The organism is Rouxiella sp. Mn2063 (assembly GCF_049319665.1).
In the GTDB taxonomy this organism is placed as follows: domain Bacteria; phylum Pseudomonadota; class Gammaproteobacteria; order Enterobacterales; family Enterobacteriaceae; genus JBMOUD01.
In genome coordinates, this window is sequence record NZ_JBMOUD010000002.1 from 287532 (window position 1) to 345202 (window position 57671).

Below are 57671 nucleotides of genomic sequence, written 5' to 3' on the forward strand. Positions count from 1 at the left end.
ATGGCGTGATGCAACAAGTTGTCTCACCTTATCTGCCGTTTGGCGGGATCGGCGGTTCAGGCATGGGCGAATACCACGGCCATTATAGCTATCTGGCGTTTACTCATCGTAAATCGGTGGTGATTAATAAGTAGTGTTTTTCTCCTCTTAGCCATACTCGTAAAGCCACCGATTGGGTGGCTTTCTCTTTTTAGTGCTCATAAAAATCTGCCTTTTTCGACAGCGCATCCAGAATTTCACGACTGGGCTAGACAGTGCAAAGCGTACAGAGAAAATAAAGCGCTTGGATATTTTGCACGCAAAATACCAGGCGAGGATATAAAACGAATAAGTTTAAAAAATAAACTTATATGTTGCGTTTATTATCTTATTTGTTATTTTGTCAGCACTGAACAAGGAGACGCTTTGTGAAGTACAGCGAGTTCAGACGATGGTTGCAAAAACAGGGAGCTGAGTTTGAAACCGCTCCTGGTGGAGGCAGCCACCAAAAAGTCACCCTTGATGGGGTGCATTCTGTGTTTCCAGATCATGGTTCAAAAGAGATGCCTGAGCCACTCAGAAAAAAGATCATGAAGGATTTGGGGCGATAAAATCTTGTGCGCAAATCCATATTGGTTCTCAAGATAAACAAGGAGTAAGACATGTTTAACTATGCGGTGAAATTACAGCACGATGAAGATACCGACGCTTATATTGTTTCCTGCCGAGACCTGCCGTTGATGAATTCTGTTGGCTATTCTATCGATGAAGCTTTACTTGAAGCCGTCGATGGCATTGTTACTGCACTGTCTATCGAGATTGGTGAGCGCCGTCCTATTCCCGCTGCTAGCACGCCAGTTGAAGGGGAACATAGTGTTATCCTTCCTGTGCTCGTGGTGATGAAAGCTGCATTGCATAATGCCATGATTGAAACGGGCACACGTAAAGCCGAGTTGGCGAGAAAACTCGGGCAGAAAGCCCCGCAGATCGACAGGCTATTAGATGTGGAACACTCATCAAAAGTGGAAACCGTCGAGCTTGCCCTCCATCATTTGAATCGACGCGTTGAGCTGAGCATCGCGCGGGATATTTAGGTTTTATTCGCCAGTGCTCAGAGTGACCAAAGGGATTAGGGCATTTATTCACCTCTATAAAGGACTATGTTGTAGCTTTTAAGATAAAGTGATATTGCGGTGTTGTATTTTATAAGCTACTTTCATCTATGAAAACGATCAGGCACTACCTCACCCCGAATGGTCGCGATCTATATATGGCGTTTTTTAAAGCGCTACGAGATCCAATAGCGAAAGCGAAGATTGCTTCAAGAGTTAACCGGCTTGGTGCGGAAAATTATGGCGATCATAAGCCTTGTCGTGAAGGCGTATGGGAGCTGCGGATTGACCAAGGGGCTGGGTACCGGGTTTATTACAGCTTGGTTGATGGCGAAGTCGTATTGCTTCTTTTTGGCGGCGACAAACGTACTCAACGTGCCGATATAGATGAGGCAGTAACCTGCCTGAAGGATTACTTAGCGAGGTGATATATGTCTAAATCCCGTTTGCATGACGATGCCATGGTTGAGTTATTACGCGAAGATCCAGGCTTTGCCAAAGCCTATCTCCAACAGGCATTTGTAGATATTGATGAAGACGGTGGTCAGGAGGCCTTTTTAATGGCGCTGCGTCACGTTGTTGAAGCGCGTGGCGGCATGGCAACCATCGCCCAACGTGCTGGCCTCTCAAGAGAGACGCTTTATAGAACATTATCGCCAGCCGGAAACCCAACGCTTAAAACACTACGCAGCGTATTTGCCGCTACAGGTTTTCAATTTTCGCATTTAGCGGTGCCGAGCGAATAACCTAGCCGCGTTTAAAGATCCGCGCCGCCGTTCCCTGATACTCGGTATCAGTGTGCGCTACAAAACCGCATTTCTCTGCCAGACGAATAGAAGACTGGTGCTCTGGATCGATAATGCAGCACAGCGGGCGAGTGAGGTGTGTATCGGCCCAGTTAATCACCGCCTGAGCAGCTTCAAAGGCGTAACCTTTGCCATGAAAATCAGGTGAAAGCACCCAGCCCATTTCCCCCATTCCAGCTAGCGACGGGGTTATTTGGCGTTGGTAATCGGCAATACCGATTTCGCCGATAAAGGGGGCTGATTCGTCGCTGCCTGTTAATGGTTTCACCACCACCGCCCAATAGCCAAAACCCAGCATCTGCCAGTGTCCGGGATAGCGTAATAACCGGCCCCAACTGGCCTCGCGGCTTGATGGCGTGCCACCGATATATCTCACCACGCGTTCATCGGCCCATAATGCGGCCTCGGCGTCAAAATCAGCCGCGCAGTGGCCGCGCAAAATCAAGCGTTCGGTTTCAATCAAAGGAGCAGCAGTAAACATCGATTTACTCTCACGACAAAAGGATAAGAGGTAATTTATCACTGCCCAGTCAGAGAACATAATCAAAGCCCTGAGTATAAAAAATTACAATATAAAACCGCCCTTTATGCTGGCTTCAGGTTATTTTGTTGGAGAGAAAATATGCCATATCAACAGTGCTATCACGCTTAAATAGCCGCTTAATAAGGAGAATACGATGTCGAATGTTTATCAGCGTCTGTCCGAACAAGGCTTGGTATTACCGCCGGAGCTCGTACCGCCACCGGGTGTGGTTTTTCCTTTTGAGGCGGTAAGAGTGGTGGGGCATCGGGTTTATATCTCCGGTCACGGTCCGCAAAACCCAGATGGCTCTTTATATGCATATCGTGGCAAAGTCGGACGTGAAGTCACAGAGCAGCAAGCCTATGAGGCAGCGCGGCTGACGGCGTTATCTATTCTTGGCAGTTTGCATCGAGAATTGGGTGACCTCAATCGTATTGTGGCGTGGAACCGCGTATTTGGCATGGTCAATGCGGCACCGGGTTTTAACCGTATGCCAGCGGTAATTAATGGTTTTTCTGACGTGATTTTAAGTGCCTTTGGTCCCTATATTGGTGCGCACAGTCGTTCAGCCGTTGGGTTGGCAGAATTACCTTTTGATATTGCAGTAGAAGTTGAAGCCGAAGTGGAGATCCACTGATCGAGAGCCCTGCTGATAGTTCTGTCAGTAGGGAGCCAACTAAATAATACGATGACCATAATCGCCACATCTTTATTCCCTCTCTATGGCTATATTATTGCGATAGAGAGGTGATTTTTATTAGTTTTAATAGATTTCCCAGCCTTAAAGGCGATGTATTAATACATTACGATCTTCTTATATATTGTTTTTAATATCAAAACGCTCGAGGAGTGTTATGCATTTTCAGGTGATTATCGGTAGCGTTCGCCAAGGGCGCATTGGGCCGCAGATCGCACAGTGGGTAACGGAAATCATCAGCAGCAGCGAACTCCATACCTGTGAAGTGATCGACCTGCTTGATTGGCCGCTGCCAATGAACGATGAGCCACAGCTTCCGGCAACCGGGCAATATCTTCAGCCGCATAGCCAGGCATGGAGCCAGAAAATTAGCGAAGGTGATGGCTATGTTTTCCTCTTTCCGCAATATAACTGGGGCTATCCGGCCGCGTTAAAAAACGCTATCGACCATCTATATCATGAGTGGAAAGGTAAACCGGCTATTCTGGTGAGCTACGCCAATCGTGGCGGCGGTAAAGCGGCGGCACAATTACGGCAAGTTCTGACCGGAATCGACATGATCCCATTAGAAACCGCGCTAGAAATTAAACTTTCTGAGGTAGAGTTTTTAGACAATGGGCAGATTGCATCTTGTGAAGAAAGCCTCAAAAAATATATACCGCAGTTAGTTGCTGCTCTTAAGGAAAGTATAGTCGCTACATAACAATGGCTGCCTGACGTGTGGGCCAGTGAGTTGCCACGGGCAGGTGGTGTTATCGGCAGCACATCAGGCGTTCAGTTGGGAGCGCGCCGAGGATTTCACGCCGCAGTTGGATACCTTTATTAAGCGGGTGTTGCAACTGGCGTAGAGAACGGTTTTTGCGAGTAGATTAAGTCGCCAAGGATGGCTCCTCTCTTTTTTATTTTCCTTTGTGTAAATATCCATTTTTAGTTATTTGTTTATTTTTGGGTGTTGTTTTGCGGTTTTTATTCAACGCATGATGTGTTGCATATATTTTTTCGGGGCGCGTACGCATCTATTTCTTTTGTAGTTTTAGTTTTTATTTATTTCGGCATAGTATCGGCGGGGTAATTAGCGCGAAATTGAGGTGTTAGCAGCACCTCAATTTCGCTAACCAAACCAACTAAACGAGGTAGTTAATATGGCTAAGGCTGAGTGTAATGTTATTTCGCGTCCCATCCAAGCGTTGCGTCATTGTGTTGTGGGTTACGTTCCAGATTCTTATCAGCACCCGCAGATCACAATTAAAGGCAAATGGTTACGTGAGGTCGGTTTTAATACCGGTATGGAATTAAATGTCCGCGTTATGGACGGCTGTTTAGTGGTCACCGCCGAGCAAATGAGACCGGCAGATACTGAGTTACAACGCAGTTTAAAAACCGCCAATCAACTGTCAGATACAAGCCAACATGAGCTGGCGCAAATTATTCATGGCTTAATGTTAAAAGAGAAGCTATTACCCAAAACGGCGTAATATACCCAAAATAATTGGCGTTGCCTCAAGGCGGCAAGGGAACGAATCCCGATGAGCTTACTCTGGTAAGTGATTCGGGTAAGTGAGCGCAGCCAACACAGAAGCAACGCCAAGTATGACGGGTATAAATAAAAACAGCGCCTCGACATAAAAGGGGCGCAATGCTATTCCGCTTCCAGACGGTGATATGAATTCAACCGTTAATCTTATTCTGGCAATTAGCCCTGTTCTGGCAGTTGACCTTATCCGGGCAGTTGACCTTGTTCTGGCAGTTGACCTTCAATAGCGCATCTTGTCGGCCAAGCGAATGGCGTTGGCTAGGGGAAATCCGCCAAGGACGGCGGATTTAGGTTGAGCCGGGAAGGGACGCCCGTCTCAGCCGACCCGATAAGCTAAGCGCAGGCGTTGGGTGCAGGGGCTTTCGCCGAAAAGCCCTTGCCGGTCGCGTTCGGCAACGCTGACATATTGCAATGTATTCATAAGCGGCCGAACTTGCACAGCACCAACATAAATATCTTCCTTGACCTTAACAGCGTATTCTTGTCGCCCACAAGTTAATCACTGTCGTAGCGGCTTGCCCGCCGGAGCGCCCCTAGGCGGACGATACCCGTGTATCTCGATATTGAAGCGTCGATCTCCCACATGACTGACCAAGCCAGTTATTTAAAATGACGCTTTTCCTGCCAGATAATCACTAATCGCCTGATCCAACTCTCCAAGTTCCTGCTGCAACTGCACAAAATCCGTCTCGATTTCATCTGCGTCTGGCACGTCACTCGCGTCGATTGCATCCCGCACATTATCCTCCATCATGCCCGCCAACTCGCCAATACTCTCAGCACCAATAATCTGCGCGGCACCACTCAATTTATGCACCACCGCCGTAAAGGCAGCCCAATCCCGATGGGCGAATGCGGCGCTGGCAAGCGCCAGATCCTGACGGTTCTCCTCCTGCGTTTGGCGCAACATCTGCTGTAACAGACTTTCATTATTCATCGCCAACTCATACACCTCGGCGAAATGAATCAATGTCTCCAGTGGCGGTGCGGTGAATAGCCCGGCTGCCAATCGCGTTAGTGCATCATTGAGCGGCTTCATACGAAGCGGCTTAAAGAAACATTCATCCATGCCAGCCGCCAGACAGGCATCGCGCTCCTGCGCCTGTGCATTGGCGGTCAGCCCCCAAATGGCTACCGCTCTACCGGTCTGGCGAACGGCACGCGTCAGCGCGATACCGTCCATCACTGGCATATGGCAATCGGTAATAATCAAATCCACCTGTTCCTGCTGCCAGCGCTGATAGGCAAGTTCACCATTCACGGCTTCAATCACCTCATGACCCAGTGCTTCAAGTTGACGGCGCAGCAACAGCCGGTTGGTGGTGTGATCATCGACAATTAAAATGCGTAAGGCACGCTGACCATTCTGGGTATCTCGATTGAGGATGTCAGGTTGATTGGCTGCCGGTCTAATGGGAACCTCGAACGTGACGATCACCCGTGTACCGCGGCCCGACTCGCTATCAAACTGGTAACTGCCGCCCATCAACTGAATAATCTCGGCGCTGATCACCAACCCAAGGCCGCTGCCCATCTGTTTTTTACCCGCCTCCAACTGACTGAACGGCACAAACAGCTTGCTGCGGTCTTCCTCACTGATACCCACGCCGGTATCGTGAATAATCACCTCTATTTTTGCCCGGTCGGCGGATAGGCGCTCGCCCGAAAGTTGAATACCGACCGTTCCCTGAGTCGTGAACTTTACCGCGTTGCTTAAATAGTTATTCAGCACTTGCTTGAGCCGCTGTGCGTCGAGCCAAACATCAAACTCGTTGCTCAGTGTGTTCTGCCAGCTCAGGGCCAAACCTTTCTGTTTAACCAACCCTTCAAAGATATGTACCACCGAAGCACACACTTGCCCCGGCTGGACCCATTGTGGCGATAAATCCAGATTACCGGATTCGATTTTTGCCACATCTAATACATCGCCAATCAACTCAATTAACGACTGCGCCGAGGTATAAGCTAATCGTAGCGCTTCGCCGTCCGGCGTATCTGCGGTGCGGCTGCTTTCTGCCAACTCCAGCAGGCCAATAATGGCGCTTACCGGCGTGCGAATTTCGTGGCTCATGGTCGCCAGAAAACTGCCTTTGGCCCTGCTGGCCTGCTCTGCATTGTCTTTCTCTGCCGAGACTTCCAACAGCAGCGCTTCATGGGCGGTAATATCCTGCCAGCCGCAAATCAAACGATCGATGCTGCCTCTTTTGTTATTAAACACCTTGGTCCAGTGCGCAATAATGCGGTTCTCTGTGCCGTTAAATAAGGTGAAACGTTGATGAGGCCGATCTTCTGCTCCCGCGCTTTGTTGTAATAACGGTTGCAACGTCGGTAGCAGCGGCGACAACGGGTGTCGCTGATCAAATAGCGGTAGCGCCATATTTTCTGGCGGTACTACTTTAAAGAAATGATTAAAGGCTTGGTTTTGGCTGATCACCTTGCCATGACGATCGATGACATAAATCGGTGTCGGGGAACCGTTAAGCAAGGCATCGCGGAAGTTAAGCTGCAACAACAATGCATCCTGCGCTTTCTGCTTCACTTTCATCGCCCGACGCAGCCAGAAGGCCCATAGCAACGTACTGAGCACCAGCACGCCCGCCAAGGCGAACATCACATAATATTGTGTGCTGTACATCTTCCAGGTTTCTAGCGGCACTTCCGGGCTGCCTTGCCACTTATTAAATATTTTGGCGTAAGCGCGTGGCGGAATATCGGCCAGCGTCTTATTGAGAATACTTTCTAGCTCACGCTGATCTTTGCTGACGGCAAAACTGACCGTATCGGTTTGATCACCCACGCGGGCGGCAATTTTTAACTGACCGGGGAAGTAGCGGTCAATCATAAAACTGGCACCGGTCTGCACGTGGATGGCGGCATCAGCCTTGCCTTCTTGCACCAGTTTCATAGCCAGACTGGCGTTAGCGGTTTCGATCCACTGAATGTTAGGGTATTTTTTGGCGTATTGTTCCTGTACCAAATTATCCTGTGCCACCGCTACGCGCATCGTGCCGCCTAATTCGCTCGGCGCTTCGGGTGTATTGCGCACCACCAACACAAAAGGGGCGAACAGATAGGGGCGGGTAAAGGTCATTTTATCGGCCCGCGATTGGCTAAAACTCATGGCGGCGATCATCTCGCCCTGGTGTGACGTTAAGGCATCGGTCATCCCGCCAACATGGTCCTCTGCGACCATCTCAAATTGAATACCGGTACGTAATGAAACCAGGTGCAACACATCAAGGCTGATACCATGAAAACCGCCATTCGCGTCGCGCATGCTGATCGGCGCGTAGAATGGATTGGCGATCACTTTCACCACCGGATGTTCTTTGATCCAGGCTTGTTCCGGTTCGCTTAAGCGTACCGACTGATGCAGAAAGAAAAAGTCCGCGCCCAAAAACCATGAGTTAATGATGGCATCCTGCTGCAATGGCGTCATCGCGGCCAGCACGGTATTGACCGAACGCAGTAGTACTTCGTCATCGCGACGCATTATGAAACGTGCCCCGGCATCCAGTGCCGGAGATACCGACAGCACTGACAGACTGTTGCTGTAGTTGCGATCGATAAAGAAGCTGACGTTGGCCATATTGCCGAGCATATAGTCGTAATGGCGATAAGCCAGCGCGGAGATGGTGCTTTGGCTGGATGGGAAACGAGTGATTTCAGCCTGCGGATACAACTGTTTGATCTGCTGATCTGAGAGGTAATCCTTGGCAACGACCAGACTAAAAGGTTTACCCGGCTGAGGTAAATGCATGCCATTGGCTTCTTTGGCAACCAGCGCAGGGTGATTGGGCAGATAGCTTTGACTGGCCGCATAACGCTGAGTGTCTATATCTGGTGAACCATGGTCGTCAATCATCATATCAGCTTCGCCAGAGGAGACGGCCATCAGCGCCGCCATCCGGCTATCAAAACGCAATATTTTTGGCTGTACGCCAAGCTGGCGGCTGATGATATTCAGATAGTCGGCAGAGATCCCTTCAAACGTCGCAGGCGCGACCACGATATCCATCGGCTGATTTTGTGGCTCCCAGGTAGCAACGGTGATCTCTTTTTTTAGCCCCAGCCATCTCCAGTCTTCACCTGAAAGATGAAAGGTCAGATCCGGTTGAGCTTGACGGCTATAGAGCATTAAGGATTGGCCGGTTTCCGCTGCCTGGCTAGTTGCCGCGTAAGCCGCACCATTGACCAAGGTAGATAGCGTCAGCAATAGGATAAAGAGGTGTCTTAACATGAGAGGTTCGCCTGGTAACGAATAACGTCAGGAAATCTGGTTACGTCGCACAAAGTCGAGTAATTCAGTGCGTGTTTTCAGCCCCAGTTTGTCCATTAATCGGCTCTTATAGGTACTGATGGTTTTATTGCTGATTTTCATTCGGGTGGCGATGGTGATCACTTCCATACCCTGCGCCAGATATTGCAATACCTGAAACTCGCGAGCAGAGAGGCTTTTAATTCGATCCGCGTCTCCAGCACTGTCTTGCAATAACTCGGTGCTGTTGTTTCTTAAAGGAAAATAGCCATAACCGTTTTTTACCGCTTCAATAGCAATATTTAAATCCGACAGATTATTCTTCTTACTGATAAAACCGTTGGCACCCACTCTGGCACTGCGCTGGGCATAATAATCCGCATTCTTACCGCTCATGACGATAGCCGGGGTGAAATTACGTTGGTCGCGTAATGTATTAATCACCTCAAGGCCGTCGATATTATTAATATCAATGTCGATAATTAACACATCCGGCTTAAGCTGCGCCATTAAAGGCAACACTTCATTACCATCGGCAGTTTCACCCACCACCTCATGGCCATTTTTTTCTAATAGAAAACGTATCGCCGTGCGGGCAAGAGGATGATCATCAACGATTAGAAATCGGCTCATTATTCTTCCAAAATTAAAAATATCAGGCCGTTCAGTCAAAATAAACAAACAGCCAACATAAGATTATTCGTATCTTAATTAGCCAGTCATCACAGGACAAGGTGAATTAACCATTGTAGTCCAGTTCCTACAAGTGCTGTCGAATACTCCTAATATTTCTTTTTAAAACAAGCATTTTTATGCAGAAATGATGGCGTTACAACACGCCATTTTTCTTTTTTAATCCGTGAAAATAAAAATGGGGAGCTGTTATTACCATCGTTGTCGGATGATCACTGTATAGCATCCAGTAATATTTACCTTACCACTGCCTGTGGCCGCAGCCGTTTCAGTAACCTGCGCACTTCGCTGTTCGCATCCGAGGTGCTTGTTACACCAGACAATGTGCCGTTATCCATTGTCTAACTGACGCTATTGTTAGGTACCGGATTGGCACTTGCGGCATCGGCATTTTCTGTAATGATGATATCTGGTAGAGCCCTATCGTTAAATTGCGAAGACACAACAATTTTGCCCACACGAGTATCAACAGTGCCTAATGTCTGGTAAACGTCCGGTGACGTTTCTACTCTCTGGCTCAAAGTCGCGGAGCGTGCCGCAGATTGGGCGGCTGAATGTTTTGCCGATGGTTTGTTCTGGCAGCGTTCATATATTAAGACTCTTATTAGATAAGTTTTATTAAAAGGACGCCAGTCAATGGCTCAACTCTTTTGATGGCGTAGTTGAAAGTTTTGATAAAAACCCTCTAAAACCGGTGCATACAAACATGAGAACGCCACTTATGTTACGCAGAGTTAGATGATTTTTAATAAATACAAAAAATGGAGAAGACGCTAAAACACGGGTTATCCATGTCATCGATTAAACGTGTTCTGTACTTAAGACAGAATCATATGAGTCATCATTGCATGTAGGGCAATACTTGCAGGTCATATAAGCATGTTTTTTATTTTCGCAATGACTACAAGCTGTAGTCCATAACCTACAACTCATGATGATTTCACTGATTATTATTTGCGGCTAAACGCCGTTTAATAGCAATACGCCGGTCGATAGATGTTTTATTTCAATATTTAGTCAGTCTGCGCGACATCTGATGACATGTTCTATCGCGCTGCACTTGGCAACGCTTTCTGTTCCAAACCAGGGAATATTTGCCACGATATTGTGGCAATTTTTTTATCAGGAGAATGGATATGCTTAATATTGCAATAATGGATGGTGATATTTATATAAAATACGGTTTGTCGGTTTACTTTAACTCTACTGGCATTAACGTAATAGAAACATCTACGATTAGTGAATTAACGGCTAACCTGCAAAATAATGTCATTGATGTAGTGGTGATGGAGTTATTTAGTTGTGATGATGATATTTTTGACTGTATTGAGTTTGTTCGCTTGTTTCATAGCCGTTGGCCTTATTGCCAGTTAATTATTTACACCCAGATAATGAATGAAGATTCCATCAAGCTATTAATTGCGGTAACAGGGCAGCAAGATGTCCTGTCCAAAAAAGAGAGTGTGCGAAAACTCGCATCCTGTGTTTTTTCAACGGGGAGAGGGTGTTTCCCAGGTTCTGATTCGGGAGGCTAATATGCCTTTAACGAGCTTTGGAAAGCTGACCTGTCGTGAATGGTGTGTGATAAAAATGCTGGCAAGAGAGATGACTCCGCAGCAGATCGCCGCCAAGTTATTTATTAGTAATAAAACAGTGAGCCAGCATATCAATAACATCGAGGCTAAGCTCGGTGTCGAAAATCGACTGTTTCTGCATAAGAAACTGATTGCTATTAAGCTAGATATCCATCCGTTGTCAGTGACAACCGATACCGTACTTTTTCAATAATAACTGCTGATAAATAATGGCTTTGATTGACGATAATTCAGCAAGAAAATGCCGCAATTGACGCGGCATTTTCTCGTCTTATTTCTTACTTATTTTTCCAGAGCGTGGAGGATTTGATAGGTGGCGGTTACCCGGTCATCGTTGGGGAACCACTTGTTAGCGAGCATCACCACCGCGACTTTTTGTGATGGGATAAATACGGCGTAAGTTGAGAAGCCACCGGTGGACCCCGTTTTGTTATACCAGGCATTCGCGCTGCCCGGTGTCGGTGGAGTGATAGCGGTGGCTGGCATGCCATCCAGAATCATCCCCGCCGCGTTACCCGTTACCAACTGTGCTAGCTCAGGTGGGTAGGCATAGTTTTCCCACATCATATCTTGAGTAAATACGCCCGCGTGGTAATAGCCTGTATGGGTATCGTCGAGCGCTTTTTGCCAAGGAGCAGCGATTTTTTTCACCTGCATATTGGCATCAAGATAACGGATCAAATCCAGCGAGTTAGATTTTAAACCGTACGCTTCGGCATCCAACGGGCCGGGTGTTACTCGCACCGGTTTGTCATCTTTATTATAACCCTGCGCGTAATCATGCATCTGATCGGCAGGGACATTGACGTAAGTCCGGGTCATGCCTAGCGCAGGCAGCAGTTGTTTTTCCATCGCCTCGCTAAAAGGAGCGTTTAAGCTGTGGGCGGTGATCATTCCCAGCATGCCGATACCGAGGTTGGAATAAACCCGGTAGCTACCAATCGGATGTTTTGGCTGCCAGTTTTTGTAATAAGCCATCAACTGTTCAGTATTGGTCACATCGTCAGGTACAAACAGCGGCAGGCCGGAGGTATGCGTCGCCAGATTGAGCAGGCTGACGTGATCAAACTGCGAGCCTTTGAGCGACGGTAAGTATTTGCTAGCCGGATCGGAAAAAGAGAGTTTGCCTTCGTTGTTGGCATAAGCGGCCAGCGTAGCGGTGAAGGTTTTACTTAATGAGCCAATCTCGAACAAGGTGGTGTTGGTCACCGGTGCCTTGGTCTGCTTGGACGCAACACCGTAGTTATAGAAAGTATGTTTGCCGTTTTGCGAGATGGCGACAGTCATACCGGGTACGCCAAATTTCTTCATTAACGGCCCAATAATTTGATCGACCTCGTTTTTATCAAGCGGCGCTTTATTTGCAGTTACATCGGCGGCAAAGCTCACCGATGCGCTTAATAGGGTCAGAGGAAGCAGGCTTAGTGCAAGTAGTGGGTATTTTTTCATTATGAACTCGTCAGGTATTGATTAGGTAAAATATAAAAATCGAACAATGAAAATAAATACATTATTTTCTCGGATGATTTTTAACCATTCATCGTTGTCTGACAAGCGACAAGAATTTTAGGTAGGGTAAAGATAATCTTATGGCTAAGGTGCTGGCGAATAAACTCCCGCTTAATGCATTACGCGCGTTTGAATCCTCGGCTCGTCATTTGAGTTTTACTCGTGCAGGGTTGGAGTTGAGCGTTACACAAGCGGCGGTCAGCCAGCAGGTACGTATGCTGGAGGATCAATTAGGTATCCAGTTGTTTAAGCGTTTACCACGCGGCTTAGATCTTACTGAAGAAGGACTGGCACTGTTTCCGGTATTAACCGAGGCATTCGGGCGTATCAGCGGCGTACTACAGCAATTTGAAGATGGTCATTTTCACGAAGTGCTAACGGTGGCAGCAGTCGGGACGTTCGCCGTAGGGTGGTTGATGCCAAGATTAGCCTTGTTCCGTGAAGCCCATCCGTTTATCGATCTGCGGCTCTCAACCCATAACAATCTGGTCAATCTGGCGGCAGACGGCACAGATATTGCCATTCGCTTTGGCGATGGACAGTGGCCGGCGACTCATAATATAAAATTATTCGACGCGCCAATGACGGTGCTATGCCCGCCAGATATCGCCCGGCAACTGCAAACGCCAGCCGATCTTAAATATCACAAACTGATGCGTACCTTTCGCAAAGATGAATGGGAGCAGTGGCTACAAGCCGCTAAGGTTGAGCCGTGGCGCATTTGTGGTCCGATATTCGACTCATCACGTTTAATGGTGGAAAGTGCCGTGCAATGCGGCGGTGTCGCGTTAGCACCCGCGGTAATGTTTGAACGGGAATTGCAAGCTGGAGTATTGATTCGTCCGTTTAGTGAAGAAGTAGATGCTGGTAGTTACTGGCTGACATATTTGAAATCGCGCCCAAGAACGACAGCGTTGAAAGCGTTTGAAAGTTGGATCGAACAACAGTGTGCAATGGCAATTGCACCGTACATTTATGTTTAGGTGAAAAATAATATTTATTTTAGTGGTGGATATTATTTAAGAAATTTTCATCTTATATAACTGGATGGAAAATAAAGTCTTTTTAAAATTGACTACATTGTTTTTGTAATGGCAAGTCATCTGTAGTCCAGTCCCTACATGCCTGGGGGAGAAGTCCTATTCCGTATTATTCCTTCCAATATTATATTTCAATCAGAACCTAGAGAGGTTCGAGATAATACGGTTTTAGTGATGTGAAAATACATTGAATATAGTCTTTAAATCAATGGCTATTTATTTTATCGCCTCACGGCATGGAAGAAATAAAACCTGATTTATTCAGGATGATTACATCATTTTTATTAATAAGCAGTAAGTAAACGAAAGTATTACCGGCGGTCGGATATTATTAATACGTCATCTGTCGGTCATCTTTCTTACACTCCCATGAAATAAGTGAGACAAATGTGATGAATAAGAAAATTATTGCCCTAGCTATCGTAGCCGGTTCTGCGTTTACTTCCGTTGCTCAGGCTGCCGACGGTACTATCAACTTTACCGGTACTATCACTGATACCGCCTGTACCGTTTCTACGGCGACTAAAAACCAGACCGTCGATCTTGGCACGGTGAGTAAAACGGCTTTTGCTGCTGCAGGCGACACGGCAGCACCGACTAAATTCAGCATCGTGCTGCAAAGCTGCCCAACGACGGTAACCAACGCCTCAGTACGCTTTGATGGTCCAATCGATTCTGTCAACAGCAACTTGTTGGCGCTTACTTCTGCCACTGGCAATGCAGCTCACGTGGCGGTCGGTATCTATGAGCAGGACGCATCGACGCTGATCCCAATCGCAACCAAATCTGCCAGCAAGCCGGTGTCTAGCACTGCTGATACTACTTTGAACTTCATTGCTAAGTATGTCGCTACTGCTGCAGGTGTGACCTCCGGTCCTGCTAACGCCGCAACCAACTTCACTATTAGCTATCCGTAAAATCAACGTTTTATCGATAGCAATATCGCTGTTGTAAACAGTGAGTTTATCCAGACAGGGTGTTTTTCCAAGGCAGCAAGGAAGCTGCGCTTTTGGACTGGAACGCTATCGTTTTGAATCGATAGGAGCACAACGTGCCTTCAAGATTAACTTCATTTTTAGCAGCCTTTGTGCTGATGGCCATCACTTTACCGGCAACGGCTGGCGTGATTATTGGCGGAACGCGTGTGGTATATGACGGCGCGCGCAAGGAAGCCTCTATTTCGGTAAAAAACCCTGAGAAAGCCGCACCGTACCTGATGCAAAACTGGGTGGAAAACTTCAACGCGGCGGATACCAGTAAACCGCCGTTTATTGTGACTCCGCCGTTGTTCCGCCTCGATGCGGGGAAAGAAAATATTCTGCGCATTGTGCGTACTGGCGGCAATCTGCCGACCGATCGGGAATCGATCTACTGGTTGAGCATTAAATCTATCCCATCAGGCAAAAAATCCGACGATAACCAGCTGCTTGTTTCAGTCAAAGCGCGCCTGAAGTTGATTTACCGCCCCGAAGGGCTGAAAGGCAATGCTAACGAAGCCTGGAAATCGCTGAGTTTCTCGCGTCAAGGCGGCAAACTTCAGGTGACGAACCCAACCCCTTTTTACGTGTCATTTCAAACGGTTAAGGTGGGTGGTCAAGACGTTGATATTAAGGACTCTGGAACACTCGCTCCGATGGGATCTTTGAGCTGGACCTTACCTGCAGGCGCTAGCGGCAAGGTGAGTTGGACCGCTATCAACGATTTCGGCGGCATTACTGAAGAAGCCAGCACCCCGCAGTAACTGGCTCTGCATCACTCGTTTATTCCCCTTTTACCTTATCGCTATGACCTGAGCTGCTCTGTAGGCAGCCTTCGGAAGGGAGTATTTTATGTCCTGTGATCATCGATACCGGAAGACGCTTTGCTTCGCCAAAGCAGATACTGAGAACGACAACGTGTCATCGTCACACCGCTTTCCTTTTGTCCTGTCACTGCTGGCATTGGGGGTAGTCGCTACCCTGCAAATGGCTCACGCAGAGGATTATTTTAATCCCCTGGCGCTAGAACTTAATGGCAGTGAAGCGGGTGTCGATACTGAACGTTTTGCGATAAGTGGTGGACAACTGCCGGGTACCTATCTGGTTGATGTTTATTTGAACGGCAATAAAGTGGATACCCGCAAGGTGAACTTCGTTGATAGCGACGGCAAGTTGCTGCCGGAGTTTACCCCGGGGCAATTGGGCGATATGGGGGTTAAGGTTGCGGCATTTACGGGGTTGCAACAGCTACCCGCGGATACGCCGATCAGCAATGTTGCCAAGTATATTCCTGGTGTTGAAAGCCAATTTGATTTTAGCGCTCAGCGCTTGGATCTTAATATTCCCCAGGCGGCGTTAACTAGCGAGGCTCGCGGTTATGTCGACCCGCAACTTTGGGATCAGGGCGTACCCGCGCTGATGATGAATTATAGTTTTAGCGGCGCAAACACTTGGCAGAGCCAACGTGGCGAAAGCGACAGTTCTCGTTATCTCAACCTACGTAGTGGCGCTAATTTAGGTGCCTGGCGTTTACGCAATTACTCAACCTGGAACGAAAGTAACGGCAAACGTAATTGGCAGAATGTTAACAGCTATCTGCAACGCGATATTCAAGCCCTTAAGGGACAATTTACGCTGGGCGATAGTGCGACACCGGGAGAGGTATTCGATAGTTTGCAATATCGAGGCGTGCAATTAGCCTCAGATGACAATATGTACCCGGATAGCCTGAGAGGCTTTGCGCCGGTGGTACGTGGCATTGCGCGTAGCAATGCGCAGGTTACCGTGCGTCAGAACGGTTACATCATCTATCAGACTTATGTCCCGCCCGGCCCTTTTGCTATTACCGATTTATATCCCACCTCGGCCAGCGGCGACCTTGAGGTAACAGTGACCGAAGCTAATGGCTCAGAGCGGCGTTTTATTCAGCCTTTCTCCGCTGTACCGGTGATGTTACGTGAAGGCCGACTGAAATACTCGGCCACTGCGGGTAAGTACCGTACTGTTACGCCAAATGCCAACACGCCTACCTTTGGCCAGACAACGCTTATCTATGGCTTGCCTTACGATTACACCCTCTATGGCGGCGGCTTGTTATCCGATAATTATAATTCACAGGCTGTCGGCGTCGGCCACGGGTTCGGCGATTTTGGTTCTCTGTCGATGGATATTACTCACGCCCGCACCCATTTGCAGGATGGCAGTAATCACAGCGGGCAATCGTTCCGTTTCCAATACGGTAAAGATGTAGAAACCACCAATACCACTTTTACACTTGCAGGCTATCGTTACTCGACCAGTGGTTTTTACGATTTCCAGGAAGCGAATGAACTCGATGCCACAGAAGGGGGCATTTGGCGACGTAATCATAACAAGCGCAGCCGTATGCAGCTCAATATCAACCAGTCGCTGAAAGATTACGGCAGTGTTTATCTCACGGCGTATCAGCAAGACTATTGGGGCTATGAAGGCTACGAACGTAATTTCAGCGCAGGCTATAACTTTACTCACAACGATATCTCTTACGCCCTTAGCTACACCCTAAACAAGCTGCCGGGCGACAATCTTAACGATCAGCAATTTGCCTTCTCGGTACAGATACCGTTGGATAAATGGCTGCCACACAGTTGGGCCAGCTATGGCATCAATACCAGCCGCAAAGGCAGCACGCGTCAGGAAGTGGCACTTAGCGGTACGGCGCTTGAAGGTCATAATCTCAATTACAACATTCAGCAGGGTTATGAGAATCGCGGCCAAGGTGCGAGCGGCACGGTCAGCGCCGACTATCGCGGGACTTATGGTGAAGTGCGTGGCGGTTATAACTACACCCAAGACACCCGTCAGATTAATTACGGCGTTGAAGGCGGTATTGTGGCTCACCCTTATGGCGTCACGCTCTCGCAATCTTTAGGTGAAAGTCTGGCGTTGGTACGAGCTCCCGGCGCAAACAATGTAAACGTGATGAACCAGACCGGTGTCTCAACCGACTGGCGCGGTTACGCGGTGGTGCCTTACATCAGCAGTTATCGTCAAAACCGCATTGCGTTAGATACCGAAACCCTTCCTGCTCAGGTCGATATTGATGACACCGTGATTAACGTTGTGCCAACCAAAGGCGCGTTGGTACTGGCCGATTTCAAAACGCAAACCGGCAGTCGTGTGCTGATCAACCTGACCTATCAGGGCAAAGTGGTGCCGTTTGGCGCGATGGCCACGTTGGTACAGGCGAAGGGTGAAAAGGAAAATACCGGCATCGTTGGCCCCGATGGACAGTTGTACATCAGCGGTATGCCGGACAGCGGCAAGTTACAAGTGCAGTGGGGTAACGATTCGGCTCAGCAATGTTTCGTGGCCTTTACTCTGCCGAAAGCCAGCGCTACTTCACCAGTGCGTGAACTGAGTGGCCTTTGCCAGTGAGGAATAAATGATGAACATGATGAAAGCAACCAAGCAAAAACTGTTACTGCTCGGCGGACTACTGTGCGCGGGTGCTGGGTTTTCTAACACAGCGTTGGCTGCCTGTTCATTTAATGCAGGTGCCAGTGAGCAGCGTTCTACTTTTAGTTTCGGCAGCATTACCGTCCAGCGCGACACCCCGGCGGGTACCGTACTGGCGGAACGTGTTTTCGCACGAGGAACGGATGCTCAAAAGGTAAACTGTACTAACGGTACCTGGCGCTACGATTTGAATGAATTTAGGTTCGCTACCTTAAGTGCTTACGGTAATGATGTGTATGATACTAACATTCCTGGAGTGGGTATTCGTATGTACAGCACGAGCGCAGGGGGAGATGTTAGAAGACCGCTACCCTATTGGGGGAACCTCACGGTGCCACCTGCCGCGTCACTTTGGATTGGTAGCGCAAAAACCGTACAGCTAGTCAAAACTTCATCGAACACGATTGGATCAGGGGCAATCACACCTGGCACGCTTTCGCGTGGTTTTATGAATACCTCACCACGTTTATATTTTTATACCATGACCTTAAGTAACGCGACCATTGTCGCTGCGGCTTGCACCGTGACCAATACATCGATTTCGGTGCCGCTCGGCCAAAAGATGACTACTGACTTTACCGGCGTGGGCAGCACAACCAAAAACGAAGCCTTTACTATTCCGCTTAACTGTAATGCCAATACGAGAGTTAAGGTAACACTGGATGCCACCGCTGACCCGTCTGGAATCAAAGGCGTGATCGCGCTTTCACCGTCAGGGACAGAAAAGGTGGCAACCGGCGTTGGGGTTCAAGTGTTGTATAACAACAACCCAGTGACCTTTGGCAGTATGATTACCGTGGGCACTGCTGGTAGCGGGGTTTACAACATCCCACTGGTCGGGCGTTATTACCAGACCGCGAGTAAAGTGACCAGCGGCCGGGCTAACGCCACGGCTACTTTTACGATGACGTATAACTAGCCGCAGTGGGTTATGCCAAACAGGTGGGGTGTTATCTTATTCAGCGTTGTATGAGATTACGCCCGCGCTAATCCCGCCAGTAACGTCGCTGAATCGGACACCGCGCCAAAGACGCCGCCTTGCATTTTGATCATGCTCAGCGCGGCGTCGTGATGCTTTTTATCCGTAGCAGCGCAGCAATCTGCCAGCACCAGACATTCAAAGCCGCGATCGTTGGCTTCGCGCAACGTGGTGTGTACGCAAACGTCGGTGGTGATACCGGTGATAATTAGATTATCGATGCTGCGCGAGTGCAATATCAGCTCTAGATCGGTGGCGTAGAACGAGCCTTTGCCGGGTTTGTCGATAATTACTTCGTTATCCAGCGGGGCCAGTTCGGGGATGATTTCCCAGCCCGGTTCGCCGCGCACCAGAATGCGTCCACAGGGGCCGCTTGAGCCAATTTCGGCACCAATCTGTTTGGAGCGCCAGAGCTTATTGGCAGGCAAGTCGACCAGATTATGCCGATGGCCTTCGCGGGTGTGAATAATGGTGTAACCCTGCTCGCGCATCGCAGCCAATACGCGAGAAATAGGCTCGATAGGGGCACGAGTTAGCGCAATATCGTAGCCCATGCTATCGACATAACCGCCTTTGCCACAAAAATCTGTCTGCATATCAATGATCAGCAGCGCAGTATTGGCAGGGGATAATGAGTTATCAAACGGCCAGTGATAAGGCTGTGCGTTAATGCTTAATGTGGTCATTTATTTACCCTCTAATACGGCAACGGCTTGCTTGGTACTCAACTGGGCGATGGCGTAGTAAGCGATCGCCCCGGCAAACAGTCCAATAATCGCTTCGCCAGCATCTGGGAACCAGATATGGGCGACGGTTGCACAACAGGTGCCAATAGCCCAAGCGATAAACGCGCTGGCGCGGATGCTGCTTTCCTGGCGCGTGCTGCTGTATTTACCCAGCAGGATCAGATCCACAATCATCACTGCACCGAATGGCGGTACCGCCACGCCCAGCAGGCTCAGCCAGGTCAAGAAGTAATGCCAGACGCCAATCAACGCTAAAATACCGCCAATTACCCCGAGAATAATGGTCCACAGGCGCATTTTGCTACCAAAAAGATGGCTGAAACCAATTGCACCGTTGTACAGGCAGTGGGTACAAACCGAACCCAGATTAATAAAGACAAAAACAAAGGCCAGGATTTCCAGCAACTCACCGTGGCCCATTAATAACGACAGGAAGTTACCGCCATTGTTGGCCGGATCAATAGCGGCACCCGCTGCGACAATTACCACACCGAACAGATAAGAAATCACGTTAGCCAGCGGGAAGGCTGAAAACGCCGCGACAACAGCAGATTTACCGTCTTTTGACCAGCGGGTGAAATCGGCAGTCATGGTGCCGGAATCGGCGAAGCCGGCGATAACCATAGTGACAGCGGTACCCATTGTCATGCCGCCTGCTACCGCGGTGCCATGCCAATGACCAATCTGGCTCAAATCATGGCTGTCTGAAATAAACCACAGCGCGACGAAACCCAGCACCACGTACATTGGGGCGGCAATCATGCCCAGTACCGAGAGTGCACGTACACCAAGGAAGGTGATAAAGATATATAACACCATCGCAAAGGCGCTGACGCCAAGTTCACTCCAACCAAAAGTCTGGTGGATAACGGTACCGGTTAAACCGGTCTGGAAGGCATACCAGCCAATAACGACCGTAGAAAGAAAACCAGATACCCAAATATAGCCTTTGTTGCCGAAGGTTTTTTTGGCTTGCAACGCAAAGTTCAAACCCGTTGAACCGGCGAAATAGCTGAGTGAGCCGACATAGCCAAACAGCACCAAATTACCCAGCAGGATAGCGTAGATAGCCGGCCAGAAACCGAGGTTCCAGGTAATGATGCCGCCAAATAATGCGTTAGTGAGGATCATCGGAAAACCGAACCAGACGGCGGCCACCGAACGGGTGGAATGGCGATGCGATAGCGGAACCGGGCCGTGTTCGAACTCTTGCTCTAGCCGATTACTCGATGTGCTTTTGTTATCTGTTTTCATGATGTCGTTCCTGGTGTTAAAGGCAAAAAATCAAAAAAATGTCAGTCATATCGCGTTGCAGATGACTGGCTGCACTCGCTCTTTATTCGCTATTGGCTATATTCGCTACTGGCTATAAAAGGACGCCGGGTTTACGGTTGATCCAAGGTTGTGCCTGTTCAAATGCCGCGCTGGCGGCCAGTACGGTGGCATCGTCCAAGTGCCGTCCCACCAGTTGTAAACCGACGGGGAGTCCAGATTGGGTAAAGCCAGCAGGAATGGATGCCGCCGGTTGACCGGTAAAATTGAAAGGGAAACAGAAATTGAGCCACTCGTTGCTGGCTACCATGCGGCCATCAATGATTTCCGGGCCTTGCATGTACAGCGGGAACGGCGGTGTCGCCAGCGTTGGGGTCAGCAGCAAATCGTAGTTTTGCATGAAGCGCGCCATGCAATTGGCCATCGCTTTGCGAGCGGTAATGGCATTAGTAAAGTCTTCTGCGGTCCACTGGCGTTTGAGCATCTCGACCAGATGCGGTGACATTTTGTGGCCAAACTCAGGCAAAAACTGACGCATGCCGACTAAATCGGTATCCATCGCGACCAATGCCATAAAGGTCTGGCGCGTATCGCCAAAGCCCGGATTAGCCAATTCAACGTGACAGCCTAAATCACGTTCGAAAACACTGGCCGCTTGTTTCACGATGTCGCGGACTTCCGGGTCAACGGCGGCAAATCCTAAATCTGGGCTGTAGGCAATGCGCAGCCCTTTGATATCGCGTTTTAGCGCCTCTAACCAATTCACATCGCCCGCAGGAATCGAATGGCGATCGCGGGCATCGGGGCCAGCAATCACTGACATCAACAGCGCTGCGTCGGTCACGCTGCGGGTCATCGGCCCGATGTGTTCCAGCGATTCCCAACTGGAGACGCCGGGATAGCGTTCGTCGCGGCAGCCAGGATAGAGCGGCACCCGACCCATTGAGGCTTTCAGGCCATACACACCGCAATGTGCGGCCGGAATACGTACCGAGCCACCGCCATCGCTGCCCAAGGCTAATGGGCACATGCGGGCGGCCAGCGCCACGCCAGAGCCGGCGCTGGAGCCGCCGGGTGTCATGGTCAGATCCCAAGGGTTACGCGGTGAGGTGAACAGTGGATTGTGGCCAACGCCGCTGTAGCCAAATTCGGGCGCGGTGGTTTTTCCCAGAATAATTGCGCCGGCTTGTTTGACGCGTTCGACGACGATGTCATCTTCATCCGGGATAAAGTTTTCGTAGATAAATGAGCCTGATGTGGTTTTTACACCGGCAGTGGCGATTAAATCTTTGACTGCGATCGGGACACCGGCCAGTGGCCCAACGCTTTCGCCGTTGGCTATTTTCTTATCCACGGCATTGGCTTGTTGCCGCGCCAATTCGACCGTTGGCGTACAAAAAGCATGTAAGCTCGGCTCAAGCTGCTGCATCCGTTCGATTGACGCTGACGTCACTTCCAGCGCCGACAGCTCCCGCTGCTGAATCAAGCGCGCCAAAATATGTGCATCAATATCGAGAATGTCTTTCATGGTCGTTCAATCCTCAAATTACCGAGTACTGGATATCAGCAGGGCATATAAAGCGGTCAATGCATAAAGCAGGCCAATTTCGATAACAACGCGATGAGTGTGAGGTGAACGGTTAGCCTGAAGGCCGATGAATACTGACTTGGATACAAGATGGATAAGCTTAAAATACCTCGCGGGTGGGTAATAATTTGCAGAGGTGATGGGGTATCGGATATCTCGAGAAAAGGGATGTTGCACACTTAGCAGGCAACCATGCACTATTTTGTGAAGGGAGGAAAAAGGGGCGTATTTATTACAGGTTGCTCATCTAATTGATTGATATTAAATAGATTTAATTTCGGTGTTATCGTTGTTCCGCTGGAAATCCTCTGATAGCAAAATTTGTATTAATAATATACAAAATCAGCACGTTTACGTTCTCATCATGCCCTTATCTTATTTTATGCTAAGGCGGTAAAGCGTAGACTTAGTCACCCAACGGCGAAACAATGTCATTTGAAAGGAATCTTTATGAACCCCAGCATTGAAACGTTTTTCGACGAAAAATCCTGTACCTATAGCTATATTGTCAGCGATCCCGCCAGCCAGTCTTGTGCGATTATTGACTCAGTACTCGATTACGACCATCAATCAGGAAACACCTCCACCGGCAGTGCCGATAAGCTTATCGCTTATATTGCCCAGCATAATCTTAAGCTTGAGTGGCTGCTGGAAACTCATGTTCATGCCGATCATATTTCGGCTTCGCATTACATCAAATCAGTATGCGGCGGTGAGATAGCCATCGGTGAACATATCAAACAGGTGCAGGAAGTGTTTGGTCCGCTGTTTAATCAAACGGTGGGGCCACATCATTTTGACCGTCTGCTTGCCGATGGTGAGACTTTTAACATTGGCAATTTATCAGTGGAGGTCATTCACACGCCTGGCCATACGCCAGCCTGTATGACTTATGTTATTGGCAATGTGGCTTTTGTCGGCGACACCCTGTTTATGCCTGATTATGGTACCGCGCGTTGTGATTTCCCTGGCGGGGATGCCAGTATGCTGTATCGGTCGATTCAAAAATTGTTTGCTTTACCCGATCATACGCAGCTATTTATGTGTCATGACTACAAGGCGCCGGGCCGAGATGAGTTCTGTAATGAAACCACGGTTTATGCCCAGCGGACAGGCAACATTCAAATACATCAGGGGATAAGCGAAGATGAGTTTGTTGCAATGCGCCTTGCTCGCGATGCGACGCTCAAGGTACCGGCGCTAATTATCCCATCAGTTCAACTGAATATCCGGGCGGGCGAGTTGCCAGAACCTGCAAGTAATGGCATCCGCTATTTGTCGATCCCCCTGAATACCTTATAAATAAAACGGACAGATCATGGACAACCTGAATAACAATCGTACACCGAATAATGATGCGTTTTATGATGTTGTCGTCGTTGGAGGCGGGGCGGCAGGATGTGCCGTTTCTGCCAGTTTACTCAAGCGCTCACCGGGATTGCGTATTGCGGTGATCGAGCCAAAAGACAAACATTATTACCAGCCTGGATGGACATTAGTGGGGGCCGGTATTTTTACGCCGCAGAAGACCGAGCGTAATATGCGCGACTGCATCCCCGCCAAGGCGGAGTGGATACAAGCGGCGGTGAGCGAGTTTGCGCCTGAGCAGCAACAGGTCATATTGCAAGACCTGCGCCGGGTGAACTATAAAGCGTTGGTGGTCTGTCCGGGGCTGGTGTTTAACTGGGATGCGATTGAAGGGGCAAAGGAAACCTTAGGAAAAAACGGGGTGGTATCGAATTACGTGTTCGATATTGCAGCCAAAACCTGGGAAAATGTGAAAAAAATGCAGCATGGTAAGGCGATCTTTACGCAACCGCCGCTGCCGATAAAATGCGCCGGTGCGCCGCAAAAAGTGATGTATCTTTCTTGTGACTGGTGGCAGAAACAGCAGGTACTGCAGAACATTCAGGTCGAATATTGTAGTGCGGGGGACGCCTTATTCGGCTGTGCGCCTTATATTCCTGCGCTGATGAAGTACGTTGAACGCTATCGTGCCAACGTGAACTTCAAAACTAATTTGATTGCTGTTGATGGCCCGGCCGGTAAAGCACAGTTTCAACAAATCGATGCACAGGGAAATAGCAGTGTTATCGAGAAAGACTTTGATTTCTTACATATTACCCCGCCGCAGTGCGCACCAGAGTTTATCAAAAACAGTCCGCTTTCTAATGCGGCTGGTTGGTTTGATATCGATAATCAAACGCTACGTCATACGCGGTATCCCGATATTTTTGGTATGGGTGATTGCATCTCATCGCCGAATTCAAAAACGGCCGCTGCTGTACGTAAACAGGCGCCGGTGGTGGCAATTAATCTGCTAGCGCAGCTAGCCGGAGAACCGGCTAAAGTCGAATATGATGGTTATGGTTCTTGTCCGCTCATTGTTGAACGCGGCAAAGTAGTGCTGGCCGAATATGGTTACAACGGCAAACTGCTGCCAACCTTTCCTTTGGGCGTTGAACCCAGCCGCCTGGCTTGGCATTTAAAAGTGCATATGATGCCGTCAATCTACTTCGATTTGATGCTGCGTGGTCACGAATGGTTGGCGCAGCCTGCGGCGCTGAAAGCAAAGACATCACTGGGGTGAGCCGCTAATCAATTCGCGCCTCAGATGGCCCGTTAACCAAACTTATGCCCTATTTCGCAAGAATAGGGCATTTTTTTGATACAGAACTTATTTTGTTGATATAGCGCTAGGCTTTAGCAAACAAATTTCGTTAAAAAGACGCCTTATTTTGTCTAGGATTTTTCTTAAAAAATCAGATTGCCTGATTCGAGAAGATGATGAGACAATGAGCGGCTATTTATCACGCAACGACTCCGTTACCTTCAGGCCCATGACCTTTTGACCCCCGGCAGTGGGGTTAGCCTTGGTGTCGTCTGTGCGATGGTTTTTTATCATTCTTGCTAAATAGCATTTTCTAAAGATGATGCGCCCATCTTTTTTTGATGTGGAATAACTCAGACTTTATACAAAAAATAACAAGGCATTGCATGTGGCCATTAATTGATCTTTTCTCCTCCTACCTTTATGTACTGAAATATATAGCCATCACTCTGTCTATCCTGATGCTGATAAGCGGCGTTGATGACCTTTTTATTGACGTTATTTATTGGGGGCGTCGCATTTGGCGTGCGTTGACGATTTATAAGCGTCATGCGCCTTTAAACCACAAAGCGTTGTATGAGCCTGATGAAAAGCCGCTGGCGATCATGATCCCTGCCTGGCAGGAAACGGGCGTGATTGGTCACATGGCCGAGTTAGCCGCCTCGACGCTGGATTACGAAAATTACCATATTTTTGTCGGCACTTATCCCAATGACCCTGATACGCAACGTGATGTCGATGTGGTCAGCGCACGTTTTCCCAATGTGCATAAAGTAGTCTGTGCGCGTCCCGGACCCACCAGTAAAGCCGACTGCCTGAATAACGTGCTTGATGCCATTTTGCAGTTTGAGCGCAGCGCCAATTTCTCCTTTGCCGGTTTTATTCTGCACGATGCAGAAGACGTGATTTCGCCGATGGAATTGCGACTGTTTAACTATTTAGTCGCCCGTAAAGATTTGATTCAAATCCCGGTGTATCCGTTTGAACGTACCTGGCGTAATTTCACCAGCCTGTCTTATGTCGATGAATTTGCCGAGCTGCACAGTAAAGATGTTCCGGTGCGTGAAGCCATTGCCGGGCAAGTGCCAAGTGCGGGGGTGGGTACCTGCTTTAGCCGCCGTGCGGTATTGGCGCTGTTAGCAGACGGTGACGGTATTGCCTTTGACGTGCAGAGTCTGACGGAAGATTACGACATCGGTTTCCGTTTAAAGAAAAAGGGCATGGAGGAGATTTTTGTACGTTTCCCGGTCTTGCCTGATACGCCGAATAAACAAGCGCCGCTGTTCCAGCGTGCGCGCTCTTCTAATGTTATCTGTGTGCGTGAGTATTTCCCGGATACGCTGCAAACGGCGGTGCGGCAAAAATCTCGTTGGATTATTGGTATCGTTTTTCAGGGTTTTAAAACCCATAAATGGAGCAACAACCCGGCGATTAACTACTTTTTATGGCGCGACCGTAAAGGGGCGTTAACGAACTTCCTCAGCTTTAGCGCCATGTTCGTGATGATTCAGCTTATTCTGCTGTGGCTCTATCAGACGTTCTGGCCCGATGCCTGGCATTTCTTGTCGATCTTTACCGGCGGCACCTGGCTGGTCACATTACTGTGGATCAACTTCTGGCTGATGGCTAACCGCATGTTGCAACGCGTTATTTTTGTGACCGCCTACTATGGTCTGGCGCAAGGGTTGATGTCAGTGGTGCGTTTGTTCTGGGGCAATGTCATCAACTTCCTGGCGAACTGGCGTGCGCTGCGCCAGGTGATCCAGCATGGTGACCCGCGTCGCGTGGCCTGGGATAAAACCACTCACGATTTCCCGATGGTCGGCGGTGAAAACCGTGCGCGCCGTCCGCTGGGCCAAATTTTGGTGGCGCAAAATACGCTCACCGAAGAGGCATTGCAACAGGCACTAAGCCAGCCGATTCGCGGCCTGAAACTTGGCAGCATGTTGGTGTATAGCGGGCTGATCACGCCGTGGCAATTAGCGCAGGGTTTGGCAGAACAAAGTGGCGTTGTCGCCGAAGAGTTGGATGCCTGGCAACTCTCACCGTCATTAATTGAACGCATATCGGCTGATATTGCGCTGCACTATGCGGTGTTACCGCTGCGTGAAGAGGGCGGTGATTTGGTGCTGGCATCGGAAAGCGATATTGATCCCGTGTCACTGGCGGCGATTAGCCGCAAGCTTAAATGTCAGGTTCGTTACGTTATTGTCCCGCGTGGGCAGGTGGTCGTTGGGTTGCGCCATTGGTATCTCAAGCAGCCAGATTCAGCACATCGCGGCCTGTTGCAACAGGCTGTGAAGCAGCAATGGATCAGCGTTGAGCAAAGTAAAACCTTGTGGAATGAATTCACCTCGCGGCAGTTTTTATTCGCCGAAGTATTGATTTCTTTGGGCGATATTGGCGGAGCGGCAATGAAAGCCTTGTTACTGCGTTTCGACCGTAGCCAAGGTTCATTGGGGGAGTTTTTGGTTGCTGAATCTATTGTCAGTCAGGAAACCTTGGATCAGGCGTTAGCACTACAACAAACATTGCAAGTCACCATGAGCAACGTGTTGCTCAATGCGGGCCTGTCGCCGCAACAAGTTAGTCAGTTGCAGGAGGCTGTGTGATGCGCCTACGTAACGATTTACGCAAAAATGTGCGCCAGAATAAATGCAACGCACCTCGCCCTCGCCGCCATAAACGCGGGGAGGGTATTTTCAAAAAACTTGTCCTCGGCTCACTGTTGTTCAGCCCATTATTACAGGCAGCACAGCAACCTGAAGCGGTACTTAATCTTGGATTAAGTGAGTACCGGACCTTTGTTATTTATCCGCATCTGCAGCGAGCCATGGGTGCGATGCACAATGAACAGCGTGATATGGCGCTAAAAGAATTTGCCCGCGCTCATGAATTAGCCCCTGAAAATCCGCAGTTGAGCCTGTATCTGGCGGAAGCTTACCGCCATTTTGGTGAGCCAGATAAAGCCCGTCAGGTGTTGGAAGCGCAGTGGCATATCACACCGGATAACACCAAGGTTCGCGATGCATTGCTGGCCATTCCGCTACGGGTTGAAAGCCCGGATGATCTCAATAAGCTCGACCAGTTTTGCCAAATCAAGCCAACGGATGCGTGTCGCACCAACGTTGGTGACTATGCATTGTCGTTTGATCAATATGATTTAGCCTTGCGCCAGTTGGATAATGAAGGCTTCTCGCAAAGCCCGAGCGGAATAGCGTTACGCCGCGCGATTATTCAACGCGCCATCGGCAACCGCCATTATGATTTGGCCGATCAACAGTTTGAACGTCTTAATCAGCTCACGCCTTTAAATCCTAATGAGCAGCAGCAGTGGTTTGGTTTGCTGCTTTCTCATCAGCAAGATGCGCGTCTGTTGGCGTTACAGCACGATGGCAAATTGAATAGTCCAGAGCAGCAATTGGCTTATGCGCAAGATTTAGCGCGCCGCGGGCAAAAACAATCGCTGGCCGATTATTTGGCACAGCGGCAACCGCTGTTTTCTCAGGCACCGCAGGAGCGAGATTGGCTATATCTGCTGGCAACTGCTGCCAGCCAACCGGCTAATGCATTGGCGAGCTATAAACTGCGGTTTCCCGAAAATCAGCAATATATTGCCGATGCGCAGTGGCCGTTGTTACTGGCTAATCATGATGATGTGGGATTACAGCGTCTGCTAGACACTTTGCCTGCCGACAGCCATTTATCGATGCGTATGGCGCTGAGCTTACGACAAAAGCAGGGCGCACAAAGCGCGATGCTGGCACAGCAGATGATGGCCGCACGGCCACAGGATTGGCAGCAGCTTGATGTACTCAGCTACCAACTGGGCGAGATCGGCCAATCGGCGGCGGCAACACAATTATTACTCAACGGCTGGCCTTATTCGGGGGCGGCGATGACCTTACGCCAGCGTCTGACCCAGCGCTTAGCCAGCGGGTTGCATGATAACCCCGCGCTGCTGACATCAGCGGTACGCGAGCGATTACAAGCACCGTTATCAACGCCTGCGTTGCGCAGTTTGCAACTGGCGTTACTGCAAAATCTTGGCGGCAGCTGCCAGCAAATTCAGACGCTGATGGGCGATTTAAGCACAGCCTATCCGGCCTCCGATTGGTCACAGCTCGCCAACTGTTATCACACCCAGTTGCCAGGGTTAGCAATGTACGCCTGGCAGCAGGCGGTGGTGCGTGATCCTTCCGCTGATAACCTGCGCGGCATGGCCTACCAAGCCTATGCGGTGGAAGATTTTGCCGCTGCGGTACGTTTATGGCTGCGTGTGCCAGAGGCACAGCGTTCAGCCAGTGATGAAATGGCCTTAGCCAACAGCGCCTTAGCTGCTAATGACTGGTCGACGCTGGCTAGCGCATTGGAAAATCTACGCCAACATCAGGCAGATCGCGGTGAAAATTACTGGTGGTTACAGGCGCAGTGGCAGCAGCATCAAGGCGATCGCCCGGCAACACTGAATGCGCTCAATCAGGCGATTGCGGCCCAGCCCACCGCGCGGGCGTTGGTGTTACGTGGACAGATGCAACTGGCGCAGGGTGAGCTACGTTCAGCAATTGCGACCTTGCAGCAGGCGATAACCTTAGATTCAAAGGATGCGTCTACCCACGCAGCGCTTGGGTTTGCCTTGTTCGATGACAAACGCTTTGCCGCCGCCCGTGATCAGCTAGAACTGGCGCATCAGCAGATGCCAGATCAGCCGCAAGTGGTGCGCCAACTGGTATACGTGAACCAGCGTTTGGATGATACCGAGCAGACGCGGCGTTATTCCGAGCTGGCAGTGGATATGCTCGATGATAGCGGCGATACCTCCAAAGAGGCGGCAGAAACACGCTTTGCGTTGCGCCGTCTGCATGAACAGAACGACCGACGCTGGAGTTTTGGTCTGGATGCGTTCAGCGGCTCCAACGCTAATGCCCCGGCCAGCAGCACGACCTCTGCCGCAGGCGGTAATTCCCAACAAAGTTATCGCAGCTATGGGCAGTTTGAGGCCGCTTATAAAATTGGTGATAACCAATGGATTGATGGCGACACGCTGGCAGCTTATGGGCGTTTGTTCGCCGGGGGCAATACCGGCAGCGGTGGCGGCAGTAAGAACGGCAGTTGGCCGATTTATGACCCAATGGTCGGGCTCGGCCTGCGCTGGAAGCCACTGCGTGAGCAAGTATTTTATTTGGCTGCTGAGCAACAGGTGCCGTTGGATCGCCATCGCGGTAGCGCGGATGTGATGCTGCGCGCCAGTGCCTCGTTCCTTAACAGTGGGCGTTTCAGCGATGAGTGGCATCCTGATGGGCCGGGTTGGGTGGCGCAAAATCTGTATCTGGACTCGGCCTATTATATTAAGAATCGCCAGCAGGCTTACACGGCGGATTATCGCCTGAGCTGGCATCAGAAAATCAAGCAAGGGCAAACGCTGGAGCCTTACGCCCACCTGCAATGGAATGAGAGCGTGTTCTCCGGCAATCGGGATTCACAAAACACCCCATTCGATGGCAATACCAGTCATAACGTGCTTGGCGGGGTGGGTATGCGCTGGAATATCTGGTCCGGTGAAACGCGCTACGATGCCTGGCCGCATAAAATTAGCGTGGGGCTCGAGTATCAACATGTCTTCGACAGCCGCGCTTCGGCGACCAATGGGACAAGCTATAAAGACAGTGTGATCTTGTCCTTTGGAGGGCGTTGGTAATGAAAAAAGTAATCAGTTGGCTAACGGCGCTGCTGCTATTTATTCCGTTGTGGGCACAGGCTTTCAGCGCGGTAATGTGGCAACCGCAGCTACGCGACCGGCAAATAACGCCAACGCAGTGGCAACAGCTGATGCAGCAGTTGCCAAAACAGGGTGTTGATACGCTGGTGCTGCAATGGAGTCGCTACGGCGATGCGCTAAGCGCACCAGTTGATCAGCAATGGCTGTTGGCCCGCGCGCAAGATGCCCGCCGAGCAGGCTTAAAACTGGTGATCGGTTTGTACGCGGACCCAGAATTCTTCACCCGCCAGCATCAGCCGGATAGCGCGGTGACGCAATATTTCGATCGCTTACGCCGCGAAGACCGGCAGCAGGCCGCGCAGTGGGTAAAAGTGTTAGGCAGCGAGGCGATAGGTGGCTGGTATCTCAGCGCTGAAATCGACGATCTGCGCTGGCGCACCCCCGCGGCTCAGCAACTGTTAGTCAGTTGGCTGACTAAAAGCCATCAAGACTTAGCGCAGATTGCAGATAAACCGATAGCAGTCAGTAGCTTCTTCGCCGGTAATATGGCTCCGCAGCAGTACCGTGACATGTTGAACCTGCTCGCTGGCAGCGGGGTAAAACTGTGGGTACAAGACGGACGCGGTGTCGGCAAACTGAGCACCGCCCAGAGTCAGCTCTATTTGGATGCTATCACGGCTTGCCCGCATCCGGCGGTCAGCGCGGTGATCTACGAACGCTTTATCAGCCAGGCCGATGGACACTCTTTTGCGCCGATGACAGGGCCAGCACCAGCTAAGGTGCTGGGATGCAGTAATGACAGCGTGCTGTTTGAGCTCAGGTATTTACCGGAAGCGCGTGGCATCATGGAATATTGATCAAGCTATGACCGAGCTTGATGGCGGTTTTGTAAAACCAGAACGGTGAGTTTTTCGGTTTATTAAATCTGGGCCGAGATTTGGGCGGCTTCTACAACGGGAATAGTGCAAATTTCGGTTCTTCAAATGCGGTGTTTAATGCGGCTTCGCAGCCCGAACCGCTTCAAGGGTGGGGGGCGCCACCCTTGAAAATCCCCCGCCTTTTCAAACATCAACATCCGATCTAGCGGAAGCCATGTTTCAGCGGCTTCCGTGATAGCGCAAATGCCAGCCCTCCGGGCTTCCCGCTTGTGGGTTCAAGCCAACGATAATTCCATTGTCTTTCACCACTCCACCGGTGGCATTTTGAGTGCGCTTGGCGGCTTTTAAGGTCAAGTTCAAAGGCGGTTTATCTTTTGACGTAAAAGGTTGGTGGCGCACTCAAAATTTCACTGACGAGTGGTGGAGAGACGGCGAAGCTGGCTAGAACCCGAAGGAAGGCATGGCGGAGCCATGAAATTTGCGCCTGTCGCCGTGGTGACTGAAACATAGCCTAATTGGAATCCGATATAACACCATGAAAAGGCGCAGGATTGTAAAGGGTGGCGCCACCACCCTTTACTCGGTTTAAGCTGCGGGGCGGCATTGAAGACCTCACTTTGGAAACCGAAAAACTCACCGTTCTGGTTTTACAAAACCGCCTCAAGTACGGTTATGGCTTGTAAAACCGCCTACAAGCACGGTTATTGCTTGTAAAACCGCCTAAAAGCTCGGTCATAGCTTTTAATCCCTGGCCTTTCTGGCCTGAAGAAGTCACCGCGGGCTGACCACCCGCCCCATATGATATGTATCTACCAATTTGCCATCGCGCATCGCGAAACACGGGCTGGTGCCTTCAATCTCAAAGCCAAACTTCTTATAAAGCGCCAGCGCGGCGTCATTATCGGTGTAAACCGTTAACTCAATGCGCAGTACGTTGAGCCACTTATCACATAAGTCGACGACAGATTGCAGCAGCACGGAGCCGACGCCTTTGCCGTGAAACTCATGATGAACGCCCATGCCAAAGGTGGCGACGTGACGGCGACGCATGCTGGGATTCAGTCTTAAGGTTAATTGGCCGACGATCTGTTCACCTGAGCAGGCGACCAGCCAAAATTCCCCTTCGGTCTCCGTCTCAAGGCGCTTTTGCCAGGTTTTTAAAGAGGGAAACGGGAGTTGGAGCGTGTCGCTGTAGATGCCTGAATGCGAGTAAATTTGGTGCACTTGTACATAATCTCCAGCCTCTGCATGACGAACAATAATCTCACTCATTTTTAACCCCGTTTGTTTTTGTTGGAATAACCTCTTAATTTACCGGTCTATTTTTAATCGTCAATTGAATATTAAATGACAAATAATGCTTTACAAGTGCGAATGATAATGATTATTATTGTCATGCACTTCGGAAATGATCACTCACCGTGATCAAACGGGTTTCCGAATGGCACGACATTGCTCACATTGCTTCCAGTATTTTTAGCCAGCCGGGTGCTGGCTTTTTTTTATGCCTTTTTTGCTGAATCCTCACTCATCAAAACGCTGCGGCTTTGTGCAGATAGATGCTGTCGCTAATGTAGCGAGGGAAGAGCGTTTGAGAGAGGAATCAATAAATAAAGCAGGGGCAGCAGGCCCGTAATAATGTGCGGCGGGAGTTCGCTGGCAGCATTTATCACGGGCTGGAGTAGTAACGCAGGTGGATTAACGGCCTTTTTTCTTACGTCCCGGTTGGGCGAAGCGCTTGCGAGAAGCGGCATTAGCATCCGGTTTTGCGGCAACTTTTGGCTTACCGGCATTGGGCTTTTTAGCTGCCGTGGAGGCCGCAGGTTTTTTCTTCGCGGATTTATCTTCCGATGAGGAGTTTTCAATCATCTTAAAGAGATCAATAAGCTCATCGTCAGTTAAATCTCGCCATTCGCCCAGCGGTAAACCTTTCAGATTGACGTTCATGATGCGCGTACGTTCAAGCTTGGTGACTTCATAGCCAAAGTGTTCGCACATGCGGCGGATTTGGCGGTTAAGGCCTTGTACTAGCGTGATGCGAAATACAAAGGGCGCTTCTTTTTTCACTTTGCATTTTTTGGTCACAGTACCGAGCATTGGCACGCCAGCGCCCATGCCGTGAATGAATTCGTCGGTGACCGGTTTATTCACGGTAACGAGGTATTCTTTTTCGTGGTTGTTGCCAGCACGCAGGATCTTGTTGACCAAGTCTCCGTGGTTAGTCAGGAAGATCAGTCCCTGGGAATCTTTATCCAAACGGCCGATGGGGAACACACGTTTGCTGTGGTTAACGAAATCACTGATGTTGTCCCGCTCACCATCTTCTGTGGTAGTGACAATCCCAACAGGTTTATTGAGTGCAATAAGCACCAAATCTTCTTCATCACGGGGTTCGATAAGCTGACCGTTAACTTTCACCACGTCGCCGGCAAATACCTGGGTGCCAACGGCGGCGCGCTTACCGTTAATAAAAACGTTGCCCTGCTCGATGAAGCGATCGGCATCACGACGAGAACAGATACCGCTCTCGCTAATGTATTTGTTAAGACGAATAGATGAGTTAGTCAGCATAGTTTCTCCGTAAAGCGCGGACTATACATTAAGCGCGTTGGGTTGCGAAGTCTGAGCAGAGCGAATCCTGTCGGCTATCGACGGGGATGTGATGGCGGCGTTTATTTTGGCCAAACAAGGCATTAACAATTCTGTTGTTTGAACTTCTCAAAGTCATTCATATTTTTTGAATATAGGGGTGAGATTTTTACGCTTTCTTATTCTCAGGCGGCGACTAGACTAGAGAAAACATTGAGGAGAATTGAAAATGATCTACTTACGTAAAGCACAAGAACGCGGTCACGCTAATCACGGTTGGCTTGATAGTTGGCATACGTTCTCCTTTGCCGACTATTATGATGCAAACTTTATGGGCTTCTCCGCGCTGCGCGTGATCAACGAAGATGTGATTGATGGCGGGCAGGGTTTCGGGACGCATCCGCACAAAGATATGGAAATCCTGACTTATGTATTGTCTGGTACCGTAGAACACCAAGACAGCATGGGCAATAAAGAGCAGATCCAGGCGGGTGAATTCCAGATCATGAGTGCCGGTACCGGGATTCGACATTCTGAATACAACGGCAATAACGATAAGCCATTGCACCTGTATCAGATCTGGATTATCCCTGAAACCAAAGGGCTGGAGCCGCGTTATGAACAACGTATGTTCGACGCGCCGCAGGGTCGCCAACTGGTACTGTCGCCAGATGCGCGTGACGGCTCGCTAAAAGTGTTCCAGGATATGGAGTTGTCACGTTGGGCGTTAAACCAAGGCCAGCAGGATAGCTACGCGATTGCCGAAGGCCGCCGCATTTGGATACAGGTCGTCAAAGGTAACGTCTTGGTTAACGGCGAGTCTGCCAGTACCAGCGATGCATTCGCTATTTGGGATGAAAAATCGCTGACACTGAGTGCTGAAGAAGACAGTGAAATTCTGCTGTTTGATTTGCCACCCGTGTAATGATGAGGGGCCGTAAGGCCCCTGAGTTTGATGGCAATACCGAGATACCCGGGCTTAGTAATCCTAGGGGCGCTCCGGCGAGCAAGCTCGCTACGACCCCAACGGCTTACTTTCCCTAATAATGGACTTTATCAGTAGCCAGAGGGGCCGTAAGGCCCCTTTCATTCTTCTACATAGGCGATACGATATCCGCCGGCCGTTGGATAGATGTGAGCAAACCCTTGCTTGTCAAAATGCATACCTGCCACCAGTAACTTTTCCCTGACAATCTGTTCTAGCAGGTTTTTACGCGTCTCTTCGGCCTGAGCAGGGTCGCAGTCAAAGGCAATAGAAACTTTTGGTTGTGCCGACTGAATATGCGGGAAGTGGACAATATCTCCCCATATCAGCAAGCTTTGCCCGCCAGAATCAATACGAAACCCAGTATGACCGGGTGTATGGCCGGGTAACCACACCGGGCGAATCCCTGTATCCACCTCTGTTTCGTCCAAAAACCTCAGGCTTTGGGTATAAGCTGCGAGCACGCGGCGAACCAGATAAAAATTACGCTGCCCGCGTTCGTTCGCCAACGTTAACTTGTCATCATCCCGCCAGTGTTTTGCTTCGAGTGGGTGAAGATAAAGCGTCGCGTTTTGATAAACCGCATGCCCTTTCGCGTCCAGCAAGCCACCGATATGATCCGGGTGGCCGTGCGTTAGCAGGATGGTATCGACGTCTTCAGGATTGACGCCAAGCATGCGAAGATTTTCTTGCAGTAATCCACCTGCGTTATTTATCCCGCCGGTACCGGCGTCAATCAATATCGTGCGCCTCGGGCTACGAATGAGATAAGCGTTAATATAGATATTGCCGGGTTCGATAATCCCGGCTCGGCGCTGAATGCCCTCAGCATCCGCGCTATCAATAGGAGACAACAAATCCAAACTGGCGGCCATGTTACCATCACTAACCGCGGTGACGAGAAAGTCGCCAATTTGGTGGGAGCTAAAAGAGGGAGTGTTCATGAATACCTCAGGCATCAAGGTGAGTTGGATTCTGCAACTGCGTTGTTATTGGTTCGTAGCAGTGACCCTTGGTTATTTCAGATAAGAGGCCGAGTGTTTCACGCGATAGAACGTAGGCTATTCGGCGCGCGGGGCATTTATCCAGTCCTGCTGCCAGCATTTCCCATGCGCGATAACCCCGTTCCGTCTCAAGGAAGTCCAGCGGTGTGGGGCTAAGTAGTAGGATGTCGTTTGCGGATACCGCTGGCGCTTGTTCGTTAGACTCATACAGATTTCGCTGCCAGTCGGTGATGAAAGGTTGCCAGCGTGAGAAATTGCCGCCGCCTTTTTGCCGGTATTCTTCACTGCTAATAACGTTCGCATCCCTGATGGTGTGAATGGCGAGATAAACAGGGCAACCAGGCGATAGTGCCTTGAAACGTTGGGAAGTGCTGAAGCCGCTAACGGAAAGTAGGGCCGGTAGTTTTTCCAAACTATAGAAGTTATTCCATTCATCTTCGCTTTCGCGGTCGGTATAAGTGCATTCAACGGTATAAAGCATAAGCTTTTCTCTGCGTGAGATACATCAGAGCATTATTGCCCTGCATGTTGATGTTTCATCATGCTACAGGCTGTATTTCCGGCTCTGAATCGATATTATTTCATCACTTAGTGACTTTTTATCACTGATGAAAATTTTATCTCTATCAGAAAAGGCAGCAATAATGCGCAGAAAAATCCCCAGCAGCCGTTCTTTGCAAGCCTTTGAAGCGGCCGCAAGGCACGGTAATTTTGCGCGGGCCGCAGAAGAACTGTCACTGACGGAAGGTGCCATTAGCCGACAGATTGCGCGTCTTGAAGCGTTGCTGGCGTGCAAATTGTTTGACCGTACCTGCAGCCGTGTACAGCTCAACCCTATTGGCGCTCGTTATGCGCATCATGTGCGCGAAACGCTCGAACGACTTGATCGGGATACGCAGTATATAAAGGGCATGCCGCAAGGCAGTAAAAGTCTGGAGATCGCCGCGTTACCGACCTTTGCCAGCCGCTGGCTTATTCCCCGTTTGGGGAGTTTCAGTCGCCGCCACCCAGACATTACGCTGAATATCGCCGCTAAAACTGACCCATTTATTCTCACTGGCAGTGGTTTTGACGCGGCGGTTCATTTTGAACATCCCGCATGGGCGGGTATGCGCATGCATTTTCTCTTTGAGGAACGTTTGGTGCCTGTGTGTCATCCTGCATTGCTGACGGGAGAGAAGGACATTGCGACCCAGTTAAACGGGCTACCGCGTATCCACCGACGGCAGAATCCAGAGGCATGGGATAGTTACGCTCGGGAAAATGGCATCATGCTAGAGAATCCGGCTCAGGGCGTTCGCTATGATCTGCATGAAATGGCCATCGCTGCTGCACTGAGCGGGCAAGGCGTGGCATTGGTGCCACATCTGTATGTTGAAAAAGAACTTAGCAACGGAGCTCTGGTCGCGCCTTGGTCGCCATCTGCCGCGTTGAGCAAAAAGTTCTGCCTGGTAAAACCAGCAGAAACGGGAATCAACGAAACGGCGCTGTTGGCTTTTGAGCAGTGGTTGCACGATGAGAGTGGCGGGGTGAAATAGCGCTATTACGTTTTATATCGATCATACTTGACGTTGCTTCTGTGTTGGTTGCGCGCCTTTGCCGTCTTGAGGAAACTTCAATTATTTTGGCATGGAATTTTAATTAACTTAACAAATAACACTATTTTTAAGAATATAGGGCTGATGGGCTATATCATTACTTTAAATGAATGTGATAATGGCATGATATATATCAATCATTTTTCTATTCCACTCTTCTATTTTGTGATAAGAACGATTGTTTCATTTTAAACATATTTTATCTGGTTAAGGTCAGCCTATATTAGCCATTCGGTTTTTCAAATCTTCTTGTATGGATAATTAAGGGTGGAGCTATGACGTGGGAGTATTCACAAAGTACGGGGGAGTTGAAGCATAACGGCGGTATTTTCGCACATGGTTATAGTGGGCGAGGTGAAGGAAAGAATAATCCTCAATCCGAAAATGTAGAAGATGTTGGTCCTATTCCTAAAGGGTATTACAGAATTAATGGATACAATAATCATAAAGGACCATTAACTGTAATTCTTGAGCCTATTGCAGGAACCAATACATATGGTCGCTCTGCATTTCGTATACATGGGTACAACTCTGCAACAATGGGCAATTCATCTAAAGGATGTATAGTGATCAATGGTGCTCATCTTCGCCAAAACATTCTTAATTCTGGTGATACGGTTCTGGTGGTGAGATGAATATTTTGCCTTTCTTATTCTTCTTCTCTGCAAGTACATTTGCAGGCGCTCCGCATCTGGTGGCGATCAACCCATTTCCTCATTTAACAGCGCAACAATTCGCCCAACAAATTCATGATCAAGGTGCAAAAGTAGTCATTGCGAGTATCCCTGATGCTGATGGCGGAGAGTGGAATTATATCATGGAGCATATTGCTAGCGGTTCACCAGATTGGCTTAGTATTGTCCCATTAATCTCGACTGCCGGGGCTGAGGGGTGGAATGAAGACATCAGTTCTGCATTGGCAATGGCAATACCTAAAAATGCACCGGGTGTTATGGCTGTAATTGACGATGCAGTTGTTCCGTTGAGTACAGATGTCGTGTGTTCAATGCCTCTATATCAAGGAAGCACTACAGAACTGAATCAGTATGTTGTCGATGCTATACGCGCTTTACATAAAACCACTACCGGTAAAAATTGCCTTGATAAGCTAGTTAATGTGGTAGGGCAGTCAACGGAGTTTTCGGAGGATCTATAATTATGGCTATACCAGTTTATTTATTTTTAATAGACGATGGTGGTAATGCAATTAAAGGCTCTGTAGATATACGTACTCGAGAGGGAAGTGTCGAGGTATTAGGGATCCACCATAGTATTAATATACCTACTGACGATAATACTGGGAGAATAACCGGAACTCGTACGCATCTGCCTTTCCTAATTGAAAAAGAAGTCGATTCGTCATCACCTTACCTTTATAAGGCTCTGACCAGCGGTGAAACTTTACAATCAGCAGAGTTAAAATTTTATAGAGTTAATGATGCAGGACAAGAAGTTGAATATTTTAACACACTCTTAGAACATGCAAAGGTAGTGTCGATGCTTCCCTTAATGAATAATATTAAAGATTCCACTAAAGAAAAATTCAATCATATGGAACTGGTTGAATTCCGCTATGAGAAAATAACGTGGAATTATATAGACGGTAATATTATTCACTCTGATAGCTGGAGACAGCGAGGATAATTGCTGACACATTCAGTCTACCGAAAGAAGCGCCATTTATTTTGTTTGCGCTTAGTCGTTGCTCAGGCTGGTTGGCTCATGCGCTGGAGCAGGTTGCTGCGCGCCGCCTGATTCGTCCGCGGGCACGATATGTCGGTATTATCTAGTTTTCAACGTCAGGTTGATTTTATGGCCGCTTCGTTCTGCACGATGAGTTATGTGAGATTGGCAGTGATACATTCTCTTCTACTGCCCAAAGCGGTCATTATTTGTTAAACTCAACGCCTCATTCCATTAACCCAGTTCATTGAAAATGAAGAAAAAAAGGCCAGTGCTTCAGGACGTTGCCGACCTCGTTGGGGTAACAAAAATGACGGTAAGCCGTTATTTGCGTAATCCCGATCAGGTATCGCAGGCGTTGCAGGAGAAAATTTCCGCTGCGCTAGATGAACTGGGTTATATCCCCAATCGTGCGCCAGATATTCTCTCGAATGCCAAAAGTCGGGCGATTGGCGTGCTGCTGCCATCGCTGACTAACCAGGTCTTTGCCGAAGTGCTGCGCGGTATTGAAAGCGTGACCGATATTCACGGTTATCAAACGATGCTGGCACACTATGGTTATAGCCCGGAGCGGGAAGAACAGCGACTCACATCGCTGCTCTCTTACAATATTGATGGCTTGATTCTCTCGGAGCGTAATCACACACCGCGTACGCTGCAGATGATTGAGGTGGCCGGTATTCCGGTGGTTGAAATGATGGACTGCGTGTCGCCTTGTGTGGATTTGGCGGTTGGTTTCGATAACTTTGCTGCTGCCAGGCAGATGACGCAGCAGATTATTGCTCGTGGGCATCGGCATGTGGTTTATTTTGGTGCTCGTCAGGATGAGCGAACGCTTATCAAGCAGCGCGGTTACGAGCAGGCGATGCGTGACGCAGGTTTGCAGCCTTACAGCGTGATGACCAGCCAGTCGTCGAGTTATTCTGCGGGGGCTGAGTTACTCCAACAAGCTCAGCGTGATTATCCGCAAATCGACAGTATTTTCTGTACCAACGATGACTTGGCCGCCGGTGCGTTTTTTGAATGCCAGCGGCAAGGGCTGCATATCCCAACACAGATGGCGATTGCCGGGTTTCACGGCCACAATATGGGGCAGGCAATGGAACCAACGCTTGCCAGCGTATTAACACCGCGTGAACAGATGGGCCAAATCACTGCCGAGCGTTTGTTAGCCCGGCTGCGTGGGGAAGAGGTACTGCCGAAAATGGTCGACGTTGGGTTTACGATTTCGGCGGGCGGCAGTATCTGATTTCATCTGCCGCCATTTTGTCTATTTAGCGCTTGCCGTCGTTAACGCAGGTTTCTTACCAGACACACCATTCTTCTCTAACGCCGTAATGCAGCGTTCAACCACGCCATCAAGACTGTGATCAATGTTGACTCGCACCACATCGGTTTCGTCTTCACCCGGTTCTTCCAGTGCATCGAACTGGCTTTTCAGCAGATCCTTGGGCATGAAATGGCCAGCTCGTGCCTGCAAGCGTGACAAAATCACCTCATAGCTGCCTTTTAAATACAAGAAAATCATCCCTTCGTTGCCTTCACGCAAGGCGTCACGATAACGACGCTTTAATGCCGAGCAGACAATAATGCCGGTTTCATTTTTATGTCGCAGGCTGTAGGCCGCATCGTTAAGACGCAACAACCAAGGGGCACGGTCGTCGTCATTGAGCGGCTCGCCGCTGGCCATTTTCTGAATATTTGCTCGGGGATGCAGATCATCGCCATCGATAAATTTGGCGTTGATTGCCTGAGCCAACGCGGCAGCAACGGTAGATTTACCGCTGCCAGATACCCCCATCAAGATGATGCTTTGTCCAGCCATAAGTATGATCTCTATCTCAGAATTGTAATTTAGCCGCCTGGCCGATTCCTAATGTTAGCATGTTACCGGTATCATGATACCGGTAACATATTGGGGTGTGACTAAAATCACATAGGACTCGCCCAAAAATCAAGGTTGCAGAGTCAGCCTGTCGCACCTGTTAAGCCAATTTACTCGCTTAAAAACTAAAACTAACGCGTCACATGTTGTTTTGCAGCATCTGCGGATGCGAAAGGGGAAAAGTTATGCCATTAGTGATTGTTGCTGTAGGGGTCGCTCTGCTGCTTTTGCTTATGATCCGATTGAAGTTAAACGGTTTTATCGCCCTAATTCTGGTTGCTCTGGCAGTCGGGATTATGCAGGGAATGCCGGTCGATAAAGTGATCAACTCGATTAAAAATGGTGTCGGCGGCACCTTGGGCAGCCTGGCGCTGATCATGGGCTTTGGTGCCATGCTCGGTAAAATGCTAGCCGATTGTGGCGGAGCACAGCGCATCGCCACCACGCTTATCGATAAGTTTGGCAAAAATTATATTCAATGGGCAGTAGTCTTAACCGGCTTTATCGTTGGTTTTGCTTTGTTCTACGAAGTCGGTTTTGTGCTGATGTTGCCGCTGGTATTTACTATTGCGGCGTCGGCACGCATTCCGCTGTTATACGTCGGTGTACCTATGGCCGCGGCGCTGTCGGTAACTCACGGTTTCCTGCCTCCACATCCAGGACCAACGGCGATTGCGACCTTGTTCCACGCCGATATGGGTAAAACGCTGCTGTACGGTTCGATTTTGGCAGTGCCAACAGTGATTTTGGCCGGTCCGGTATTTGCCCGTTTCTTAAAAGGTATCGACAAACCGGTTCCGGTTGGTTTGTTTAACCCGAAAACCTTTACCGAAGCCGAAATGCCGAGTTTTGGCGTGAGCGTTGCTACTTCGCTAGTACCCGTGATTTTAATGGCCTTCCGCGCCATAACAGAAATGATCTTGCCGAAAGGTCATCCGGTGCTAGCCTACGCCGAATTCTTTGGCGACCCGGTTATGGCAACACTGATTGCAGTATTGATTGCTATCTTCACCTTCGGTTTGAACCGTGGTCGTAAGATGGATGAAATCACGGCGACAATGACGGATTCCATTAAAATTATCGCCATGATGCTGATGATTATCGGCGGTGGTGGTGCGTTCAAGCAAGTGCTGGTGGATAGTGGTATTGAGCAATATATCGCTGGAATTATGCATGGCAGCAACCTGTCGCCAATCCTGCTGGCGTGGTCGATTGCGGCGATTTTGCGTATTGCATTAGGTTCTGCAACCGTTGCGGCGATTACTGCCGGTGGTATTGCGGCCCCGTTGATTGCCACTACTGGCGTTAGCCCAGAGTTAATGGTTATCGCGGTAGGTTCCGGTAGCCTGATTTTCTCGCACGTTAATGACCCAGGCTTCTGGCTGTTCAAGGAGTATTTCAACCTGAGCATCATGGAAACCATTAAATCCTGGTCGGTGCTGGAGACTATTATTTCACTGTGTGGCTTGGTAGGAACGCTACTGCTATCAATGGTGATTTAAAGTAAGAATGCTTTAGCAAATAAAAACGGCGGGCCTTTTCAGGCCCGCCGTTTTTACAGGGAATAAGCACTTGGCATGTTACAGCTTCATATATGCCCGAATCCCATCAAGGAACATCTGAGTCGCCAGCATAATCAGAATCAGTCCCATCAGGCGTTCAAGAGCGTTAACGCCTTTATCGCCCAACAGGCGCAGGAACATGCCGGATAGCATCAAAATCGCCATTGATAACCCCCAGGCAATAAAGAGCGCTAGCGTTAGATGGCTGAGTTTCCCAGGATATTGATGCGATAACAGCATCAACGTTGCCAAAATAGAGGGGCCTGCTACTAAAGGAATCGCTAAGGGTACCAAGAAAGGCTCTTCGCCAGCCGGTAAGCCGCTCGTCGTGCTTTCGTGTGAAGGGAAAATCATCTTAATGGCAATTAAGAACAAGATAATCCCGCCCGAGATAGAAACCGTTTCAGTACGCAGGTTAAGGAAACTAAGGATCTTCTCACCGGCAAACAGGAAGATCAGCATCAGGATTAAGGCGATCAACATTTCGCGGATCAAGATCACCCGGCGCCTTTTGGGATCAACATGTTTGAGCACGGACATGAAAATCGGCAAATTGCCCAGTGGATCCATAATTAAAAACAGCAACACGGTTGCTGAGAACATCTCAGTCATGATTACCTCGATTACCCCAATGCTTGTAAGTTCAAGACCCCATATTTCTAAATTGTCACTCGAAATTTAGGGGCAATATAAGTTGTACTGCTAACAACAGGCAGCACATCGAATAAATTCACTTGCCACTTTGACCACATTTTGTAATGTGGTAGGCCAGCGCATTAATAGGGCAAAACTCGTGAGTTTTACCCCTGATTATCAGAAAAATGTACCCAAAAGGTGCAAGCGCGACATTTTAAGCAGTTATCACCCTTAGGGCAGGACAGTTATTATGAAAAATGTAGGTTTCGTCGGTTGGCGCGGTATGGTCGGTTCGGTGCTCATGCAACGCATGACAGAAGAGCGCGATTTCGACGTCATTCGGCCGGTATTCTTCTCCACATCTCAGCATGGTGAACCTGCACCGGTATTTGCCGGTCATCAGGGCACACTGCAGGACGCCTTTGATTTAGATGCGCTAAGCGCGCTCGATATCATCATTACTTGCCAGGGTGGAGATTATACCAATGAAATCTATCCAAAGCTGCGTGAAATCGGTTGGAAAGGTTATTGGATTGACGCAGCATCTTCTCTGCGAATGAATGATGATGCGTTGATTATTCTGGATCCAGTCAATAGTTCAGTTATTCATCAAGGACTCGATCGCGGGATTAAGACCTTCGCGGGCGGTAACTGTACGGTTAGCCTGATGCTGATGTCGCTTGGCGGCCTGTTTGCCAATGACTTGGTGGAGTGGGCATCGGTAGCAACCTATCAAGCGGCATCCGGCGGCGGCGCACGCCATATGCGCGAGCTGCTGACTCAAATGGGCATGTTGCACAACAGTGTTGCCAAAGAGTTGCAGGACCCGGCTTCGGCTATTCTTGATATCGAACGTAAAGTGACCGCGCTGACCCGCAGCGGCACCTTGCCAACTGATAACTTTGGCGTGCCTTTAGCGGGTGGTTTGATCCCATGGATCGATAAAGCGTTAGACAACGGCCAGAGCAAAGAAGAGTGGAAAGGCCAGGCGGAAACCAACAAAATTCTGCAAACTTCCAATGTGATCCCGGTAGATGGTTTGTGCGTACGCATCGGCGCGCTACGCTGCCATAGCCAGGCGTTTACATTGAAACTGAAAAAAGACATTTCTATTCCAGAAGTCGAACAGCTGTTGGCAACTCATAATGATTGGGTGCGTGTGATCCCAAATGACCGCGACCTGTCGATGCGTGAACTGACGCCAGCAGCGGTGACCGGTACGCTGAATACTCCGGTTGGGCGCCTGCGTAAACTGAATATGGGGCCAGAATATCTGTCTGCCTTCACGGTTGGCGACCAGCTGTTATGGGGCGCGGCAGAACCGCTGCGTCGCATGCTGCGTATTTTGCTGTAAAGACAATCTAGCTTGCTAAAAAGCCCGCATATTTGCGGGTTTTTTTTTGTGTTTTTTTCATTTTTAAAATTTCTAAGCATTTTCTTATGTAAATTTTCACATTCCTTTCAATGCGTTTTAAACCTTTGTCTATGCTTAAAACAGCGTCAAAAAAATGTGACGACCTTCTCTATTTTTTCCCTAATGCCAATGGCGAAAAGCAATAAACGAAAGCAATAAAAAAACATAACTTATTGTGCAAAAAAGCACCATTTGATTAAAAAGTGATCTCGATCACGGGTTGAATGGCTTATGGGAAGAAGTGGCACACTAAGGTAAATGTTAAATAATGGTTATGTGATTTTATAGAATTTATTGATTTAATGATCAAAGGATGTAACGCCATGCCGGAGCTATTGGATCAGAATGTCATTAATCAACTCATCTCAGGACACTATGCTGACCCGTTTTCATTATTGGGCATGCATCATGTTACTGCTGGATTAGAAGTGCGCGCATTATTACCTGATGCAGATAAAGTCTGGCTTATCGACAGCGAGAAAGGTAAGCGGATTGTTGAGCTACAGCAATATGATGCGCGCGGTTTTTTTAACGGCCTTATCCCTCGCCGTAAAAAATGCTTTCGTTATCAACTCGAAGTCCACTGGGGTGAGACTCACCATATCATTAACGATCCTTATCGTTTCGGCACATTACTACAAGATATTGATAGCTGGCTATTAGCGGAAGGGACGCATATTCGACCCTATGAAAAGCTGGGTGCTCATCCTGCCAGGCTTGATGAAATCGACGGCGTAACGTTCTCGGTTTGGGCACCCAACGCGCAGCGTGTGTCTGTCGTGGGGGAGTTCAACTTCTGGGATGGTCGGCGGCATCCGATGCGGCTACGGCGCGAAAATGGTATTTGGGAGCTATTTATCCCGGCGGTAAGCACTGGGCAGCTTTATAAATACGAGGTGCTTGATTGTCACGGTAATACCAGCCTGCGCGCTGACCCTTATGCGTTTGAAGCGCAAATGCGCCCGGATACGGCGTCATTAGTCAGCCCCTTGCCGCATAAAGTCCCGCATTCTGCCGAACGTAAACAGGCGAATGCGCTTAATGCACCGGTTTCGGTTTATGAAGTGCATTTGGGGTCCTGGCGTCGCCATACCGACGATAATTCGTGGTTGAGCTATGACGAACTGGCCGAGCAATTAGTTTCTTATGCCAAATGGATGGGCTTTACCCATATTGAGCTGATGCCGATTAATGAACATCCTTTCGATGGTAGCTGGGGATATCAGCCGCTCGGGATGTATGCCCCGACTCGGCGTTACGGCTCGCCCGAGGCTTTTAAGGCCTTTGTGCAGGCCGCGCATCATGCGGGGCTAAATGTCATCCTCGATTGGGTTCCAGGTCATTTTCCTAGTGACGCTCACGGGTTGGTACATTTTGATGGCACTGCATTGTATGAATATGCCGATCCGCGCGAAGGTTTTCATCAGGACTGGAACACGCTGATTTATAACTATGGTCGTCGTGAAGTCCGTAATTATCTGGCGGGCAATGGTTTTTATTGGATTGAACGTTATGGCATTGATGGGCTACGCGTTGATGCTGTGGCCTCAATGATTTACCGCGATTACAGCCGTAAAGAAGGAGAATGGGTTCCTAATCAGTTTGGCGGGCGTGAGAATCTCGAAGCGATAGATTTCCTGCGTTATACCAATCAAACCATCGGCCGGGAGCTGGATGGGGCGGTGACGTTGGCCGAAGAATCGACCGATTATCCTGGTGTTACTCTGCCGCCAGAATCCAACGGATTAGGTTTTCACTACAAATGGAACATGGGATGGATGCATGACACGCTCGATTATATGCAACTTGATCCTGTTCACCGCAAACACCACCACAATCTCATGACGTTTGGCGTACTTTACGCCTACAGCGAGAATTTCATCTTGCCGTTGTCCCACGATGAAGTGGTACATGGCAAAGGCTCATTACTGGATCGCATGCCGGGAGATACGTGGCAGAAGTTTGCTAATTTACGCGCGTATTACGGTTTTATGTGGGCGCATCCTGGTAAAAAACTGCTGTTTATGGGCGGGGAGTTTGCTCAAGGCCGTGAATGGAATTTCGACGCGAGTCTGGATTGGCATCTGCTGGATGATAAACACGGTTGGCATCACGGTGTGCAATCAGTGGTACGTGATCTCAACTTTTGCTATCAGCAAAACCGGCCGTTATATGCGCTAGATTTCGAGCCGCAGGGGTTCGAGTGGTTGGTGGTTGATGATAATGAAAACTCCGTCTTTGCCTTTATCCGCCGCGATGAGCAAGGTAACGAGCTGTTGGTGGTCAGCAATTTCACGCCGGTGATCCGCTACGATTACCGAATTGGTGTCAATCAGGCGGGGCATTATCGCGAGATACTCAATACTGACGCCGAATTTTATTGCGGCAGTAACGTTGGCAATCTTGGTGGTGTAGACAGCCAGCCTCATCATTATCACCAGCGCGAACATTCCCTGTCGTTAACCTTGCCGCCGCTGGCGACAATTTATCTGCGCAGGGAGGCCGAATGAGCACATTCAAAACGGTCTCAAAGGATAAAGCGGCCTCAAAAAAAGCCTCCTCAGTAAAAGCGTCGATAGAAAAAGCTCCGTCTCTTAAAACGGGGAAACCTACGCCTTTTGGTGTTAATTTCGATGGAAAAGGCGTCAATTTCTGCCTTTATTCTGCCCATGCGGAAAAAATAGAGCTTTGTCTGTTTGATGAGCAGGGGCAAGAACAACGCTTGCCGTTGCCTGGGCGCAGTGGCGATATCTGGCATGGCTATCTGCCAGAAGGAAAAATAGGGCAGCGCTATGGTTTTCGCGCTTACGGGCCATTCGATCCCGCGCGAGGTTTACGTTTTAATCCCCAAAAATTGTTGATTGATCCCAGCGCCCGTGCGCTAGAGGGCAAATTGCCGGACGATCAACGTTTATGCGGCGGCATCGATCAAGCTGATGGGCAAGATAGTGCCGCTATTGCCCCTAAATCCGTGGTGGTTGCTGAAGTTTTTGATTGGCAAGATGATCGCCCGCCTGCGATTGAGTGGGGCAACACGGTCATTTATGAAGCGCACGTCCGTGGACTTACCCAATGTCATCCTGATATTCCTGCTGAACTGCGTGGTACCTACGCTGCGTTAGGGCATCCAGCAATATTGGCGCATTTAAAACGGCTAGGTATTACTGCTTTAGAGCTGCTGCCGGTGCAGTTGCACGCCGATGAGCTGCGCTTGCAACGTCTCGGCTTGCGCAATTATTGGGGTTATAACGTCTTAGCCCCTTGGGCGCTGGAGCCAGATTATGCCAGCGGTCAGAACGGATTATCTGCCGCTCAAGAGTTTAAAACCGCAATCCGCACGCTGCATCAGGCGGGTATTGAGGTGATCCTTGATGTGGTATTCAACCACAGTGCTGAACTGGATGTGAATGGGCCAACTATCAGTCTGCGCGGCTTGGATAACCCAACGTATTATTGGCTCAACGAGGATGGCAGCGATAATAATTTGACCGGCTGCGGTAATGCAATGCGGCTCGTTGATGAGCCACAGGTGGAATGGGTGCTTGCCGCGTTACGCCATTGGGTCGATGAATTCCATGTTGATGGCTTCCGCTTCGATTTGGGGACGATCTTGGGGCGAACCCCGTCGTTTCGGGCAGATTCACCGCTGTTTAAGGCGATACGCGCCGATAAAACACTCTCAAATTGCAAGCTGATCGCTGAGCCTTGGGATATTGGCCCAGGGGGTTATCAGCTTGGGAATTTCCCCGCGCCTTTTGCTGAATGGAGCGATGTCTGGCGTGACGATATGCGCCGCTTCTGGTTGCATGGCTCGCTCTCGCTGGGCCAGTTTGCTACCCGCTTTGCCGCCTCGGCAGATCTTTTCAAAGCTTCAGATAGAGCACCGTCTTCCTCCATCAACATGCTGACTGCTCACGATGGTTTTACGCTACGTGATTTGCTCAGTTTTAATCAGAAACACAATCAGGCCAATGGCGAAGAGAATCGCGATGGGCACGATAATAATTTCAGTCAAAATCACGGTGAAGAAGGGCTGGTGGCGAGTGAGAGCGTGATGCAACAGCGTCGGCTGAGTCAACGTGCACTGCTGGCGACACTGCTCCTCTCGCAAGGTACGCCGATGCTGCTAGCGGGGGATGAGTTTGGCCACAGCCAGCAAGGGAATAACAATGCCTATTGTCAGGATAACGAACTCAGTTGGCTTAATTGGCAACAGGCTGACGAGGAACTCATTGAGTATGTTGCCGCACTTATCGCACTACGCCAACGGATACCGGCATTAACCGCTAATCAATGGTGGCAGCCGCAAGAAGAAGATGTGCAATGGCTGGATAGCCAAGGCCGGGCATTGAGCGCTGAACAGTGGCAACAAGGGCCGCAACAGTACCTACAGATTGTCCTTTCCCAACGTTGGTTGCTTGTTATCAATGCTTCACTTGCGGAGGCCGAGATAACCCTGCCCGTCGGCCAATGGCAACCTTTAGCCTCTTTGACAGGCAATTGTAATGAAGATAACAGCGCCAGAGAGGGAAATCTCTGGCGGGCGATGGCAAAAACGCTGAGCGTCTTTGAGCTCAGTCAGTCGGCGTAATAGCAGGAAGGAGTCGGTTATGATGACATTACAAAAAAAAGAGCCGGTTATGCGCAGCAGACAGCTGCCACTGAAATCTGTGGCGTTGATTCTGGCAGGGGGACGGGGCTCCAGATTAAAGGATTTAACCGCGACAAGGGCTAAGCCTGCTGTACATTTCGGCGGCAAATTTAGAATTATCGATTTTGCATTATCTAACTGCCTCAATTCGGGGATACGCCGCATCGGGGTGATTACACAATATCAATCACATACCTTAGTGCAGCATATTCAGCGAGGCTGGTCATTTCTTAATGAGGAAATGAATGAATTTGTTGATTTGCTTCCGGCACAGCAGCGTTATAGCAACGAACACTGGTACAAAGGCACCGCCGATGCGGTCTATCAGAATTTAGATATTATCCGTCGATATGATGCTGAATATGTGGTGATCCTCGCCGGCGATCATATTTATAAGATGGATTATTCGCGGATGCTGCTTGATCACGTCGAGAAAGGCGGTGAGTGCACCGTGGCTTGTCTGGCGGTACCACTCAGCGAGGCGAGTGAATTTGGTGTGATGGCGATTGAGGATAATTATCGCATCACAGATTTTCTGGAAAAGCCGCAAAACCCTCCAGCTATTCCCGGCCAGCCTGATATGGCAATGGCGAGCATGGGGGTCTATGTTTTCAATGCGGCTTATCTGTTCTCTTTGCTGGAAGAAGATATGGCAGACGGGCAGTCCAGCCATGATTTTGGCAAGGATTTACTGCCTAAAATAACCCAACAGGGTAAAGCGTTTGCCCACCCTTTTAGCTTATCTTGCGTGACCTCAAATGCCGATCAACCGCCTTACTGGCGTGATGTAGGTACCTTAGATGCCTATTGGCGAGCCAATCTAGACTTGGCTTCGGTGATGCCGGAGCTGGATATGTATGACCGAGATTGGCCGATTCATACTTATGTCGAGCCTATTCCCCCTGCCAAATTTGTCCAAGACCGCGCCGGTAGCCACGGGGTGGTCATTAACTCGCTGGTCGCTGGGGGCAGCATTGTTTCCGGTTCTAGCGTGATGAACTCGGTGCTATTTCCGCGTGTACGGGTTAACTCATTTTGCGATATCGATTCATCGGTTCTGCTACCCGATGTGCAGGTTGGCCGTGCTTGTCGGCTGAAGCGCTGTGTTATCGATCGTGCCTGCCAGTTAGCTGAAGGCACGGTGATTGGCGAAGATCCTGAAGAAGACAGCCGGCGTTTTTATCGTTCAGAAGGCGGTGTGGTGCTGGTTACACGCGGCATGCTGGAAAAACTATCGCAGTAAAAGCCCCTTGAGGCGCGAAGCATTCTTTAGCAATTGAAGTGAATATTGATTCGAACAACAGGCCCGGGGCGGTGTGCCAAAGGGAGTCATTTGGCGTGTATCTCGGTTATCTCTGCTTATTTATCCGCGGTATTGGCGGGTGCTGTTTATTAGTAGGAGCGAAAATGCAGGTATTACACGTTTGTTCAGAGCTGTTCCCCCTGTTAAAAACCGGTGGACTAGCAGACGTTGTTGGTGCGCTTCCCGCCGCGCAGATTGCAGAGGGCGCAGATGTTCGTGTTTTAATTCCGGCATTTCCCGATATCAAAAAGGGAGTTCCTGATGCTCAGGCAGTGGTGACGCTGGATACGTTTGCAGGCCCCGCCACACTGCTTTATGGCGTTTTTCAAGGTGTTGGTATTTATCTTATCGACGTCCCTGGCTTATATGACCGACCGGGCAGTCCGTATCATGATCAATCTGCTAATGCATACGGCGATAACGTTTTACGCTTCGGCCTGTTGGGCTGGTTTGGTTGCGAACTTGCCTGCGGCCTGGATGGGTATTGGCGCCCGGATATCGTGCACTCGCATGATTGGCATGCGGGCCTGACGTCGGCTTATATCGCTGCGCGCGGGCATCCGGTCAAGACAGTTTTCACGGTACATAATCTGGCTTTTCAGGGCTTGTTCCAGGCTCATCATATGCAGCAGCTGCAATTACCTGCGTCGTTTTTCAACATGTACGGGCTGGAGTTTTACGGCCAAATATCCTTCCTTAAAGCGGGACTTTTCTATTCTGACCACACGACGGCGGTGAGCCCAACGTATGCCGAAGAAATCACCAGGCCTGAGTTTGGCTATGGCATGGAATCACTGCTAAAAGAATTAGAAGCACAAGGACGCTTAAGCGGCATTCTAAATGGTGTGGATGACGCTATCTGGCAACCGAAAACTGACGTGCTGCTGTCAGCGCAATACGATGCTGACGATCTCCGTACCAAGGCGGTTAACAAAGCCTACTTGCAGCGAGCAATGGGGCTGGACGTTGACAGTTCTCGGCTGGTGTTTGCCGTTGTCAGCCGCTTGAGTCATCAAAAAGGCTTGGATTTGGTACTCGACGCGTTGCCAAAACTGCTCGAGCTAGGAGGGCAACTAGCCCTGTTAGGCGCGGGAGAAAGTGATTTGCAGCAGGCATTTTTGGCTGCTGCTGCTGAGCATCCTGGGCAGGTGGGCGTGCAAATTGGCTATCACGAATCCTTTTCGCACCGGATCATCGCCGGGGCCGATGTGATTATGCTGCCTAGCCGTTTTGAGCCCTGCGGTTTGACACAGCTATATGGCCTGAAATACGGCACCTTACCACTGGTGCGGCGCACCGGTGGTTTAGCCGATACGGTGGTGGATTGTGCGCTGGAAAATCTTTCGGACGGTACCGCGACCGGTTTTGTCTTTGAAGAATGTACGGGGAAATCGCTAACCAATGCGATTCGCCGCGCTTTTGTCCTATGGAGCCGACCTAAACATTGGCGGCACGTTCAGTACCACGCGATGAGCGTCGATTTTGGCTGGCAGGTATCCGCCGAAGCCTATCTGGCGTTATATCAACGCTTAGTGGAGTAAGACTCGTCGGGGGGCATTATTGCCCCGCCTTCGCTACTTTGTCGATCATCTACACTATATTGGAATGTAACTGCTATGACTTCACCGTTCAATTACACCTCACCGACGGTCAGCGTTGAAGCGCTGAAACATTCAATTGCTTATAAGTTGATGTTTACGATAGGTAAAGATCCTTCTATTGCCACTCAGCATGACTGGCTTAATGCCACACTTTATGCCGTACGCGACCGTATGGTCGAACGCTGGCTGCGCTCGAACAGGGCGCAGCACTCGCAAGATGTTCGTCAGGTTTATTACCTTTCTATGGAGTTTTTGATTGGACGAACGTTATCTAACGCACTGTTATCGATGGGTATTTATGATGACATCAAGCAAGCGCTAGATGAGATGGGGCTTGATCTTGAAGACCTGATCGATGAAGAGAACGACCCAGGTTTGGGGAACGGTGGTTTGGGGCGATTGGCCGCATGTTTCCTGGACTCTTTGGCCACTCTAGCTTTACCAGGGCGCGGTTACGGCATTCGCTATGAATATGGCATGTTTGCGCAAAAAATCGTTGATGGCCAACAGGCTGAGTCCCCCGATTATTGGCTGGAATATGGCTACCCTTGGGAGTTTCAGCGTTTCGAGACGCGTTATAAAGTTCGTTTTGGCGGGCGTGTACAGCAAGAAGGTAGCAAAACACGCTGGTTGGAAACCGAAGAGATCATCGCTTGTGCATACGATCAAGTGATCCCCGGTTTTGATACCGATGCGACCAATACGTTGCGGTTATGGAGTGCGCAGGCCAGTAATGAAATTAACCTCGGCAAATTCAACCAAGGCGATTATTTTGCTGCGGTAGAGGACAAAAATTTATCGGAAAACGTGTCGCGGGTGTTGTATCCCGATGACTCGACGTCTTCGGGGCGAGAGCTGCGTTTACGCCAAGAGTATTTTCTGGTGTCGGCCACGGTGCAGGATATCTTGAGTCGACATTATGCGATGCATAAAACTTATGAAAATATTGAAGATAAAATCGCTATTCACCTTAATGATACCCATCCGGTGTTATCAATCCCGGAATTGATGCGCTTGTTGATTGATGAACATAAATTCCCGTGGGGAAAAGCCTGGGATGTGGTGAGTAAGGTGTTTTCTTATACCAACCATACGTTGATGACCGAAGCATTAGAAACCTGGCCGGTTGATATGATTGGTAAAATCCTGCCACGACATCTGCAAATTATCTTTGAAATTAACGATCATTTTCTCAAGCAGGTGCAGCAGCAGTTCCCTGATGACAGCAACCTGCTGACTCGCGTTTCCATTATTGACGAAGATCAGGGCCGCAGAGTTCGTATGGCTTGGTTGGCAGTGATTGTCAGCCATAAAGTTAACGGCGTATCGGCGCTGCATTCGGAGTTGATGGTGCAATCGTTGTTTGCCGATTTTGCGCGGATCTTCTCTGACAAATTCTGCAATATGACTAATGGTGTAACGCCGCGCCGCTGGCTGGCTCTGGCCAATAAACCGCTATCTGCGGTGTTGGATGATGCTATTGGCCAGCGCTGGCGCACCGATCTTAGCCAGCTGAGCGAGTTGAAAAAGGATATTGATTATCCGAGTTTCTTGCAGGCGTTACAAAAAGCCAAGTTCGAGAATAAAAAGCGCCTGGCCGTGTTTATTGCGCAGAAACTCAATGTTGTGGTCGACCCGCATAGCTTGTTTGATGTGCAGATCAAACGCATTCACGAATACAAACGCCAACTGCTCAACGTGCTGCACGTGATCACTTGCTATAACCGCATTATCGACGATGCCGACAATGATTTTCAGCCTCGCACGGTGATCTTCGCCGGTAAAGCTGCTTCGGCGTACTATGCCGCCAAACAAATTATTCGCTTAATCAACGATGTAGCGGATGTAATCAATAACGATCCGCGGGCCCATAACAAACTGAAAGTTGTTTTCATCCCTAACTATAGCGTCAGCCTGGCACAGCTAATTATTCCGGCAGCGGATCTCTCCGAACAGATTTCACTGGCGGGAACAGAAGCGTCCGGTACCAGTAATATGAAATTTGCCCTCAATGGTGCGCTGACGATCGGTACATTAGACGGCGCTAATGTTGAGATGCAAGAGCACGTCGGTGCAGAGAATATCTTTATCTTCGGTAACACGACCCCGCAGGTTGAAGCGTTGCGTAACAACGGCTACAACCCGCGTGAGTATTACGAAAAAGATGAAGAGCTACATCGCGTCCTGACCCAGATTGCTACCGGTTTGTTTAGCCCGGACGAGCCGAAGCGTTACTCAAACTTGTTCGATAGTCTGGTTAACTTTGGCGACCATTATCAGGTTCTGGCTGATTATCGCAGCTATGTTGATACGCAAGATCAAGTAGACCTGCTGTATAAAACTCCCGACGAATGGACACGCCGTACCCTGCTGAATATCGCCAACATGGGATATTTTTCATCAGACAGAACCATCGGTGAATATGCGGAGAAAATCTGGAATATAGAGCCAACAAAACTCTAACTCATGCCAATGTGAGAGGCTGGGTTTTGATTTTTCCGTTGACCTTCAATAGTGCATCTTGTCGGCCAAGTGAACGAATGAGGCCAGGGGAAAGCAGACAGGGAAGTCTGCTTTAGGCTGAGCCGGGCAGGACGCCCGTCTCAGCCGACCCGACCGGCCGAAGCAGTAAACGCGGGCAGTCGCGAGGCGACCCGACAAGCTAAGCGTAAGGCGCGGGATGCAAGGGTTTTCGCCTTAAAACCCTTGCCGGGCGCGTTCGGCTACGCTGATATATGACTCTCTATTGATAAGCGACCGAACCTGCGCAGCACCAGCATGGGCACCATCATCATTTTAAATAAAAAAGCACAGCGCGAAGCTGTGCTTTTTCATATACCGCAATTAGCCAATGATTATAGTGCTGTTGCAGCCTGCTTAGCCTGCTGTGCTGCCAGCCAATCTGCAACACGCTGTTGCTGACTGGCATCTAACCACATGCCCAGCTTGGTGCGGCGCCAGATGGCGTCATCAAGCTCAACGACCCACTCTTTTTCAACCAAGTAACGCAGCTCGGCTTCATAGAAATCATGACCGAAGTTTTCGCCCAAGGCTTCTAAGCTGGTGGCATTGCCGAGAATTAATTCACTCTGGCTACCGTAGGTTTTTGAGTAACGACGTGCTAGCGACTCAGGCAACCATTTGAAACGGCTGCGTAGGTTTGCCGCGTAAGTTTCACGGCTACCACCCAGTTTACCACCTGGCAATACCGCGTTTTTAGTCCACGCCGGGCCTGCTTCTGGGTAATATTTGGCTAATTTTTCTAGCGCGTGTTCAGCCAACTTACGATAAGTCGTCAGCTTGCCGCCAAAGATCGACAGCAGCGGCGCCTTGCCGTTTTGGTCATGCACGTCCAGCGTATAATCGCGGGTGACGGCCTGTGCGGAATCTGATTCATCATCACACAATGGGCGAACGCCAGAATAGGTCCAAACGATATCACTTTGCGTCAGCTGCTTTTTGAAGTGATCGTTATACACTTTCAGCAGGTAGGTGATCTCATTTTGGTCAATTTTGACCTCTTTCGGATCGCCGTGATATTCCACATCGGTAGTACCGATAATAGAGAATTCATCCATCCACGGGATCACGAAGACAATACGGTTATCTTCGTTTTGCAGAATGTAGGATTGTGGCTGGTCGTGCACGCGTGGCACCACAATATGGCTGCCTTTGATCAAACGAATGCCATAAGGTGATTTTAACTGCAGGCCATCGTCGAAGAAATGCTTAACCCAAGGACCAGTCGCGTTAACCAAGCCTTTTGCACGGAAGGTATGGATTTTACCGGTATCAATCTCTTCGGCTTCAACTATCCACAGGCCATCTTCACGCCATGCGCGATTGACACGTGTACGCGTACGAACTTCGCCACCGCGTTCCACTACTTCTTGTGCGTTGACGACAACCAGACGTGCGTCATCGACCCAGCAGTCTGAATATTCAAATCCACGGGAAATTTCAGATTTCAGTACCGATTCCTGACCAAACTTCAGCCCTTTGCTTGATGGCAGGCTGGTACGTTTGCCCAAGTGATCGTAAAGGAACAGGCCAATACGGATCATCCAGGCTGGACGCAGGTGCGGCTGATGTGGCAAACGAAAACGCATTGGGAAGGCGATATGCGGTGCCAGTTTAAGTAAAACTTCACGCTCCGCCAGCGCTTCGCTGACCAAACGGAATTCGTAATGCTCCAGATAGCGCAGGCCACCATGGATTAATTTGGAACTAGCTGATGAAGTTGCGCAGGCCAAATCTTGCGCTTCAATCAGCAGAACGGACAGCCCGCGGCCAGCCGCATCGGTCGCGATGCCGGTACCATTGATACCACCACCGATTACGATCAAGTCTTTGGTTTCCACGTCATCTTCCTCCAGATGTTCGTTATAGCTCTTTTATGTTCGTTTTCGCTCATGATTGTAGTCGATATCTAGTAGCCAAGCCAAGCTTTAACCAAATAAAAACATTTCCGCGTGATGCAGGTAACATTATTGGAGGGGTTGTTGTAACAATCAGCCAAAATTTGCTGATGTTTTGGCGTTAAATGTTGAAGTTTTTCGTTATTGCGCGTTTTAGTGCGTCGAGGAGGAAGGGAGGGGATTAGAGAAAATCACGGGCGTCATTGCTGCGCCCGTGCTGAATTAGCAAAACTTGACCTGAATTAACAAAGCTCAAGCTGCACGTCGTATTTTTCCATCTGTGCCAGCACGCTTTCGGGTGGCTTAGCATCGGTAAAGAGGTAGTTAA

At 49.4% G+C, this 57671-nt stretch carries 50 protein-coding genes (2 of these 50 cut by a window edge); 34 read left to right on the plus strand and 16 right to left on the minus strand.

Annotation, left to right across the window (positions count from 1 at the left end; translation table 11 throughout):
• The 5 genes from mdlD to ACL9RG_RS04715 all read left to right on the plus strand — a co-directional run.
• Positions 1-134, plus strand: the 3' end of a protein-coding gene (mdlD, locus tag ACL9RG_RS04695) for an NAD(P)-dependent benzaldehyde dehydrogenase MdlD (protein WP_422791430.1). 1177 nt of this gene lie to the left of the window's left edge; the window shows 134 of its 1311 coding nt (coding positions 1178-1311); its start codon lies beyond the left edge, outside the window; the stop codon is at positions 132-134.
• Between the two features lie 273 nt (positions 135-407).
• Positions 408-590 (plus strand): type II toxin-antitoxin system HicA family toxin, encoded by a 183-nt coding sequence (locus ACL9RG_RS04700; protein WP_422791431.1) that lies wholly within the window; start codon positions 408-410, stop codon positions 588-590.
• A gap of 51 nt (positions 591-641) precedes the next feature.
• Complete coding sequence (locus ACL9RG_RS04705) at positions 642-1073, plus strand: hypothetical protein (RefSeq protein ID WP_422791432.1); 432 nt, start codon at positions 642-644, stop codon at positions 1071-1073.
• Between the two features lie 128 nt (positions 1074-1201).
• The gene (locus ACL9RG_RS04710; protein ID WP_422791433.1) at positions 1202-1519 is read left to right on the plus strand and encodes a type II toxin-antitoxin system RelE/ParE family toxin; all 318 of its coding nucleotides are present in this window, start codon (positions 1202-1204) and stop codon (positions 1517-1519) included.
• Between the two features lie 3 nt (positions 1520-1522).
• Entirely contained in the window at positions 1523-1837 is a 315-nt protein-coding gene (locus ACL9RG_RS04715) for an addiction module antidote protein (RefSeq protein WP_422791434.1), read from the plus strand.
• A gap of 1 nt (position 1838) precedes the next feature.
• Here ACL9RG_RS04715 and ACL9RG_RS04720 read toward each other — a convergent pair whose 3' ends face one another.
• The gene (locus tag ACL9RG_RS04720; protein ID WP_422791435.1) at positions 1839-2378 is read right to left on the minus strand and encodes a GNAT family N-acetyltransferase; all 540 of its coding nucleotides are present in this window, start codon (positions 2376-2378) and stop codon (positions 1839-1841) included.
• A gap of 196 nt (positions 2379-2574) precedes the next feature.
• Here ACL9RG_RS04720 and ACL9RG_RS04725 point away from each other — a divergent pair, with 196 nt between their 5' ends.
• The 3 genes from ACL9RG_RS04725 to ACL9RG_RS04735 all read left to right on the plus strand — a co-directional run bounded on the left by ACL9RG_RS04725 (position 2575) and on the right by ACL9RG_RS04735 (position 4592).
• The gene (locus ACL9RG_RS04725) at positions 2575-3057 is read left to right on the plus strand and encodes a RidA family protein (protein ID WP_422791436.1); all 483 of its coding nucleotides are present in this window, start codon (positions 2575-2577) and stop codon (positions 3055-3057) included.
• 217 nt (positions 3058-3274) lie between these two features.
• Complete coding sequence (locus ACL9RG_RS04730) at positions 3275-3820, plus strand: NADPH-dependent FMN reductase (RefSeq protein WP_422791437.1); 546 nt, start codon at positions 3275-3277, stop codon at positions 3818-3820.
• Positions 3821-4259: 439 nt separating this feature from the next.
• Positions 4260-4592 carry a SymE family type I addiction module toxin gene (locus tag ACL9RG_RS04735; protein WP_422791438.1) on the plus strand — a complete coding sequence of 111 codons (333 nt, stop codon included), beginning with the start codon at positions 4260-4262 and terminating at the stop codon, positions 4590-4592.
• A gap of 663 nt (positions 4593-5255) precedes the next feature.
• Here ACL9RG_RS04735 and ACL9RG_RS04740 read toward each other — a convergent pair.
• Positions 5256-8891 carry a transporter substrate-binding domain-containing protein gene (locus tag ACL9RG_RS04740; RefSeq protein ID WP_422791439.1) on the minus strand — a complete coding sequence of 1212 codons (3636 nt, stop codon included), beginning with the start codon at positions 8889-8891 and terminating at the stop codon, positions 5256-5258.
• A 27-nt stretch (positions 8892-8918) separates the two neighbouring features.
• Complete coding sequence (locus ACL9RG_RS04745; RefSeq protein WP_422791440.1) at positions 8919-9542, minus strand: response regulator; 624 nt, start codon at positions 9540-9542, stop codon at positions 8919-8921.
• Positions 9543-10738: 1196 nt separating this feature from the next.
• On the opposite strand from ACL9RG_RS04745, the gene ACL9RG_RS04750 reads away from it, so the two are divergent.
• Both ACL9RG_RS04750 and ACL9RG_RS04755 read left to right on the plus strand, forming a co-directional pair.
• Positions 10739-11137, plus strand: a complete 399-nt coding sequence (locus ACL9RG_RS04750; protein WP_422791441.1) for a hypothetical protein — start codon at positions 10739-10741, stop codon at positions 11135-11137.
• 1 nt (position 11138) lies between these two features.
• Positions 11139-11390 carry a helix-turn-helix domain-containing protein gene (locus tag ACL9RG_RS04755; protein WP_422791442.1) on the plus strand — a complete coding sequence of 84 codons (252 nt, stop codon included), beginning with the start codon at positions 11139-11141 and terminating at the stop codon, positions 11388-11390.
• A gap of 89 nt (positions 11391-11479) precedes the next feature.
• On the opposite strand, the gene ampC is transcribed toward ACL9RG_RS04755, so the two are convergent.
• On the minus strand, positions 11480-12646 hold the full coding sequence (gene ampC / locus ACL9RG_RS04760; protein WP_422791443.1) for a class C beta-lactamase: 1167 nt from the start codon (positions 12644-12646) through the stop codon (positions 11480-11482).
• A 140-nt stretch (positions 12647-12786) separates the two neighbouring features.
• Between ampC and ACL9RG_RS04765 the strand changes: the two genes are divergently transcribed.
• The 5 genes from ACL9RG_RS04765 to ACL9RG_RS04785 all read left to right on the plus strand — a co-directional run bounded on the left by ACL9RG_RS04765 (position 12787) and on the right by ACL9RG_RS04785 (position 19140).
• Positions 12787-13689: a LysR substrate-binding domain-containing protein gene (locus ACL9RG_RS04765; RefSeq protein ID WP_422791444.1), complete on the plus strand. Its 903-nt coding sequence runs from the start codon at positions 12787-12789 to the stop codon at positions 13687-13689.
• Between the two features lie 449 nt (positions 13690-14138).
• Positions 14139-14663, plus strand: coding sequence for a fimbrial protein (locus ACL9RG_RS04770; RefSeq protein ID WP_422791445.1), 525 nt, complete (start codon positions 14139-14141; stop codon positions 14661-14663).
• A 134-nt stretch (positions 14664-14797) separates the two neighbouring features.
• Positions 14798-15487 carry a fimbrial biogenesis chaperone gene (locus ACL9RG_RS04775; protein WP_422791446.1) on the plus strand — a complete coding sequence of 230 codons (690 nt, stop codon included), beginning with the start codon at positions 14798-14800 and terminating at the stop codon, positions 15485-15487.
• Positions 15488-15575: 88 nt separating this feature from the next.
• A complete protein-coding gene (locus tag ACL9RG_RS04780) occupies positions 15576-18140 on the plus strand; it encodes a fimbria/pilus outer membrane usher protein (RefSeq protein WP_422791447.1) in 2565 nt (854 codons plus the stop codon).
• A 16-nt stretch (positions 18141-18156) separates the two neighbouring features.
• Positions 18157-19140 carry a fimbrial protein gene (locus tag ACL9RG_RS04785; RefSeq protein WP_422791448.1) on the plus strand — a complete coding sequence of 328 codons (984 nt, stop codon included), beginning with the start codon at positions 18157-18159 and terminating at the stop codon, positions 19138-19140.
• A gap of 56 nt (positions 19141-19196) precedes the next feature.
• Here the strand turns inward: ACL9RG_RS04785 and ACL9RG_RS04790 are convergent, their stop codons facing one another.
• The 3 genes from ACL9RG_RS04790 to ACL9RG_RS04800 form a co-directional block, all read right to left on the minus strand.
• Positions 19197-19886, minus strand: a complete 690-nt coding sequence (locus tag ACL9RG_RS04790; protein ID WP_422791449.1) for a cysteine hydrolase family protein — start codon at positions 19884-19886, stop codon at positions 19197-19199.
• On the minus strand, positions 19887-21200 hold the full coding sequence (locus tag ACL9RG_RS04795) for a purine-cytosine permease family protein (protein WP_422791450.1): 1314 nt from the start codon (positions 21198-21200) through the stop codon (positions 19887-19889).
• Positions 21201-21312: 112 nt separating this feature from the next.
• Complete coding sequence (locus ACL9RG_RS04800) at positions 21313-22746, minus strand: amidase (protein ID WP_422791451.1); 1434 nt, start codon at positions 22744-22746, stop codon at positions 21313-21315.
• 510 nt (positions 22747-23256) lie between these two features.
• Here ACL9RG_RS04800 and ACL9RG_RS04805 point away from each other — a divergent pair.
• From ACL9RG_RS04805 to ACL9RG_RS04825, 5 genes are all read left to right on the plus strand, one after another.
• Positions 23257-24108: an MBL fold metallo-hydrolase gene (locus ACL9RG_RS04805; RefSeq protein WP_422791452.1), complete on the plus strand. Its 852-nt coding sequence runs from the start codon at positions 23257-23259 to the stop codon at positions 24106-24108.
• A 16-nt stretch (positions 24109-24124) separates the two neighbouring features.
• Positions 24125-25396: an NAD(P)/FAD-dependent oxidoreductase gene (locus ACL9RG_RS04810; protein ID WP_422791453.1), complete on the plus strand. Its 1272-nt coding sequence runs from the start codon at positions 24125-24127 to the stop codon at positions 25394-25396.
• A gap of 407 nt (positions 25397-25803) precedes the next feature.
• Entirely contained in the window at positions 25804-28029 is a 2226-nt protein-coding gene (gene nrfB / locus ACL9RG_RS04815; protein WP_422791454.1) for a cyclic di-3',5'-guanylate-activated glycosyltransferase NrfB, read from the plus strand.
• On the plus strand, positions 28029-31115 hold the full coding sequence (locus ACL9RG_RS04820; RefSeq protein WP_422791455.1) for an NfrA family protein: 3087 nt from the start codon (positions 28029-28031) through the stop codon (positions 31113-31115). Before nrfB ends, ACL9RG_RS04820 begins: the two co-directional genes overlap by 1 nt.
• Positions 31115-31993 carry a DUF4434 domain-containing protein gene (locus ACL9RG_RS04825; RefSeq protein ID WP_422791456.1) on the plus strand — a complete coding sequence of 293 codons (879 nt, stop codon included), beginning with the start codon at positions 31115-31117 and terminating at the stop codon, positions 31991-31993. Before ACL9RG_RS04820 ends, ACL9RG_RS04825 begins: the two co-directional genes overlap by 1 nt.
• A gap of 240 nt (positions 31994-32233) precedes the next feature.
• Here ACL9RG_RS04825 and ACL9RG_RS04830 read toward each other — a convergent pair whose 3' ends face one another.
• The 3 genes from ACL9RG_RS04830 to rluF all read right to left on the minus strand — a co-directional run bounded on the left by ACL9RG_RS04830 (position 32234) and on the right by rluF (position 34585).
• Positions 32234-32374, minus strand: coding sequence for a hypothetical protein (locus ACL9RG_RS04830; protein WP_422791457.1), 141 nt, complete (start codon positions 32372-32374; stop codon positions 32234-32236).
• A 411-nt stretch (positions 32375-32785) separates the two neighbouring features.
• Positions 32786-33286 carry a GNAT family N-acetyltransferase gene (locus tag ACL9RG_RS04835; protein ID WP_422791458.1) on the minus strand — a complete coding sequence of 167 codons (501 nt, stop codon included), beginning with the start codon at positions 33284-33286 and terminating at the stop codon, positions 32786-32788.
• A 426-nt stretch (positions 33287-33712) separates the two neighbouring features.
• Entirely contained in the window at positions 33713-34585 is an 873-nt protein-coding gene (gene rluF / locus ACL9RG_RS04840) for a 23S rRNA pseudouridine(2604) synthase RluF (RefSeq protein WP_422791459.1), read from the minus strand.
• A gap of 247 nt (positions 34586-34832) precedes the next feature.
• Here rluF and ACL9RG_RS04845 point away from each other — a divergent pair, with 247 nt between their 5' ends.
• Positions 34833-35528 carry a pirin family protein gene (locus ACL9RG_RS04845; protein ID WP_422791460.1) on the plus strand — a complete coding sequence of 232 codons (696 nt, stop codon included), beginning with the start codon at positions 34833-34835 and terminating at the stop codon, positions 35526-35528.
• A gap of 161 nt (positions 35529-35689) precedes the next feature.
• Here ACL9RG_RS04845 and ACL9RG_RS04850 read toward each other — a convergent pair whose 3' ends face one another.
• Together ACL9RG_RS04850 and ACL9RG_RS04855 are read right to left on the minus strand one after the other, a co-directional pair.
• Positions 35690-36532, minus strand: a complete 843-nt coding sequence (locus ACL9RG_RS04850; protein WP_422791461.1) for an MBL fold metallo-hydrolase — start codon at positions 36530-36532, stop codon at positions 35690-35692.
• Positions 36533-36539: 7 nt separating this feature from the next.
• On the minus strand, positions 36540-37073 hold the full coding sequence (locus ACL9RG_RS04855; RefSeq protein ID WP_422791462.1) for a sugar ABC transporter: 534 nt from the start codon (positions 37071-37073) through the stop codon (positions 36540-36542).
• 163 nt (positions 37074-37236) lie between these two features.
• Between ACL9RG_RS04855 and ACL9RG_RS04860 the strand changes: the two genes are divergently transcribed.
• The 6 genes from ACL9RG_RS04860 to gntR all read left to right on the plus strand — a co-directional run bounded on the left by ACL9RG_RS04860 (position 37237) and on the right by gntR (position 41122).
• On the plus strand, positions 37237-38130 hold the full coding sequence (locus ACL9RG_RS04860) for a LysR substrate-binding domain-containing protein (RefSeq protein ID WP_422791463.1): 894 nt from the start codon (positions 37237-37239) through the stop codon (positions 38128-38130).
• 335 nt (positions 38131-38465) lie between these two features.
• The gene (locus ACL9RG_RS04865) at positions 38466-38825 is read left to right on the plus strand and encodes a tlde1 domain-containing protein (protein WP_422791464.1); all 360 of its coding nucleotides are present in this window, start codon (positions 38466-38468) and stop codon (positions 38823-38825) included.
• Positions 38822-39346: a hypothetical protein gene (locus tag ACL9RG_RS04870; protein WP_422791465.1), complete on the plus strand. Its 525-nt coding sequence runs from the start codon at positions 38822-38824 to the stop codon at positions 39344-39346. The genes ACL9RG_RS04865 and ACL9RG_RS04870 overlap by 4 nt, the downstream gene beginning before the upstream one ends.
• Positions 39347-39348: 2 nt before the next feature.
• The gene (gene tssD / locus ACL9RG_RS04875) at positions 39349-39834 is read left to right on the plus strand and encodes a type VI secretion system tube protein TssD (RefSeq protein WP_422791466.1); all 486 of its coding nucleotides are present in this window, start codon (positions 39349-39351) and stop codon (positions 39832-39834) included.
• 41 nt (positions 39835-39875) lie between these two features.
• Positions 39876-39980 carry a citrate/2-methylcitrate synthase gene (locus ACL9RG_RS04880; RefSeq protein ID WP_422791467.1) on the plus strand — a complete coding sequence of 35 codons (105 nt, stop codon included), beginning with the start codon at positions 39876-39878 and terminating at the stop codon, positions 39978-39980.
• Between the two features lie 146 nt (positions 39981-40126).
• Positions 40127-41122, plus strand: a complete 996-nt coding sequence (gene gntR / locus ACL9RG_RS04885) for a gluconate operon transcriptional repressor GntR (RefSeq protein ID WP_422791468.1) — start codon at positions 40127-40129, stop codon at positions 41120-41122.
• Between the two features lie 21 nt (positions 41123-41143).
• Here gntR and ACL9RG_RS04890 read toward each other — a convergent pair whose 3' ends face one another.
• Positions 41144-41698: a gluconokinase gene (locus ACL9RG_RS04890; protein ID WP_422791469.1), complete on the minus strand. Its 555-nt coding sequence runs from the start codon at positions 41696-41698 to the stop codon at positions 41144-41146.
• A gap of 245 nt (positions 41699-41943) precedes the next feature.
• Between ACL9RG_RS04890 and gntT the strand changes: the two genes are divergently transcribed.
• Entirely contained in the window at positions 41944-43260 is a 1317-nt protein-coding gene (gene gntT / locus ACL9RG_RS04895) for a gluconate transporter (RefSeq protein WP_422791470.1), read from the plus strand.
• Positions 43261-43338: 78 nt separating this feature from the next.
• Here gntT and ACL9RG_RS04900 read toward each other — a convergent pair whose 3' ends face one another.
• Entirely contained in the window at positions 43339-43932 is a 594-nt protein-coding gene (locus ACL9RG_RS04900; protein WP_422791471.1) for a YhgN family NAAT transporter, read from the minus strand.
• Positions 43933-44206: 274 nt separating this feature from the next.
• On the opposite strand from ACL9RG_RS04900, the gene asd reads away from it, so the two are divergent.
• The 6 genes from asd (at position 44207) to glgP (ending at position 55388) form a co-directional block, all read left to right on the plus strand.
• Complete coding sequence (gene asd, locus ACL9RG_RS04905; RefSeq protein ID WP_422791472.1) at positions 44207-45310, plus strand: aspartate-semialdehyde dehydrogenase; 1104 nt, start codon at positions 44207-44209, stop codon at positions 45308-45310.
• 383 nt (positions 45311-45693) lie between these two features.
• Complete coding sequence (glgB, locus tag ACL9RG_RS04910; RefSeq protein WP_422791473.1) at positions 45694-47880, plus strand: 1,4-alpha-glucan branching protein GlgB; 2187 nt, start codon at positions 45694-45696, stop codon at positions 47878-47880.
• A complete protein-coding gene (glgX, locus tag ACL9RG_RS04915; RefSeq protein WP_422791474.1) occupies positions 47877-49961 on the plus strand; it encodes a glycogen debranching protein GlgX in 2085 nt (694 codons plus the stop codon). Before glgB ends, glgX begins: the two co-directional genes overlap by 4 nt.
• A 19-nt stretch (positions 49962-49980) precedes the next feature.
• On the plus strand, positions 49981-51264 hold the full coding sequence (gene glgC, locus ACL9RG_RS04920; protein WP_422791475.1) for a glucose-1-phosphate adenylyltransferase: 1284 nt from the start codon (positions 49981-49983) through the stop codon (positions 51262-51264).
• Positions 51265-51428: 164 nt separating this feature from the next.
• Positions 51429-52865: a glycogen synthase GlgA gene (gene glgA, locus ACL9RG_RS04925; protein ID WP_422791476.1), complete on the plus strand. Its 1437-nt coding sequence runs from the start codon at positions 51429-51431 to the stop codon at positions 52863-52865.
• A 75-nt stretch (positions 52866-52940) separates the two neighbouring features.
• Complete coding sequence (gene glgP / locus ACL9RG_RS04930) at positions 52941-55388, plus strand: glycogen phosphorylase (RefSeq protein WP_422791477.1); 2448 nt, start codon at positions 52941-52943, stop codon at positions 55386-55388.
• Positions 55389-55780: 392 nt separating this feature from the next.
• On the opposite strand, the gene glpD is transcribed toward glgP, so the two are convergent.
• Positions 55781-57286 carry a glycerol-3-phosphate dehydrogenase gene (gene glpD, locus ACL9RG_RS04935; protein ID WP_422791478.1) on the minus strand — a complete coding sequence of 502 codons (1506 nt, stop codon included), beginning with the start codon at positions 57284-57286 and terminating at the stop codon, positions 55781-55783.
• A gap of 299 nt (positions 57287-57585) precedes the next feature.
• Positions 57586-57671, minus strand: partial view of a DeoR/GlpR family transcriptional regulator gene (locus tag ACL9RG_RS04940; protein WP_422791479.1) — the end only. It continues 673 nt past the right edge of the window; 86 of the gene's 759 nt are visible here — the last part of the coding sequence; the start codon falls outside the window, past its right edge; its stop codon occupies positions 57586-57588.

Excerpts from the sequence above, each read along its gene's own strand:
- ACL9RG_RS04750 (WP_422791441.1), top strand. The coding sequence starts at position 10,739 with ATGCTTAATATTGCAATAATGGATGGTGATATTTATATAAAATACGGT.
- ACL9RG_RS04770 (WP_422791445.1), top strand. The coding sequence starts at position 14,139 with ATGAATAAGAAAATTATTGCCCTAGCTATCGTAGCCGGTTCTGCGTTT.
- ACL9RG_RS04870 (WP_422791465.1), top strand. The coding sequence starts at position 38,822 with ATGAATATTTTGCCTTTCTTATTCTTCTTCTCTGCAAGTACATTTGCA.
- glgP (WP_422791477.1), top strand. The coding sequence starts at position 52,941 with ATGACTTCACCGTTCAATTACACCTCACCGACGGTCAGCGTTGAAGCG.
- ACL9RG_RS04730 (WP_422791437.1), top strand. The coding sequence starts at position 3,275 with ATGCATTTTCAGGTGATTATCGGTAGCGTTCGCCAAGGGCGCATTGGG.
- ACL9RG_RS04845 (WP_422791460.1), top strand. The coding sequence starts at position 34,833 with ATGATCTACTTACGTAAAGCACAAGAACGCGGTCACGCTAATCACGGT.
- ACL9RG_RS04715 (WP_422791434.1), top strand. The coding sequence starts at position 1,523 with ATGTCTAAATCCCGTTTGCATGACGATGCCATGGTTGAGTTATTACGC.
- ACL9RG_RS04720 (WP_422791435.1), bottom strand. The coding sequence starts at position 2,378 with ATGTTTACTGCTGCTCCTTTGATTGAAACCGAACGCTTGATTTTGCGC.
- ACL9RG_RS04790 (WP_422791449.1), bottom strand. The coding sequence starts at position 19,886 with ATGACCACATTAAGCATTAACGCACAGCCTTATCACTGGCCGTTTGAT.
- ACL9RG_RS04850 (WP_422791461.1), bottom strand. The coding sequence starts at position 36,532 with ATGAACACTCCCTCTTTTAGCTCCCACCAAATTGGCGACTTTCTCGTC.
- ACL9RG_RS04735 (WP_422791438.1), top strand. The coding sequence starts at position 4,260 with ATGGCTAAGGCTGAGTGTAATGTTATTTCGCGTCCCATCCAAGCGTTG.
- ACL9RG_RS04810 (WP_422791453.1), top strand. The coding sequence starts at position 24,125 with ATGGACAACCTGAATAACAATCGTACACCGAATAATGATGCGTTTTAT.
- glgX (WP_422791474.1), top strand. The coding sequence starts at position 47,877 with ATGAGCACATTCAAAACGGTCTCAAAGGATAAAGCGGCCTCAAAAAAA.
- gntT (WP_422791470.1), top strand. The coding sequence starts at position 41,944 with ATGCCATTAGTGATTGTTGCTGTAGGGGTCGCTCTGCTGCTTTTGCTT.
- ACL9RG_RS04855 (WP_422791462.1), bottom strand. The coding sequence starts at position 37,073 with ATGCTTTATACCGTTGAATGCACTTATACCGACCGCGAAAGCGAAGAT.
- ACL9RG_RS04865 (WP_422791464.1), top strand. The coding sequence starts at position 38,466 with ATGACGTGGGAGTATTCACAAAGTACGGGGGAGTTGAAGCATAACGGC.
- glgA (WP_422791476.1), top strand. The coding sequence starts at position 51,429 with ATGCAGGTATTACACGTTTGTTCAGAGCTGTTCCCCCTGTTAAAAACC.
- gntR (WP_422791468.1), top strand. The coding sequence starts at position 40,127 with ATGAAGAAAAAAAGGCCAGTGCTTCAGGACGTTGCCGACCTCGTTGGG.
- ACL9RG_RS04785 (WP_422791448.1), top strand. The coding sequence starts at position 18,157 with ATGATGAAAGCAACCAAGCAAAAACTGTTACTGCTCGGCGGACTACTG.
- ACL9RG_RS04755 (WP_422791442.1), top strand. The coding sequence starts at position 11,139 with ATGCCTTTAACGAGCTTTGGAAAGCTGACCTGTCGTGAATGGTGTGTG.
- ACL9RG_RS04725 (WP_422791436.1), top strand. The coding sequence starts at position 2,575 with ATGTCGAATGTTTATCAGCGTCTGTCCGAACAAGGCTTGGTATTACCG.
- ACL9RG_RS04745 (WP_422791440.1), bottom strand. The coding sequence starts at position 9,542 with ATGAGCCGATTTCTAATCGTTGATGATCATCCTCTTGCCCGCACGGCG.
- ACL9RG_RS04740 (WP_422791439.1), bottom strand. The coding sequence starts at position 8,891 with ATGTTAAGACACCTCTTTATCCTATTGCTGACGCTATCTACCTTGGTC.
- ACL9RG_RS04710 (WP_422791433.1), top strand. The coding sequence starts at position 1,202 with ATGAAAACGATCAGGCACTACCTCACCCCGAATGGTCGCGATCTATAT.
- ACL9RG_RS04705 (WP_422791432.1), top strand. The coding sequence starts at position 642 with ATGTTTAACTATGCGGTGAAATTACAGCACGATGAAGATACCGACGCT.
- ACL9RG_RS04765 (WP_422791444.1), top strand. The coding sequence starts at position 12,787 with ATGGCTAAGGTGCTGGCGAATAAACTCCCGCTTAATGCATTACGCGCG.
- ACL9RG_RS04890 (WP_422791469.1), bottom strand. The coding sequence starts at position 41,698 with ATGGCTGGACAAAGCATCATCTTGATGGGGGTATCTGGCAGCGGTAAA.
- ACL9RG_RS04795 (WP_422791450.1), bottom strand. The coding sequence starts at position 21,200 with ATGAAAACAGATAACAAAAGCACATCGAGTAATCGGCTAGAGCAAGAG.
- glgB (WP_422791473.1), top strand. The coding sequence starts at position 45,694 with ATGCCGGAGCTATTGGATCAGAATGTCATTAATCAACTCATCTCAGGA.
- ACL9RG_RS04805 (WP_422791452.1), top strand. The coding sequence starts at position 23,257 with ATGAACCCCAGCATTGAAACGTTTTTCGACGAAAAATCCTGTACCTAT.
- ampC (WP_422791443.1), bottom strand. The coding sequence starts at position 12,646 with ATGAAAAAATACCCACTACTTGCACTAAGCCTGCTTCCTCTGACCCTA.
- asd (WP_422791472.1), top strand. The coding sequence starts at position 44,207 with ATGAAAAATGTAGGTTTCGTCGGTTGGCGCGGTATGGTCGGTTCGGTG.
- glgC (WP_422791475.1), top strand. The coding sequence starts at position 49,981 with ATGATGACATTACAAAAAAAAGAGCCGGTTATGCGCAGCAGACAGCTG.
- ACL9RG_RS04780 (WP_422791447.1), top strand. The coding sequence starts at position 15,576 with ATGTCCTGTGATCATCGATACCGGAAGACGCTTTGCTTCGCCAAAGCA.
- ACL9RG_RS04820 (WP_422791455.1), top strand. The coding sequence starts at position 28,029 with ATGCGCCTACGTAACGATTTACGCAAAAATGTGCGCCAGAATAAATGC.
- rluF (WP_422791459.1), bottom strand. The coding sequence starts at position 34,585 with ATGCTGACTAACTCATCTATTCGTCTTAACAAATACATTAGCGAGAGC.
- ACL9RG_RS04825 (WP_422791456.1), top strand. The coding sequence starts at position 31,115 with ATGAAAAAAGTAATCAGTTGGCTAACGGCGCTGCTGCTATTTATTCCG.
- ACL9RG_RS04900 (WP_422791471.1), bottom strand. The coding sequence starts at position 43,932 with ATGACTGAGATGTTCTCAGCAACCGTGTTGCTGTTTTTAATTATGGAT.
- ACL9RG_RS04835 (WP_422791458.1), bottom strand. The coding sequence starts at position 33,286 with ATGAGTGAGATTATTGTTCGTCATGCAGAGGCTGGAGATTATGTACAA.
- ACL9RG_RS04860 (WP_422791463.1), top strand. The coding sequence starts at position 37,237 with ATGCGCAGAAAAATCCCCAGCAGCCGTTCTTTGCAAGCCTTTGAAGCG.
- ACL9RG_RS04800 (WP_422791451.1), bottom strand. The coding sequence starts at position 22,746 with ATGAAAGACATTCTCGATATTGATGCACATATTTTGGCGCGCTTGATT.
- nrfB (WP_422791454.1), top strand. The coding sequence starts at position 25,804 with ATGTGGCCATTAATTGATCTTTTCTCCTCCTACCTTTATGTACTGAAA.
- tssD (WP_422791466.1), top strand. The coding sequence starts at position 39,349 with ATGGCTATACCAGTTTATTTATTTTTAATAGACGATGGTGGTAATGCA.